Source organism: Acinetobacter sp. IK23, from assembly GCF_035615275.1.
Lineage (GTDB): Bacteria > Pseudomonadota > Gammaproteobacteria > Pseudomonadales > Moraxellaceae > Acinetobacter > Acinetobacter seifertii.
Genome location: NZ_JANBNX010000031.1, coordinates 1 through 42,058 on the forward strand (window position 1 = coordinate 1; position 42,058 = coordinate 42,058).

Genomic DNA, 42,058 nt, shown 5'->3' on the forward strand with positions numbered 1-42,058 from the left:
AGGTCAAGGTATTGCTTTGATTATTGAGAGAGTCTAATCATGAGCCAGTTATATGCCAGTTTGTTTTATCAAAAAGATGTCACCGACATCTTTAGTGACTCATCTTTAATCAAATATATGATTGAGGTTGAAGTCGCGTTAGCTCAAGCACAGGCACAAGTTGGCGTGATTCCTCAAAATGCGGCTAACACCATTACCCAAGTAGCTGAGCAAGCAATAGAAAAGTTTGACTTTTCAGCCTTAGCCGTGGCAACTGGCTTAGCTGGAAACATTGCAATTCCGTTCGTAAAACAACTAACGGCAATTGTCAAAGATGTTGATGAAGATGCTTCACGTTATGTGCATTGGGGCGCAACAAGTCAGGATATTTTAGATACAGCTTGTATTTTGCAATGCCGTGATGCGTTGAATATTGTAGAAGCTCAACTTCAACACTGCTATGCGATTGCATTAGAACAAGCCAAGCAATATCGCTATCAAGTCATGATTGGGCGTACATGGTTACAGCAAGCTTTGCCTATTACCTTGGGACACAAGCTTGCTCGTTGGGCTTCTGCATTTAAGCGTGATTTAGATCGTATAAATGCAATGAAATCACGTGTATTTACTGCTCAGTTAGGTGGGGCTGTGGGTTCTTTAGCTTCTTTGCAAAATCAAGGTTCATCTGTGGTCAGTGCATTTGCCAAAAAACTAAATCTGACTGTACCGACAAGTACATGGCATGGTGAGCGCGACCGTATTGTAGAAATAGCAAGTGTGCTTGGCATGATTGTTGGGAATACGGGCAAGATGGCACGTGATTGGTCGCTCATGATGCAAACTGAAATTGCAGAATTGTTTGAACCTACTGCAAAGGGTCGTGGTGGTTCATCAACCATGCCTCATAAGCGTAATCCAGTCGCAGCAGCTTCAGTACTTGCAGCAGCAAATCGTGTACCAGCACTTATGTCTAGTATCTATCAAAGCATGGTACAGGAACATGAGCGTAGCTTAGGTGCATGGCATGCAGAATGGCTGGCAATCCCTGAAATTTTTCAGCTTTGTGCTGGAGCATTAAGTCGTACTGGTGAAGTTTTACAAGGTTTTGAAGTTAATGCTGAGCATATGCAGCAGAACCTTGAGTGTACCAACGGGCTGATTATGGCAGAAGCTGTGATGATGGCGCTTGCTCCAAAAATTGGACGTTTAAATGCACATCATGTTGTTGAAGCAGCTTGTAAAACAGCCGTGGCTCAAAAGCAGCATTTATCTGAGGTTGTTAGTCAGTTAGATGAAGTAAAAGAACATTTTAGTCAAACAGAAATTTTGGAAATATTTAAAGCAGAAAACTATTTGGGCAACATTCAAGCTCAAATTGATGCTGTTCTGCAAGAAGCACAAGGAGAGTCAAAGTGAAACAGACTATTCGTAATCGTCAAGGAAAACAGTTAGCAATTTATACAGATGGTCTAAAAGATGCTCCAGCACTTGTGTTATCTAACTCGTTAGGAACAGATCATGGAATGTGGCAACTACAAGTAGACGAGCTTAAAAGTCATTTTAATGTCATTACATACGACACACGTGGTCATGGCGAAAGTGATGTGATCGCTGAAACATCTTTACAAAATTTAGCTGAAGATGTTGTTGATATTTTAGATGCCTTAGATATTGAAAAAGCCCATTTTTGTGGAATTTCAATGGGCGGAATTACAGGGCTTTGGTTGGGTATTCATTATCCAGAGCGCTTTCTAAGTATTACCGTTGCGAACTCGGCAGCCAAAATTGGACAGGCTGAAGCGTGGTTAAGTCGTGCCGAATCAGTAGAACAAAATGGGCTCGCTGAATTGGTAAAAACCACGCACACACGTTGGTTTAGCGAAAAATTCGACTATCAACATAATGTAGTTGCACAAACGACGATTCAAAGTCTGGCAAACACACCAGCACAAGGTTATGCCAATGCGTGTCGTGCTTTAGCACATGCTGATTTAAGAGATGAAATTGGAGAAATTCAAATTCCGGTATTGCTCATTGCAGGAACAGAAGATCCAGTAACTACAGTAGTCGATGCTGAGTTTATGCAGAAGGCTATTAAGAATAGTCAGCTCGCTAAATTGGAAGCATCTCATCTTTCTAATATTGAGCAACCGCAAAGATTTACTCAGGAATTGACTAGGTTTATTCAGCAAATCTAATAGCTTAGTAGTTTAAAAGGAATTGGCCTTAAGGAGGCAAATATGGCGTCTCAGGATTACGCTACACCAAACAAAAGTATCGATGCTCAAGCACTAATTAATGATGCACCACTCAGTAAGTATCAGTGGATGATCGCAATTATTTGTTTCTTGATTATTTTTACTGATGGTATCGATACAGCTGCAATGGGTTTTATTGCACCAGCATTGGCTCAGGACTGGGGTGTTGATCGCTCTCAGTTAGGTCCAGTAATGAGTGCTGCACTTGGTGGAATGATTATTGGAGCTTTGGTTTCTGGCCCAACAGCCGACCGCTTTGGCCGGAAAATTGTTCTAGCTATTTCTATGCTTGTATTTGGTGGTTTTACCTTAGCTTCTGCTTATGCAACCAACTTAGATAGCCTTGTCGTTTTACGCTTTTTGACAGGTATTGGTTTGGGTGCAGCGATGCCAAATGCCACTACATTGTTTTCTGAATACTGTCCAACTCGCATTCGTTCACTGCTCGTGACATGTATGTTCTGTGGTTACAACTTAGGTATGGCAACAGGTGGTTTTATTAGCAGTTGGCTCATTCCGACCTATGGTTGGCACAGTCTATTCTTACTTGGTGGTTGGTCACCTTTAATTTTAATGGTTCTAGTGGTTTTAGTTTTACCTGAATCTTACCGCTTCTTAATTGTTAAAGGTAAAAACCCAGAAAAAGTACGCAAAATTTTAAATCATATAGCACCAACTCAGGTTCAAGATGCCACTGCATTTCATGTACCTGAAGAGAAAACTGAAACAGCTCAAAAGAAAAATGTCTTTGGCATTATGTTTTCTAAACCATATGCAAAAGGAACACTTTTACTTTGGTTGACCTATTTCATGGGCTTAGTAGTTGTTTACTTGCTTACAAGCTGGTTACCAACATTGATGCGTGAAACGGGTGCTTCAATGGAACGTGCTGCATTTATCGGTGGATTATTCCAGTTCGGTGGTGTGGTAAGTGCATTGTTCATCGGTTGGGCGATGGACAAATTCAACCCGAACCGTGTCATTGCCATTTTCTACTTTGCAGCAGGTCTTTTTGCGATTGCTGTTGGGCAAAGCTTAGGAAACTCAACATTACTTGCTCTATTGGTGCTTTGTGCTGGTATCGCAATTAACGGTGCACAATCTTCAATGCCAGCTTTGAGTGCTCGTTTCTATCCAACGCAGTGCCGTGCTACGGGTGTGTCTTGGATGACAGGTATTGGTCGTTTCGGTGCGGTATTTGGTGCTTGGATTGGGGCTGTATTACTTGGTAATGATTGGTCATTTACTGCCATTCTTAGCTTATTACTAATTCCGGCGTCTGCTGCGGCTGTTGCTGTATTTGTTAAATCACTTGTTGCGCATACCGATGCAACTTAATAGAGGTCTATCACGATGAATGATGAACAACGCTATAAACAAGGCATTGAGGTGCGGACTGAAGTTTTGGGTGAAAAGCATGTTGGTCGGTCTTTGCAAAACTTAAATGACTTTAACCAAGATTTTCAAAACTTTATTAGCCGTTACGCATGGGGTGAGGTGTGGTCGCGTCCGGGCCTACCGCGTCATACACGTAGTTTAGTCACTATCGCAATTTTATTGTCACTTGGTCGTGAAGATGAGCTACGCATGCATTTACGCGCTTGTTTCAACAATGGTGTAACTAAAGAAGATTTAAAAGAGTTGATCTTACATAGCTCACTCTATGCAGGTTTACCTGCTGCAAATGCTGCAATGCATATGGCTGAAGAAGTCTTTAAAGAGTTGGGAATAGAAGTAAACCCAATTGCAGCGAAAGAACAGGATTAAGGAGATAAAGATGTCACAACATAGCTGGGGTGCTTACGCCCAACGTAATACAGATGATCATCCACCAGCGTATACGCCAGGTTATAAAACAAGTGTATTGCGTTCGCCAAAAAATGCATTGATCTCTATTAACGAGACTCTAACCGAAGTTACTGCGCCGCATTTTTCTTCAAACTTGTTCGGTCCAAAAGATAACGACTTGATTTTGAACTATGCCAAAGATGGTTTACCAATTGGTGAGCGTGTCATTGTGCATGGTTATGTTCGTGATCAATTTGGTCGTCCTGTAAAAAATGCACTTTTAGAAGTATGGCAAGCCAATGCTTCTGGTCGCTATCGCCATCCAAACGATAAGTATATTGGTGCAATGGATCCTAACTTTGGTGGTTGTGGTCGTACCTTAACTGACGAAAACGGTTTTTATATTTTCCGTACCATTAAACCGGGTCCATATCCATGGCGTAACCGTATTAATGAATGGCGTCCTGCCCATATCCATTTCTCTTTAATTGCAGATGGTTGGGCTCAGCGTTTAATTTCGCAATTTTATTTTGAAGGCGACACTCTTATCGACACTTGCCCGATTTTAAAAACAATTTCTTCTGAAGATCAACGTCGTGCCTTGATAGCGCTAGAAGATAAAAACAACTTTATCGAAGCCGATAGCCGTTGTTACCGTTTTGACATCACTTTGCGTGGTCGTCGAGCGACTTACTTCGAAAACGAATTGACTTAATCAGGAGCACGAGCATGAACAACTGGAATTTTCAGGAATTAAAAGAAACTCCATCTCAAACAGGTGGTCCTTACGTTCATATTGGGTTATTGCCACAACAAGCAAATATTGAAGTCTTTGAAAACAATTTTAATAACCAGTTGGTGCAAGATCAGACTAAAGGTGAGCGCATTCGTCTTGAAGGTCAAGTATTTGACGGTTTAGGTCTACCGTTACGAGATGTACTCATTGAGATTTGGCAGGCTGATGCAAATGGTATTTATCCAAGTCATGCCGATACACGTGAGCAAAAAGCTGATCCTGCATTTCAGGGCTGGGGCCGTACAGGTGCTGACTTTGAAACGGGCGTTTGGAGTTTCAATACGATTAAACCAGGCGCGACAGTTGGCCGTAAAGATTCAACTCAGGCACCACATATTGCATTAGTCATTTTCGCTCGCGGTATTAACTTAGGTCTTCATACACGTGTTTATTTTGACGATGAAGCTGAGGCAAATAATAATGATCCGATCTTAAATAGCATTGAGTGGGCACCGCGTCGCCAAACTCTTGTTGCTAAACGTTCTGAAGAAAATGGTGAAGTTGTTTACCGTTTTGATATTCGTATTCAAGGCGATGACGAAACCGTATTTTTTGATATTTAAGGAACACCTAAGGCTACACCTGATTATTCATGGATATGTGTAGCCTTTTTAAGGATGAATGATATGAAAATGGAAACATTATTAAGCTTAAGTTTGCTTGCACTCCCATTTTTTGTAGCACAGGTGAATGCTGAACCTGTTGCTTTGGCTGCCCAGACACAACCTGCTATGACAACAGTTAAAACGATTGTTCCGATCACTGCAAAAACTAAAGAGCAAGCTTTAGCTCAAGCTCAAGTTATTGCAAATACAGCAGATGCTGATTTAGCTGAGTTTCGTATCGATTTACTCAGTTTTGCAAGTGATACAAAACAAGTGATTGCATTAGGACATGAATTGAAAAAGATTTTAGGTCATAAGCCAATGATCGCCACCATTCGTACTAAAAATGAAGGTGGTCAGCTCGAAATTAGCGATGCTGATTATGGGAAGACTTATCAAGCTTATTTAAAAAATCCGTTCATGGACTGGTTAGATGTTGAAATGTTCCGTGATCAAAAAGTAGTTTCAGAGATTGTTCAAAAAGCACATCAAAAGGAAGTGCTGGTTGTTATGTCTAATCATGACTTCCAAAAAACACCAAGCCAAGATGAAATTGAAAAACGCTTATTAAAACAAGATCAGATGGGTGCAGATATTCTCAAAATTGCGGTAATGCCGAAATCTAAACAAGACGTCTTCACTTTAATGAATGCCACTTTAAAAGTAAGTCAGCAAACCACTAAGCCATTATTGACAATGTCGATGGGGCAATTAGGTACGATTTCTCGTGTTGCAACTGCCAATATGGGCGGAAGTTATAGCTTTGGCATGATTGGTCAGGCTTCTGCGCCGGGTCAAATCGATGTGACTAAGCTCAAACAAATTTTACAAACTGTTCAACCAACAAACCCATAAATCATAAGGATATGATGAAATGAATACATTACGTTTAACTACTCTTGCATTAGGTTTAATGGTTTCAGGAATAACCGCAGCACAAACTTATGTTGTTGACCGTTATCAAGATGATAGCAACAAAGGTTCTTTACGCTGGGCAATTGAGCAAGCTAATGCTAACCCAAGTGAAGCAAGTGATATTTTGATTCAGGCGGTAGGCAAAGCACCTTATGCGATTAAATTAAATAGCGCACTTCCTGAAATTAAAGCTCCAGTTAAAATCATTGGTACAGAGTGGGATAAAACTGGTGAATACATCGCAATTGATGGTTCAAATTACATTAAAGGCGAAGGTGCAAAAGCTTGTCCTGGTGCAAACCCTGAGCAGTACGGCACCAATGTTCGTACTATGACTTTACCGGGTTTTGTACTGCGTGACGTCAATAACGTGACTTTAAAAGGATTAGATATCCATCGCTTCTGTATTGGGGTATTGGTTAACCGTTCAAGCAATAACCTTATTCAGGATAACCGTATTAGTAATAACTATGGCGGTGCTGGTGTCATGATTACGGGCGATGATGGTAAAGGTAATCCGACAGCAACCACTACAAATAATAACAAAGTTTTAGATAACATTTTCCAAGACAATGGTGATGGTTTAGAGCTAACACGTGGTGCTGCTTTTAACCTGATTGCAAATAACCATTTTATTTCTACTAAAGTAAACCCAGAGCCTTCACAAGGTATCGAAATCTTGTGGGGCAATGACAATGCTGTAGTTGGTAATAAATTTGAAAATTATTCGGATGGCTTACAGATTAATTGGGGCAAGCGTAACTATATTGCCTACAATGAAATGACCAATAACTCGATTGGTCTAAATATGACTGGTGATGGTAACATTCTTGATAGCAATAAAGTTCATGGTAACCGTATTGGTGTTGCCATTCGCTCAGAAAAAGATGCTAATGCAAGAATTACATTGACTAAAAACTTAATTTGGGACAATTCTAAAGATATTAAACGCTGTGAAGCTGGTGGATCATGTGTGCCAAATCAGCGTTTAGGTGCAATTGTGTTTGGTGTACCTGCACTTGAACATGAAGGTTTTGTTGGTTCACGCGGTGGCGGTGTAGTGATTGAGCCATCTAAATTACAGAAAACTTGTACTCAACCATATGAACAAGGCTGTAATCCTCAACCTAATCAGGGTATTAAAGCACCTAAGTTAACAGCAAATAATGGTTCAATTAATATCGAAGTTAATGGTTTACCAAACCAGCGCTATCAAGTTGAGTTTTTTGGCAACCAAAAAGCGACTTCAAAAGAAGCTGAGCAATATTTAGGAACAATAACAGTTGCTACAGACGCACAAGGCAATGCAAAAGCCAATTGGAAACCAAGTGTCAAAGTTGCATCAATTTCAGTGAGTGTAACAGATCACTTTGGTGCAACTTCTGAGCTTGGCTTTACCCAAGTTAAATAACAACAAATAAAGCTCCTCAAACAGAGGCGCATTTAGAAAAGATAAAAGGATTTAAAATGCCAAATGTAATGAAATTGAGTGTTTTAACACTCGCTGTATTAGGTAGCCAATTTACGCTTGCTAATGAACCGTGGTCACAAGACCGTCAATGGTTGCTTGGTGATTGGAATGGAAAACGTCAGCAATTAGAGCAACAGGGCTATAAATTTACAGCTTCTATTATGAGCCAAAGTGCCACAAATTTAGATGGCGGGTATAACGGCAGCAATACTTTTGAAAATGCTGCACAACTCTCCTTGGGTGCAAACCTAGATTTAGAAAAAATTGCTGGGTGGAACGATACAACAGCAAGTCTCGTTGTTACTAAACGTGACGGTAATGCGCTTACTTTAGAGCGTATTAAAGATCCACGCTCTAGCCAATTAAGCAATGTGCAAGAAATTTATGGTCGTGGAAAAATCTGGCGTTTATCTCAAGCATGGATCAAAAAAGGCTTTGCTGACAATACTGTACAAGTCAAACTTGGCCGTATGGGCATGTCAGAGGATTTTAATAGTTCGCACTGTGAGTTTCAGAACTTGATACTTTGTGGTGGACAGGTAGGAAAATCAATCGGTTCAATTTGGTTTAACTCACCTGTAAGTACTTGGGGCGCAAACGTAAAATATCAGTTTGCACCTGAGTGGACTATAGGAATTGGTGCGTATGAGGTAAATCCAGATAATATTAAAACAGCATCAAATAGTGATGGTTTTAATCTGGATATGAACAATGTGAAGGGTGCAAACATACCAGTTGAGCTCACATGGAGACCAAAACTTGCTGCTTTTAATGGTTTACAGGGTGAATATAAAGTAGGTGCGATGTACTCAACCGCGGAAGCGAATGATGTTAAAACTGCGGGTAAGGTTCATGACGGGAAACAAAGTTTCTGGATTAATGCTCAACAACAACTTACCAATAACGGCCAAGATCCAAAACGTGGTTTATACGTAACATTTAATGGCGTTGTAAATGATAAAGCAACAACTTTTGTTCAAAGTACTCAACAACTTGCGCTTTGGTATAAAGGGCCATTTGATAGCCGTCCAAATGACTCGATTGGATTTGGTATTGCCAATTATGTGATTAATGATCGCGCTAAAGATAAGCAAATCGCAACAAACGAAAGTCGTGGATACTATAGCTATGATCCGATCGCATTGAACTATATTCCAATTCAAGACGACGAATTAAACATTGAGCTGAACTATACCTATCAATGGTCTCCAGCTGTCATGTTGCGTCCAAATATTCAATATATCCATCAACCTGCTGGTGTAAAAGAGGTTGACGATGCCTGGGTGGCGGGTCTGAGTGTGAAAGTCAATTTTTAACAATATTGATGGCTGGTTAGACATAGTTTAACTGGCCCAAATGCTTGAACTATTCGGATTCAGTATATGTGGAGTAGGATCTATGTCTGAGCCAGATTCTAAGTTTCATATCTTATTCAAAATATGGTGTTTTATATTAGGTCTTGTTTTATTGGCAACTGGTGTTTTCTATATCATAGGTGGTGGAAAACTAGTATCACTCGGCGGCTCTTGGTATTTCCTTATCTCAGGACTGTTTATAACCATTTCGGCAATTAGCATCTTCCGTAAAAAAGCACTGGGTGTCTGGATTTTTGCGGCTGTTTTTGTTGGTACCGTAATTTGGTCATTTATTGATGCTGGATGGGAATTTTGGTCGTTATTTTCGCGCTTAATGTTTCCTGCCGGTCTTTTTGCTGCGTTACTGTTTACCTTACCTTCAATTCGACGTTATCAATTCCAAAATGGATCGGCAGCTCCAGCGTATGGTGTTGCTGGCCTAGTTGTTATAGGTATGTTGATTGCGCTTTACCAAATGTTTCAACCGCACCCGACAGTAGCAAGCTCAGGTGAAAAGCTACCTTTAGTGCCAGTTGACCCTGCTAAAAAACAGGTGAATTGGGAAAATTATGGAAATGATACGGGTGGTAGCCGTTTTGTTGCTCTCGACCAAATTAACCGAGATAACGTTCATAAACTAAAAGAAGCATGGCGTTTTAGAACGGGTGATTTTACAACGGGTAGTGGTAATGGTGCTGAAGACCAAATGACCCCACTACAAGTTGAAAATAAAGTCTTTTTATGTACACCACATAACAACATTTTTGCAATCGATGCTGATTCGGGCAAGCAACTCTGGAAAGCTGAAGTAAACTCTAAAGCCGATGCATGGGAACGTTGCCGTGGTGTTGCATACTTTGATTCGACTAAACCACTTGTTCAACCAACTTTGGCTGGTGCGAATGCAGTAACTACAGTTGCGACCAATACAGCATGTCCACGTCGTATATATACCAATACTCCAGATGCTCGTTTAATTGCAGTGAATGCAGATACTGGTGAGCGCTGTGCAGACTTTGGTGTGAATGGAACAGTTAATCTACTCGAAGGCTTAGGCGATGGAACAAAAGCTCCACGTTTTGAAGTCACTTCTGCACCAACGATTGCAGGTACAACCATTGTGGTGGGTAGCCGTATTGCCGATAACGTAGCAGCGGATATGCCGGGTGGTGTTATCCGTGGTTATGATGTGATTACAGGTAAACTGCGCTGGGCATTTGACCCTCGTAATCCTGATCCTAATCATGTTCTAAAACCAGGTGAAACGTATAAACGTAGCTCGGCAAACTCTTGGGCTGCTATGTCTTATGACCCGCAAATGAATATAGTCTTCTTACCTATGGGTAGTTCATCTGTTGATATTTGGGGTGGTAACCGTAATCCATTAGACCATAAATACAACACTTCAGTTTTAGCACTTGATGCGACAACAGGTAAAGAGAAGTGGGTATATCAAACTGTTCACAACGACTTATGGGACTTTGACTTACCAATGCAACCGAGTCTAGTCGACTTCCCATTAAAAGATGGTACGACTAAACCAGCAGTTGTGATTGGAACCAAGTCGGGACAATTCTTTGTTCTTGACCGAGTTACAGGCAAACCATTAACTAAAGTGATTGAACAGCCTGTTAAAGCTGCAAATATTCCAGGTGAACAATACAGTTTAACTCAACCTCGTTCTGTTGAAATGCCTCAAATTGGTAATCAGACTTTAACCGAGTCAGATATGTGGGGCGCAACGCCGTTTGACCAACTTATGTGTCGTATTAACTTTAAGTCAATGCGTTACGAAGGTCTATTCACTGCACCGGGTACTGATATTTCATTAAGTTTCCCAGGTTCTTTAGGTGGTATGAACTGGGGTAGTATTGCTTTCGATCCAACACATCGTTACATGTTTGTAAACGATATGCGTCTTGGTTTGTGGGTTCAATTGATTAAACAAACACCTGAAGATATTAAGATTCAGGCGAGTGGCGGTGAAAAAGTAAATACAGGTATGGGCGCGGTACCAATGAAAGGTACACCATATAAAGTGAATAAAAACCGCTTTATGTCTGCTTTAAGTATTCCTTGTCAAAAACCACCATTTGGTACCATGACGGCAATTGACATGAAAACTCGTCAAGTTGCATGGCAAGTACCATTGGGTACAGTCGAAGACACGGGACCTATGGGTATTAAGATGGGCTTGAAAGCACCAATTGGAATGCCGACTATTGGTGGCCCAATGGCAACTCAGGGTGGTTTAGTATTCTTTGCTGCAACTCAAGATTACTATTTACGTGCTTTTGATTCTTCTACAGGTAAAGAACTTTGGAAGTCACGTATGCCTGTTGGTAGCCAAGGAACACCTATCAGCTATGTTTCGCCTAAAACAGGTAAACAGTATGTGGTTGTTTCTGCGGGAGGTGCACGTCAGTCTCCTGACCACGGTGATTATGTAATCGCATATAGCTTAGAGAAGTGATTAAAGAGGGCAAAAGGATAAATTTTCTTTTGCCCTTATTTTTTTATATCTTTTTTTATATTAAGGTATTTATAGAAATTATATATTTTTAGTTAGATAGCTTTACCAAATAGTAAAAAAGTGCTTGAAGTTATTACTAAACTTAGAAAATTCTTATAAACGATTCGACACGAACACTAGTCATAGCCTAACTATTAAGCAATTTTTTATAATGTTTTAACTATAAATAAACTTTAAAAATTTATTAAGTTTTGTTTAACTTAAGATCGTGAATTTTAATTAAAAATAAACATTATTCAGTTTTTAATCATCAAAAACCAGTTTTTTTTGTTGGAAAAACGAGCGTAAATATATATTTATATTATATTTATATAATTTATTGCATTACGCTAGAATGGTCGGCGCAGGTTATTACTACCCAGTAATAATTTGTATTTCAGGAATTTAAGCTTTAATTGGCTTAAGGCTCATCGAAAGATGGGCCTTTTTTTATGTGCATTCTATCCTAATTTTATAAAAATCTGAAAATAGCCTAAGCATTACTAAATAAAGAGACGAAAAATGAGTCTTTAATGACAATTTAGATATGATTTGTTAGATTAAAGCCACTTGATAATAATAGGTGATGTAATGAGATTTTTAGTTCTTGCAACTTTATCTGGTTTAGCTTTAATGGGTTGTGCTTCTGTTCAGCAAGCACCTAATACACAAGAAACAATTCGTTATGCTTCTAGTCCATGTTTTGGTGCATGTCCAATATACTCTGTAGAAGTAACACCTACTGGTTTAATTCGATTTGAAGGTAAACAATATACAAAAACACTTGGTGTTAAAGAAATCCAAGGTAGTGTAAAAGATTATCAAAAACTTGCCAGTGAATTAAAAACTTATCGTCCTCAAACAGGAACTCAATCAAAAACTGCGGGTTGCCAGCAAACTGCAACTGACATGTCTAGCTATTACATTACTTGGATTAAACCTAATGGTACTGAAACAAAATTAAGCCATTACACAGGTTGTATTTCTCCAGCAAACAACAGATTAAATAAAGTTATGGAAAAGTTACCTGAACAATTAGGTATCAAAGATTTAATCTAACGATAAAAGCCCCAAACTTTTGGGGCTTTTTCTTGTTAAGAAAATTTATATACTTAGGAGTTTTCTCTTAAGTATTTCTAAAAGAATAAGCGTATAATACATATTATAAAAACATATATTGTTTGGGTAAGTACATGTCAAATATTGTTTATGCTTTCTTAGGTGGTTTGCTACTGGGCATTGCAACAGTCGGTTATTTATATGTAAACGGTCGCATCGCTGGAATTAGTGGTTTGCTTGCTCAAATCATTAATCCGTCTAAAGATATCTTTAAAGGCTCCGCATTCTGGTTTATTGCTGGATTAATTATTACACCCTTTATTTATGGCTATTTTTTTCAACCCGAAATTGAAATTAAAGCGAATATGTTTGCTCTTATTTTAGCAGGTTTATTGGTTGGTTTTGGTACTCGCCTTGGATCAGGTTGTACAAGTGGTCATGGTATTTGTGGGATGAGCAGATTGTCAAAACGCTCCATGATAGCAACAGCAGTTTTTATGTTTGCTGGCATGTTAACTGTTTATATCGTTCGTCATGTTTTGGGGTAATGTCATGAAAAACATTTTGGCTTTTATATTTGGTAGTTTGTTTTCATTGGGCTTAATGATTTCGGGCATGTCTAATCCTGAAAAAGTATTAGGTTTTTTAGATATCTTTGGGCAGTGGGATATTAGCTTAATGTTTGTGATGTTAGGCGCGATTGCTGTGGCATTTATTCCATTTCAAAAGGCTATTAAAAGTCCTAAAACAATCCTTAATGAACAAATTCAATTACCAATGAATACACAGATTGACCAAAGGCTAATTGCTGGTGCTTTTATTTTCGGGATAGGCTGGGGAATAGCTGGAATATGTCCAGCGCCAGCTTTAACACTTATCGGATTAGGACATTTTGAAGCGCTTTATTTTATTGTCGCAATGTTATTAGGAATGTTTATTTACCGAGTTTTAAATAAAGGAAATTAAACTTATGCAACAACCTCTAGTAAAAGATTTTTTTGATGAAAACACCAATACTTTTAGCTATGTTGTTGCAGATTTAGCGACTCGTCAATGCGCGATTATTGATAGTGTGCTTGACTACGACGCAGCTTCAGCAACTACAAAAACAACCAACGCTGATTTAATTATCGATTATGTCTTGGCGCAAAACTTCAAAGTACAATGGATTTTAGAAACTCACGTCCACGCCGACCATATGACCGCGGCTCAATATTTAAAGTCTCAATTGGGTGGTACAATTGCGATTAGTCAAAAGATTTCAATCGTCCAAGAAACATTTTCTGCTATTTATAATTTTGATTTTAAGAAATTTAATGAAAATCAACCTTTTGATTATTTATTTGAAGATCATGAACATTTTAAAATAGGAGAGTTAGATGCCTATAACATTCCTACACCAGGGCATACACCTGCTTGCTTGAGCTATGTGATTGGTGATGCTGTTTTTGTCGGCGATACTTTATTTATGCCTGATTATGGTTCTGCTAGATGCGATTTTCCTAAAGGAAGTGCCGCTGCACTTTATGATTCGGTACAAAAACTTTATACACTTCCTAACAACATGCGCATGTTTTTATGCCATGACTATAAACCCGAAGGCCGTGATGAATATGTCTGTCAAACAGATATTAGAACTCAAAAGCAAAGCAATATTCATTTAAACCAAAGAGTTTCCAAAGACTCATTTATAAGAATGCGCCAAGAAAGAGATGCTACGTTGGCAATGCCAAAATTAATTCTGCCTTCAATTCAAATTAATATGAACGGTGGAAACTTTCCAGAACCAGAATCAAATGGCATCCGTTATTTGAAAATTCCATTCAATTACTTTTAGAAATAGCCTAAGCAGTTTCATTTAGATCGTTTACGTGTTCAAATAGCCTAAGAAATTAATAAAATTAACTCTGTAAAATAGCCTAAATAAGATTTAAAGAACTTGTCTTAAATCCCGCGAAGTCTCTTGCAATAAAGGCAAAATGTGTTGGATTAAATATTCTTCAGTTGTTTTCATAGTTGGAGAAACAATATTTAAAGCTGCAACCACTTTAAAGTCTTGTCCATAAATTGGTACCGCAAGCGCATGAACACCTAATTCGTGTTCTTCACGTGAATAACACCAATCTTGCTCTCGAATTTCTTTTAGTAATTCTAAAAATTTATCATTTTCGACATGCGTATATTTGGTTAGACGCTGAAGAGGATATTTTTGAAGCCAGTCCAATTGTTCTTGCTGGCTTAAATGTGCCAGTAAAATTTTACCCGCCGATGTCGCATGAGCAGGTAAGCGGTTACCCAAATGTAAACCATATGGATTTACACGGTCGGTTTGTTGGTGGGCAGCACTACGGGCAATGGTAATGGCCTCATAACCATCAAGCACCATCACTGAATAAATGAGAGAAGTTTGGTTAGTTAGAAGATTTAACAAAGGCTGAGACACTTTTGGAAGTTGAGCTGCACCTAAATAAGCTCCTGAAAATTTAAGAACTTTCGGGGTTAAATAGTAATAGTGACCATCTGACTCAAGATAACCTAAATATTCTAATGTTAATAAGTGTCGTCTTGCTGCCGCTCGGGTGAGTCCGGTTTTTTCAGCCGCCATAGAAATATTTAAACGATGTTGATTACTACTAAAACTATCTAAAATCGCCATGCCTTTACCAATGCCAGCAATGTAATCTTCATGACGAATCGTTTTTTTGTTGTCCTGATTCTGGATTATCCGTTCATCTTTACTCATTACTGGTCCTTGTACGATAGAAGCTTAGTAGATCAATTTGCTTTACTGAAAAAGTTTAATAATTTCATGTCGCAAAAATTGATGTCTTAAATTATCCCTTAAATCTTCGTGCCAAAACATACCCATTTTAATATTGGTTATCTCAAAAGGCAGAGAATGTAAGCAAATTTCAGGACTATAAGATAAATGCTGCAAAATCATACGAGGCATGGTCAATATTGCATCGGCTTGAGCTCCCAAAACTTGTAACGCCGTTGAATAGTTTTGACAGCGCATAAATACATTTCTTGAAATTTTTTGGTGTTGTTTTAAATAAATATCTTCAAGTAAAGCACCTGTACGGCGTGACGAAACACCAATGTGCCGTCCATTAATATAACGAGATAAATCGACTTCTTTAAGTTGACTGCAAATGATGAACTCATCTGTTACTAAATGGTCAAAGGTAATTTTGGGAGACAAGTATTGTTCTAGGTCAATTACGAAATCGAGCTGCTGCGTCGCCAAGTCCGCCGTAATGTGTTTTCGATCTAGCTTCATACTGACAAATTGCATATCTAAATTAAGATTTTGAAAATGTTGAGCAAGCCTTGGAAGAATAATAGGCTCAATTTCATCATGAACGGCGATTTTTAAGCTTTTTAAACTAGTTGGATCAAAGACATGTTTCTGTTGGCTAATATTTTGAATCGTTAAAAGTGCTTGCTTTACAGTTGGGTAAATCTGTTCTGCAAAAGGCGTTGCAGACATTTTATTGCCTACACGTATAAATACATCATCTTCAAGTTGTTGGCGTAGTCGTTGTAAAGCATGACTTGCTGCTGACTGCGTAATATTGAGACTACTTGCCGCATTTGAAATACTTTTTTGCTCATAAATTGCGATAAATAGCGGATATAAATTGATATCAATTCGATGGAAAAAACTTAAGTCTAGACCATGCAGGTTATGAATATTATTCATGTGGCGGTATTTAATAAAATCATTTCATTCATATTAAGTTTCAAGTTATGTTGATGTAAAGACCAGATAATGATGTAAAGGAAAAAGAATGTTTGAACTCTCAAAAAAAGCTCAGGATTTTACTGAGCGAACAAGAAAATTTATTTTAGAAGAAATAGAACCTGTTGAAGCAAAATTTTGGGAAGAAGTTCACGAGTTAAATCCAGATGGAAACTGGAAAAAATGGCAATGGCCCGAGCTTTTAGAAACTTTAAAATCTAAAGCAAAGCAAGCTGGCCTTTGGAATATGTTTTTACCAGATGAAAAGCTAGGGGCAGGGTTAACTGTTCAAGAATATGCCCACATAGCTGAATTGACTGGTCGCAGCTTATTGGCACCTACCGTTTTTAACTGTAATGCACCAGATACAGGAAATATGGAATTGTTATGGCGCAATGGCAGTGAACAGCAAAAACAGCAATGGTTAGAACCTTTATTGGACGGAAAAATTCGTTCTGTTTTTTGTATGACTGAACCAGATGTTGCTTCAAGCGATGCAACCAATATGCAAGCGACTGCACTCATTGATGGTAATGAAATTGTTTTAAATGGCAAAAAGTGGTGGTCGTCTGGCTTAGGTGACCCAAATGCCAAAGTCATTATTTTTATGGCACATACTCCAGATGAAACTAAAGGCCGCCATCATCAACATTCTATGGTTTTAGTACCGATTGACACGGCGGGTGTCGAAATTCAACGTATGTTACCTGTGTTTGGTGACTACGATGCACCACATGGACATGGTGAAGTCCATTTTAATAATGTTCGAGTGCCTCTTGAAAACTTTATTGGTGGAGCGGGCCAAGGTTTTGAGATTGCACAAGGTCGTTTAGGACCAGGGCGTATTCACCATTGCATGCGTTGTATTGGAGCTGCTGAAAAAGCTTTAGAGCTTATGATTGATCGAGGCATGTCTAGAACAGCGTTTGGCAAAGAAATTTTAAAACTTGGTGGGAACCTTGAACGCGTAGCTGATGCAAGGGTAGCCATAGATCAAGCCAGACTTTTAACCTTGTATGCTGCTTATAAAATGGATACTTTAGGAAATATGGCCGCTTTAACAGAAATATCTGCAATTAAAGTGGTCGCTCCGAGTGTTTTAGAAAAAGTAGTCGACATGGCAATTCAGCTACATGGCGGTGCGGGCGTTTCAAGAGATACGCCATTAACGGGTTTCTTTGCCCAAGCACGCAGTTTACGTTTAGCTGATGGTCCAGATGAAGTACATAAAGGCATGATTGCCAAATTAGAGTTGGCCAAACGTGGTTATTTCGGTCGTCATAAGAAAGTATAAGTTTAAAGGAAGTGAAGATGTCGGTAATTGATATAGGCGGTGAAGTATGTGAAGGTGAAGAACTTGATATTGGGGCAGTTGAAAACTGGTTAAAAAACCAAGGTGTTGAGTTGGTTGGCCCAGCGGTCGTTACTCAATATACAGGTGGGGCGTCGAATTGGACTTATCGTTTAAAGTATGAAAATACCGATTTAATTTTACGTCGTCCTCCAAAAGGAACAAAAGCGAAATCGGCCCACGATATGGCCCGTGAATATATGGTGCAAAAAAATCTTGCGCCTTATTATCCGGTGCTTCCTAAAATGGTTGCACTTTGTCAGGATGAATCGGTCATTGGCTGTGATTTTTATGTGATGGAACGCATTGAAGGAATTATTCCTCGTGCAAAATTACCGCCTGAGCTTGGCTTTAATGAAGAAAATGTTCATGAGCTTTGCGTAAACGTTATTGATAAGTTGATTGAATTACATCAAGTTCCTTATGAGAACACGCCTTTAGCTGAACTTGGCAAAGGAACCGGATATTGCCGCAGACAAGTTGAGGGTTGGGATAAGCGCTATGAAAAAGTCCGCACAATCAACGTACCATCATTTAAATATGTTCGAAAATGGCTAAACGATAATATCCCTCAAGACTCTACGACTTGCATTATTCACAATGATTGGCGTTTTGATAATGTGATTTTAGATCCAGAACATCCAACTGAAGTGATTGGCGTGCTCGATTGGGAAATGGCGACCTTGGGCGATCCATTAATGGACTTGGGAAGTGCCTTAGCCTATTGGGTTGAGTCTACGGACAATATGATTTTTAAGTCGACACGCCGTCAGCCTACTCATTTAAAGGGAATGTTTTCTCGTAAAAAAGTCGTTGAGTATTATTTACAAAAAACAGGATTGGAGCCTCAAAACTGGGCTTTTTATGAAGTGTTTGGTGTATTCCGTTTAGCAGTGATTGCCCAGCAAATCTATTATCGTTATTACCATAAACAAACTCGAAATCCTGCATTTAAAGATTTCTGGATCGTGATTCATGCGCTACATATCCGAGCTTTAAAACTTATCGCACAGCAAAAATTGCAAGAATCTGAATTTGCTCAGCAATCTCTACAGAAAATACAGGGTATTTTAAGAAAATGACCACAATTTATCTGGTAAGACACGGACAGGCATCGTTTGGTAAAAGTAACTACGATGAGCTGTCTGAAAATGGTGAGGCTCAGGCGACTTTGTTAGGCCAATATTTTAAGCAAATATTGAAAGAACAACCTTATGTGGTTGCTGGAACTATGCAGCGTCATGAGCAGACTGCAAAACTCGCACTAAATGAATGCTTTCCAAATGCGGTAATTCATCATAATAATTTATGGAATGAGTTTAACCATCAACAGGTTTTTGCACGTTATGAGCCACGTTTTGAACAGCCTGAGCTGTTAAAGGCTGACGTGGCGCAAGAACAGAATCCACGCGCATATCTTGCCAAAATATTTGAAGGTGCCATTGGGCGATGGACCGATGGCGATTTTCATCATGAATATGATGAGTCTTGGCCACATTTTAAAGAAAGAGTCGAAACAGCATTGCAGCAACTTTGTGATGAGTTAGCAAAAACTAAACCTCGCTATGCAGTCGTTTTTACCTCTGGTGGGGTGATTTCTGTAGCCATTGGAAAATTGCTGGAACTGAGCCCTAATCGGACTTTTGCTTTGAATTGGGCAATTACCAATACAAGCCTCACGACTTTACGTTTGGTTGGAAATGAAGCTCAGGTGTTAAGTTTAAATGAACATCATTTTATAAAAGCTGAACGTCCAGATTTACTGACATGGATTTAAAATAAGGATAAAAGCATGGCAAAGACAATTTTAATTACAGGTGCAAGTTCTGGATTGGGCGCGGGTATGGCGCATGAATTTGCAGCCAAAGGTTATAACTTGGCGATTTGTGCACGCCGTTTAGACAGATTAGAAACTTTAAAAACTGAACTTGAAAACGAGTACGGTATTAAAGTAATTGCAAAAAGTCTGGACGTCACCAATTACGATCAGGTTTTTGAAGTATTTCGCGCCTTTAAACAAGAGTTTGGCTATTTAGACCGAATTATTGTAAATGCGGGAGTCGGAAATGGCCGTCGTATTGGTAAAGGTAATTTTGAAATTAACAAAGCCACGGCCGAAACAAACTTTATTTCTGCTTTAGCACAATGTGAGGCAGCGATTGAAATTTTTAGAGCGCAAAATGCAGGTCACTTGGTGGTGATGTCATCCATGAGTGCGATGCGTGGATTACCAAAACATTTATCGACTTATGCTGCAAGTAAAGCCGCGGTTGCTCACTTGGCCGAGGGTATTCGTGCTGAATTATTAGATACCCCAATTAAAGTCTCAACCATTTTCCCGGGTTACATCCGAACTGAAATGAATGAAGGCGCTAAACATTTACCTTTTGAAGTCGATGCAAAAACAGGATGTAAAGCTTTAGTCAAAGCTATCGAAAAACAACCTGTAAAAGCTTATGTACCACAGTGGCCATGGTTACCAATGAGTATTGCTATGAAGGTTTTGCCTTTAAAATTGGTCAATAAATTAGGATAAAAAATTACCCCCTAAAATTGGGGGTATTTTCTAATTAGAATTTTTTGGTGTAATTGACAAAAAAACGGTCTTCGCAAAAGTCATTGCCGTGCTTAACATTGTAATCAATGCGAATGTATTGAAGAGCGATGCCTTTTAAGAATGGTTGCTGAAATGCGTAGTTTAAAATCACATTCGATTCAGTTTCATGGTTCTTCTCACCATTGGCTGCTTTAAAGTCATTTCCGTAAACATATTTCACCATCGCGTTTAAGCCTGGTACATAATCTTTAAAGTCATAGCCATACATCACATGATAAGACTTTTCATCTTTTTTAAAGAATCCGGTGGCGTTCCAGTTAATGAAATAGGTTTCTGGTAAGAAACCATCCGGTAAAGGGTATGCCGATTCACCCATAATTTGTTGGTAACCCAAACCAAAGGTATGGTTTTTTACTTTAACTGTTTCTAGTACCCCAATATTCTGCGCATCGATATCAAAAGTATTGCCGTCATTTTTTGCATTAAAGTACTTAAACTTAGAAGTAAGCGCAAAGTTAGGTTGTTTCCAATTATGCTCAAGTCCTACATAGTGCTTGTTGTAGAGGTCTTCTAAATTGCCAAAATAATATTCGCCCTTTAAAGACGGCGTAAATTTATAGCGCAGGTCAATGTAGTTAAGGCCATCAGATTCTTTGGTAATTCCATTTGCCGTGAACGAAAACTTTTTAAAGTCTTCTTCATTGCGTGGTGACACTTTTTCCACTCGGCCAATTTCGGCATAAAGCTGATCTGAAAGTTGTGACTTTAAGTTGGTTCCCCAATATGAAGTGAGTAACTGGCGACTAGCGTCTACGGCAGTTACTGGTAAATCTAACCAAAGTTCACCCACACTTAATAAAGTTTTGTCATAACCTAATTTTAATGTCGCGCCGTATTTTAGATAGTCTGATGCTTGAGATTGTGTTTCTTTATTAAAAGGCAAAACTGTGTCAGCGACATGTTTGTCTGAACTTAAACGCACGGCGTATTGAACAGAAGCATCGGCCCCAATTGTGATTGGCTTGTCAGCTATGACTAACGGGGTGTCATGCATTTTTGATTTATAAAATAAAGATGCTCCCTGAGACCAACTGCCAGTATCTTTGAGGGCATCATTATCAAAATCGCGGTTGATATAGGCATTTTTTAAAGTGAATTTCCATTCATCTTCAGTTTGCTGATTAGGATTTGCAGCCCATGAGTTGCTGCACATCAGTAATAAAGTGGCAACGGCTAAAGTGTGTGGTTTAAAACGGTGAAATAATTCCATAATCCATTTCCCAGATGTATGCCAGTCCTCGGCAATACTTAATTTTGAATATTTCGGTACTCTCTAAGCGTCTAGATAGAGAGTACCTTTTGCAAAAGGTGAGACCTATTAATTTAATTTTTCAAGCTTCATGCTTTCACTAAAGAATTTGCAGCCTTTAAAAAGTAGGACCAAAGCCAGTACACACGATAAGCCGCCCACAATAGATAAAGACGAACCCACCATTAACGGACTACCAAAAACTTTATCTGTGATAATGGCCACCAATGTTGTACCAATACCGAGTCCAATTAAGTTGCTCACCAAAAGGAAGAGAGCAGAAAGGCGTGCTCTAAATTGGTTTGGGGCTAACATTTGTAATGCTGTTGCTGAAATTACTAGAGGGAAAGATGCAAAGAACATTGCAGGAATCAGTAAGCTTACTGAAAGCCATAACTGATCTGTTTGGGTAAAAAATGCAATTGGAATAATCAGGCCAACAATACCAATTACGCCAGTGAACATTGGTGCATCTTGGCGACCTTTTTTAATAAACCAATCATTTAACGAACCTGCACAAAATACGCCTAATGTATTTGCGACTAACAGAATCGTACCGAGCATATAACCTGTTTCAGTCGGCGCGAGTTGAAACTTTCGAATATAAAATGCTGGTGTCCAACTGGTAAGGCTGTAGAGTGCCATTGCATAAAAGGTAAAACCTAAATAATGACAAGCAAATGTTTTAGAATGCTTTTTTATAAACTGAAGACATTGTGAGAATTTGACTTGGTCAACTTGTCCATTTTGGTTGAGCTGTTGACCTTTACGTGCAGGGTCTTTAACGGTCAAAATAAAAAGCAAACCAATAATGATGCCAGGTAAACCGACTACAAAAAAGGCAATTTGCCATGCTTTAAGTGCCCCTAATAGTGGAACTTCAATAAGTGTCACGCCTTTAAGCAAATTAATGACATAACCGCCAACTAAGAAGGCAATACCTCCACCCAAAAAAGCACCAATTGAATAAATTCCGACAGCACGACCTAGTTTGTCCTTACTAAACATGTCGCTGAACATTGAATAAGCGGCTGGAGATAACGCAGCTTCACCCACACCGACCGCCATACGGCTCAAGAATAGTTGAATAAAATTTTTACTTAAACCACAAGTTGCCGTTGCTAGGCTCCAAACAATAATCCCGATTGAAATCAATTTTGGTCGTGAAAAACGATCGGCAATATAGGCTAAGGGTAAACCCATAACCGCGTAAAACAGTGAGAAGGCAAGGCCATGTAACAGGCTAAATTGTGTATCTGAAAGTTGGAGATCTGCTTTGATGGGTTCAATCATCAGCGCTAGAATTTGGCGATCAATAAATGAAAATATATATGCCAACATACAAAGTGTGACGACATACCATGCATAAGCATTGCTTTTCTTTTGTGTCCTTTCAACAGCGATATTACTTTGGTTCATACACTTAATCCTTATGTATAAAACGCTTAAAGAAATTGATATCTAACTTTTATTATTCCTCTGAAGTTTTCGATATTTCCCCCTTTAGATAAGAATAATAAATAAGCTAGAAATGAGTAATTTGGTCTCGTACAGACCGGAAGAGTGTGTCTAAATCCAATTAGGAGTTAATTGGTTTATTAAAGATAATGGAATTATTATTTTCTTTTTATATGTAAAATTCCATTACTTATTGAGTATGTTAAAATACCTAAAAAGTATGTTAAGTAAACAGATACTAATAATTTATTAAATTAAGATACTGATTTTTATTTATTTTTTGATATTAAGACTTATTTTGATAAAGAGCAGCGAGAAAAGAAGAACTGTTTCATGCTGCTCTTGAGCGTATCTAACCTGATATCAAGTCAAATAATCAACTTGATGGCATGAGGTCAAATAATTTTTTTAACTGGTGATTTAAATTATGCAGCTCATCTTCTGAAAAAGCATTTAAGATGCCTGCCAAGGTAACCACACTAATTTGATTAATTTGTTCAACCAGCTCAACACCTTTGGCCGTTAATTTCACCATCGAAATTCGTTCATCGGTGGTAGAAGAGTAGACTTCGACAATTCCATCTTCTACTAAGCGATATACAGCTTTTGTGGCCGTAGTTAACTTTAAGGTAGAAAGATTAGCGATATCGGTAATACTGGCTTCTCCCAAAGCATTAGTACTTAAAATGATTTTACGGCGTGTATTATCAATACCTAGTTTTTTTATTGATTTTTCAATGAGTTGTGAATATTTTCCGTTAACTTGAGAAACCCAAAAAAAAGGGAAGTTTTGAATACTCGACGGTTCTTTATTAGGAAGAAATTGTTCTAAATGATCAAGCATAGCTAAGCAATAACTTAGTGAAAAAAGGGTAATCCTATTATAAACAAAATTTTGCATATTTCCTTGAGAACAAATTATAAAAAATACTTGACAATTCCATTAAATTTTCCGATATTTTGATTAATAGATAAAAATACATGGAAAAGTGAATGAATATTATTAGCCAAAGCGTGTACAAAGGAAGTGGCAAGCTCAAGGTGATGGTCAAGGACACAATTGATATTCAAGGTCTAAAAACCATTGCTGGTAGTCGAGCTTTATTAAATGTTGAACCTGCTCAAGATGATGCTGAGGTGGTTAAAAACATTTTAAAAGCTGACTGTGAAATTATTGCCAAAACAAATTTGCACGAATTGGCTTTTGGTATTACAGGTATTAACCATGCTTTTGGTACACCCATCAACCCTAAATATCCTGAACTTATTCCAGGTGGTTCTTCGAGTGGTTCGGCTGCGGCAGTTGCAGCAAAACAAGCTGACTTTACTTTAGGTACCGACACGGGCGGCTCTATCCGTATGCCCGCTGCGTGCTGCGGAGTTTTTGGATTAAAGCCAACTTTTGGCCGTGTGAGCAGAAAAGGTGTATATCCGCCGTCAAGTTCTTTGGATTGCGTTGGTCCTTTTGCAAATTCAGTCGAGATGATTGAAAAGGCCATGCAAATTATTGATCCAACTTTTAAACCTACTGAATTTACTCGTACACCAAAAATTGCGGTTTTAGATGTAAGCGCAGATGAGATTATTTGGAACTGTATCCATCAAGCACTTCAAAAAGCCAATTTAAAGACTACTTTAGAAAAAGTTGAACATTTTGAAGCTGCTTATGACGCAGGCATGCAGATTATTAATTATGAAAATTGGCAAGCTTTTGGTGAATTAACCCAAACTGGCTTAATTGGTTCTGATGTAAATGGTCGTTTATTAAAAGCTGCAGCAACAACTTTAGAGCAAGTAAAACAATCAGAAGTTGTGAGAGCGCAGTTGACACAAGAACTCGATGCTTTATTAGAAAAATATGATGCATTGGTTCTACCGACACTTCCGCAAATTCCACCAAAAGTTTCTGAAGCTGAAAACACAGTCGCTTTTTTGAATCTTACAGCTTTAGTTCGACCATTTAATTTATCAGGTCATCCCGTTATTTCAGTGCCACTTGAAACCAGTGAAGGTTTACCAGTGGGCTTACAGATCGTATCAAAGCATCAAAAAGATGAGCAATTATGCGCAATAGCTAAATTTTGTGTTGATGCAATGCAATAAATTACAAGGAGTTAGATGATGAATAAGTTGTCTAAAATGGAGTTTGCTTCTCAAGACAAAGCAGTTGACTTAGATGCTTTGTGCCAAGAAATTCGTGAGCGTGCCTGTACTGGTGAATTTGATAATCAGGCCTATGTGAGCCAAGACGTTATCGAAAAGCTTAAGCAAATCGGTGTTTACCGTGCTTTGGTTCCGAAACGTTTTGGCGGTGATGAATGTTCACCAAGACAGTTTTGCGAATTGATTGAAACTTTATCTAAAGCTGATGGTTCAGTCGGTTGGGTGGCAAGTTTCGGTATGAGCCCTGCGTATTTGGGAAGTTTGCCAGAAGATACACTGAAAGAATTGTACCAAAACGGGCCAGATGTGGTGTTTGCCGGAGGTATTTTCCCGCCACAACCTGCTGAAATTACTGATGAAGGTGTCGTAGTTCGTGGACGTTGGAAATTCTCAAGTGGCTGTATGGGAGCTGACATTGTTGGTGTAGGAATTTCACCGCTTAAAAATAATGAAATGCAAGGCTTACCTCGCATGGCAGTGATGCCTGCAAAAAAAGCTAAAATCGAAATGACTTGGGACACCGTTGGCCTAAAAGGTACGGGAAGCCATGATTTGGTGGTCGAAGATGTATTGGTCGAAAAGAAATGGACCTTTGTACGTGGTGAACCTTCAAAACTAAGCGAGCCATTTTTTAAATATCCGTCACTTTCTTTAGCGACTCAAGTATTAACCGTGGTGGGTATTGGTGTTGCAGCTGCGGCATTAGAAGAATTTGAGAAATTGGCACCGGGTAAAGCATCCATTACTGGCGGGTCAGAAATTGCAAATCGTCCAGTGACTCAATACGAGTTTGCTCAGGCAGATGCAGAGTTTCAGGCTGCAAAATCTTGGTTTTATCAAACCATGGATATTGTCTGGAATGAAATTATTGCTGGGCATGAAGCAACTGCTGAACAAATTAGCGATATGCGTCTGGCATGTACCCATGCAGCGCGAGTTTGCGCCAAAGTAACCCGAAAAATGCAAATGCTTGCGGGCATGACAGCGATTTATACCAACAATCCATTTAGCCGTTTTGTGAATGACACCAACGTGGTGACTCAGCATGCCTTTATGGGTGATGCAACTTTACAAAATGCAGGCTCAATCAGTTTCGGGTTAAAACCAACCCCAGGTTATTTATAAGTTTAATTTTTAAAAGGATATTGAGATGGAAGCTAAAAAATCATTACGCGTTTTGTTCTGCATGGGTATTAACCAAAACTTTTTTGATGCAGAACCTGCTGAAGCAAAAGCAGTTTGGGCAGCGTTTGGTGAAATGTGGAATGGCATTCATGACTTACCGGGCGTGCATGTTTTTGGAAATCTTGATGATGACCAAAGCATGGTTGGCCCAAGTGCAGGTTGGCCTTGGACAACTTATTTGCTTGCTGATGTTCCGGATATTGAAACCGTACATGCCGCTTGTAACTTGTTTAGAACGACCGTGGTGGGCGAAGGGCCATACAAACTTTGGAAATATTGCAAAGTTGAAGCTCGTGTTGGGCGTGAATTGATTATCCAACGTTAAGGCGACTGTAATGACTGACAAAGTGAATATGGCAGAAATCATAGAGCGGCTAGAACAGTTAGAAGCGCACAATGCTATCCGTAATTGCCTGAACCGTTATATGGAAATCTGCGACGAGCTTAATGCAAATACAGACCTTGATGAGCTAATGAATCTTTTTGATCAGGACTGTATTTGGGAAGGTATTGGCGAGAAATATGCCAAATCCTTTGGCCGTTATGATTCTTGGCAGTCGATTTACGACATGTTTAAAAGCTATACCCAAAAAGAATCTCACTTTGTTATGAATGCACACTTTGTAAATTCAGAACAAATTTATGTAAATCAAAATGATGCAAATGCTTCTTGGCTCATGTTGCAAACTTCAACCTTTAAAGATGGCCGTAGTCATCTGAATGCAGCAAAGCTCAATGTGAAGTTTCAAAAGCAAGCAGATGGAACATGGAAAATTAAACATTTCCAAACACAGAATATTTTCAGTCGTCCGGTATCGCATTGGCACAGTGAAGCTGAATTGCCTGTACCTTCCCAGGAATGACCTAGGACATATTTAAAAGGACTATTGATATGAACAGTATTATCCCAACGCATAACATTGGCATTGATTACGATGCTTTGGTTCAAAGTGACCGTGCCCATACTTCTCTTTATAAAGATGAACGCATTTTTGATGAAGAGATGGAAAAAATCTTTTATAGCACTTGGGTGTGGGTTGCGCATGCCAGCGAAATTCCGGAAGGCGGATGCTATAAAACCATTAATATCGGTAAACAGCCTGTGGTTGTGGTACGTGACCGTAAAAAGAAAGTCCATGTACTTTTAAACCGTTGTCGTCACCGTGCAGCAACCGTATGTGAACATAAAAAAGGAAAAACCAATAGTTTTGTATGTCCGTACCACGGTTGGAGTTATGCACTTGACGGTAGTTTACGTGGTGTGCCATCTCCGGAAAGCTACGGCGATTGTTTAGATAAGTCAGAATTACCGTTGGTGAGTCTACGGGTAGAAGAATATAACGGCATGATCTTCGCTTCATTTAAAGAAGACATTCAACCGCTTGAAGAGTTCCTTGGACCAGCAAAAAAATGGATTGACCTATTTATGAAACAAGGTGCGGGTTATCCAATTAAAGTGTTGGGTGAACACCGTTTCCGTTTTCCGGGTAACTGGAAAATCCAGCTTGAAAATACCACCGATGCATATCACTTCCCGTTGGTACATAAGTCATTCTTAAGTTCTGTCGATGAAAAAACAGAAGAACTCTTTAACTTCGAAAACCAACCGGGCTTTGTTGAAGACTTAGGTAATGGTCACAGTGTTATGGTGATGATTCCTGAACTGGTTGATCTAGACGAAGAGCTTATGGAGCGACCAATTCAAGAGCGCTTTGAAGACTTGGCTCAAGCTTTGCGCGACGAAGGCCATGAAGAGTTAGAAGTACGCCGTATTGTTCGAGCAGTTGGTGGTTCTGGCTTTAACTTAAATTTATTCCCGAATATTGCATGTTCGATGGCGTTCTTCCGAGTGTTACAGCCAATTTCAGTTGCTGAAACAGAAATTCATCACTCGGTAATTACGATGGATGGCGGTCCACAAATTGCCAACCAATATCGCTTACGTTTGCATGAACATTTCCAAGGTCCATTTGGTTTCGGTACACCAGATGACTCAGAAGCTTGGGAACGCGTACAACATGGTGCCAATGCCGGTAATGATTTATGGATCATGCTCAACCGTGGTTTACCGGGTGAAGTCAAAACTGAAGATGGCTTAAAAAGTGATGTCAGTGCTGAAACAGGTATGCGTGCAGCATACCAGCAGTGGAAAAAGATGATGACGGCTTAAGGAGAGAGCAATGAATATGAATCTGCAATTATTAAATGAAGTCACTGCTTTCATCTGGGCTGAGGCAGATATGTTAGATCACAGTGAATACCGTGAATGGCTCAATTTATGGAATGAAAAAGGTGTCTATATCATTCCAATTGACCCAAACCTAACGGACTACGAAAACAACTTAAATTATGCCTATGACGATAATCATATGCGTACTTTACGTGTACAGCGTCTTGAAAATGGTGAAGCAATTTCTACAGCGCCTAAAGCAAATACTGTGCGTAGCATTTCTCGTGTACGAGTGATTCAAGACCAAGATGATGAAATCGTTTTACGTTGTGCTCAAAACTTACGTGAATTCCGTAAAGAAAACCTCAAGCATTACACAGCAGATATTACCTACCATCTAACTCGTGATGCGGATACAGGTTTTAAGATTAACCGTAAAATCATTAACTTGGTTAACTCAACCGATACCTTAGCTGGTATTAGCTACATTCTTTAGGAGCGGTAACATGAAACAAGTTGTTTTAGTGACAGGTGCTGCTTCTGGACTCGGTAATGTGATTGCTGAATATTTTGCGAGCCAAGGCCATCAAGTGATTTTGTCAGCGAGTACGCTTGAAAAAGCCGAAAACGCCAAGGCACAAAGTCAATATGCACAAAATATGTTTCCCTTGAAATTAGATATTTCAGTTGAGGCAGATTTTCATGCTGCCGTGCAATGGATTGAAGATAAATTTTCTAAACTTGATGTGTTGATTAACAATGCCACCGTCACCAAAGCAACGCCAGTATTAGAAATTACTGCAGCCGATTTTGATTGGATCACGCAAGTTAACCAACGTGGCACCTTTCAAGCTTGCCAAATTATTGGTCAATATATGGCTAAAAAAGGCTATGGACGCATCATTAATATGGCGTCTTTAGCGGGACAAAATGGCGGTACGGCAACGGGTGCACACTATGCGGCAACCAAAGGTGCGATTGTGACGTTAACCAAAATTTTTGCCAAAGAGTTTGCGGCAAAAGGGGTAACGGTTAATGCGGTTGCACCGGGACCGATGGAGTCTCCAATCGTTCATAGTGTGGTGTCTGACGAAAAAATGGAACAGTTTATCCAAAATATTCCAGTTAAAGCTTTAGGAAATATGCATTTTATTGCTGAAACTTGTGGGTTGCTCGCGAGTCCAAATGCGGGGTTTGTGACTGGTGCAACATGGGATATTAACGGTGGTTTATTCATGCGTTAAGCCAATCGCTTAACCATGAAAAGGGAGTTAAATCATGACTACACTTTATGATGTTGTCGTTAAAAATCGCCATGTGGAAGGTGGAAATATTGCAGTCATGGAATTTGAATCTGCAACTTCTGCAATATTACCAAAAGTTGAAGCGGGTGCGCATATTGATGTGCACTTACCAAATGGTATGGTGCGCCAATATTCACTTTGCCAAAATCCAAATGACGAAGGAAAGTTCCGCCTTGGAATTTTACGTGACCCTGAATCACGTGGTGGTTCAGTCTCAGCTTTTGATGAAATTAAAGATGGCATGCAAATTCAGGTCAGTGAGCCGAAAAATTTATTTCCACTTTTAAAAGCCAAACACAGTGTATTGATTGGCGGTGGAATTGGAATTACGCCGTTAATCACGATGGCCTATCAACTTGCATACGAAGGCGAATCATTTGAGCTTCACTACTGTGGGGCTAGTCCTGAACACTGTGCTTTTGTTGATGAAATTAAAAATGGTGAGTTAGCAAAATATACAACCTTCCATTTTAAATCCGAAGGTGCAAGCCACCGAGCATTTTTTGAATCTGCCATTAAAGATATTGACTCGGAAAGCCATATTTATACGTGTGGTCCAGTCGGTTTCATGGACTGGGTGATTAACCTTGCCACGACTCACAATTTTCCTGAGCAGCAAATCCACAAAGAATATTTCCAAGTTGAAACTGATACTTCTGGAGATTCATTTGAGGTAGTGGCTGAGCGTAGCGGAAAAATCATTATGGTTGAAGCTGGCGAAACCATTCTGCAGGCTTTAGCTAAAGAAGGCATCGACATTGAAATGTCTTGCGAGCAAGGCGTATGTGGAACCTGTATGTGCGATGTGATTGAAGGTGAACCTGATCATCGAGATGTTTATTTTACTGACGAAGAAAAAGCCAGCAATGAACAAATATTGGTGTGCTGTTCACGATCTAAAACACCGAGACTAGTTTTAGATATCTAATGATCTCGCGATTTATATGGATGTAAGAGAAGGTTTAGGAGAAAGATGATGAATGTATTACAACAAATAGATGAGTTTACGGTCGATCCACTACAGTTCCGACGAGCATTAGGAAATTTTGCAACAGGCGTTACCATTGTTACTGCACAAAATGCACAAGGTGAGAAAGTCGGTGTAACCGCAAATAGTTTTAACTCGGTGTCACTCGACCCACCACTTATTTTGTGGAGTATTGATAAAAAGTCTTCAAGTTTTTCGGTGTTTCAACAAGCCACACATTTTGCCGTCAATATTTTATCAGGCACGCAAATTGAGCTGTCTAATAAGTTCTCGAGACGTAATATTGATAAATTTGCAGACACAAACTTTCAACTAGGTGCAGGACGCGCACCCATTTTAGAAAATTGTTCTGCGGTATTTGAGTGCGAACGCTATCAAGTGATTGAAGGTGGTGACCACTGGATTATTGTTGGCAAAGTGGTTCGTTTCCATGACCAAGGCCGAAGCCCACTGGTCTACCATCAAGGCGCATATTCTTGTGTCATGCCGCATCCAAGCCTTCAAGTTAAGCAAACTGAACAGAACGGCGTAGACCAAACACATTATGGGCACTTATATAATAATGTTTGCTATTTGATGAGTCGTGCTTTTAAAGCTTATCAAACCGACTATATTCCTAAGCAAATGGCTTCTGGTTTTCGTACCAGTGAATCACGTCTTTTACTCGTTTTGGCCAGTGGTACTGCTTCAAGTAAGGAAGATTTACCGCGTGATATTGCTATGCCAATGCAGGAAGTTGAACGGTCGACTGAAATTCTAAAATTTGAAGGATTATTGGTTGATCACGATAATTTGTACGCACTGACTGAGAAAGGTAAACAAACGGCGCAGTATTTATTTGATATTGCCGATAGCCACCAAAATGAAGTGTTTAAAAAATATTCTGATGAACAAAAGGATATTTTTATTACCATGCTGCGAGATTTTGCAGGAGTAGCATAAGTCCCATTAAGCTGATAAATTGAATTGATTTATCAGCTTCTTCATATCTAGCTGACTATCATCAAAACAATTCCAAGGATAAGGAATTTTTGGCACACAATTTGTTTATCAATAAAACAAGATTGTAAATAAGCCAAGACAGTGCACCACCACAAACGCAAAATTTTGAGCGGTTGCACATGCATAGAGAGGTAAGGGATGAACCAATATGTAAGCGATGCATTACTCACATGGACGCACCATATTAAAAGTGTGTGCGGCAATTTTGAAACCGATTTTGACGGAACCCGTAATTTATTCATTGGTGAAGTTCAGTGCTTTTTATTGGGTGATACCGAAATTGCTTTTATCAAAAACAATGCCAATAAGATTGTCCGAAAATCCGATGAAATCGATCGAGTGAATAATCGTTTTTGTTTTTTGATTTTGCAGTATTCGGGAAAAATGCTGCTCGAATATAAAAATGAAACCTTAAGCCTAAATGAAGGCGATATTGTTTTAGTAGATCCGGTTGAAACAATTTCGATGTATCCGCAAGGTTTGGTAAGTCAGATTTCAGTACACCTCTCGCGTGAAAAATTACTTAAAGAAAATATTAGTACCGAATATTTTGGAAAACTGATTACGCAAAATATGAGTGGTTTTTTACTCAAGAATATTTTGAAAAATATGTCTGCTGAAAACATCAAACTTTGGTACGCAACTGAAGATGGTAATGCTTTTGAAGATGCATTGATTGCCTTAATCAAACCGACAATTAATTATAAAAATATTAATAGCTCTAACAACCTGATGGAAAAAGCTGAGCGTTATATTATAGAAAACTTAGCAAAACCAGATTTAACACCTAAATTAATTGCAGAGCATATTGGGGTGTCGCTACGTCATCTCTATCGGCTGTTTCTGCAAGAAAATTTATCTATTAACAAGTATATACAGCTCAAACGCCTAGAAAAAGTCAAAGCAGATTTGCTTGATAAAAAGAACAAACAAAGCTCAATTACCCAAGTTGCCTTGAAGTGGGGTTTTTGGGATGGCGCTCATTTTTCAAAAATCTTTAAAAAGACTTATGGTATTTCTCCTAAAGAATTTAGAGAGGGTATGTCGGTTTAATTCTTTCATCTCTCAATGTCATTTTTAGACAAGTTCGACGTCATTCTTGAACAAGCTAGCCCTATGTAACTGTGTTGAAATTAAATTCATTAGAGCAGGTTAGATAAGCTTAATAACCATAAAACTATTAAGTTGGTCTAATGAATTTCACTCACAGGAAGTGCATTTTAATTATCTGATTCAGATAGTTCAGGGATAGATGAAAAGGATGAAACCAATGCGTAAACAACGATTATTGAATGATATACAAAAAATACTGGCACTTAACTTATCAATCGCTGCAAGCTTTTGGGGAATTAATACTCAAGCGTTTGCGCATGGTGGACATGCCGAAATGGTCTCACTTTATCAAAACATGAGTGAGCAAGGCGCTAAAGTTGTCAAAGACGATTTTACCAATACTTATATGATCACCAAAGGTTCTATGGTAGTTCGGGCCAAACCCAATTCAGATCAGGTTTTGGTGAATGGCAAACCTTTCAAGCTCAGTGTCCCGTTATTAATTAAAGAGGGTAAACCTGTTATTGGAAAAGATTTTTTTAATGAAGTATTCCAGTCTGGTTTAGATCAAACTTTTAAAATTGAAAATACGTTTCACCCGCTCAATAGCCTAAATTCTGACGAAATTAAAAAGACCTTTGATGTGATTAATCGCTCGAAATACGCCTATAAAAATATGCGTTTTGCCGAGTTAAAGCTTAAAGAACCGGAAAAAGCCAAAGTCTGGGATTACTTCATTAATCACAAAGAATTTAAAGAAGATCGTATTGCCTCATTTATTTTGTTAAAGGGGAGTCAAGCGATTGAAGGTGAAGTTAACCTTAACACTCAACAAGTCACCAAATGGAATGTACTTAAAGACACTCATGGAATGGTGCTGCTCGATAATTTTGAAGCCGTACAGCGTGTAATTGAGACAAGTAAAGAATATCAGGAAGCGTTACGCAAACGCGGCATTACCGATGTGAAGAAAGTGATTGCTACACCGCTGACGGTTGGATATTTTGGCGGTAAAGATGGACTTGATAAACAACTCAATATATTAAAAGTTGTCGCTTACCTCGATGTAGGAGATGGTAACTACTGGGCACATCCTATTGAGAACCTAGTTGCTGTAGTTGATTTAGATAAAGAAAAAATTATCAAGATTGAAGAAGGTGCGATCATTCCTGTGCCAATGGCAAATCGACCTTATATGTCGAATAAGCCCGTAGCAAGTAAGCTAAAACCACTCAATATTACTGAACCTGAGGGTAAGAACTTTAGCATTACTGGCCAAACCATACATTGGGGGAATTGGTGTTTGCATGTGGCCTTAGACTCTCGTGTTGGCTTGCAGCTTTCAACAGTGACCTATAAAGATAAAGGCGTTAAGCGTAAAGTCATGTATGAAGGCAACTTGGGTGGAATGGTGGTTCCATATGGCGATCCTGATATTGGTTGGTACTTCAAATCTTATTTGGACTCTGGCGAATATGGTATGGGAACACTTACCTCGTCTATTCTTCCTGGAACAGATGCACCTGACAACGCTGTTTTACTTGATGCCGTAATTGCAGACTATAAAGGCCAGCCACAAGTAATTCCAAATGCCATTGCTGTATTTGAACGTTATGCTGGACCTGAATATAAACATCATGAAATTTTTGGTAATCAGGATGCGAGTGAAGCTCGCCGTGAACTTGTGGTGCGCTGGATTAGTACGGTTGGAAACTACGATTACATGTTTGACTGGGTATTTGCCCAAAATGGTGTAATTGGGATTAATGCGGGTGCAACGGGTATTGAAGCTGTTAAAGGTGTTAAATCACGCACCATGCATGACAGTACCGCCAAAGAAGACACCAAATATGGAACTTTAATTGACCATAATATTGTGGGTACAACCCATCAGCACATCTATAACTTCCGCTTAGATATGGATGTCGATGGTGAAAATAACAGCTTTATGCATATGGACCCTGTGGTGAAAACCAATGACAAAGGTGGTGTTCGTACAAGCTCAATGCAAATTGATAGTAAAGTCATTACGAATGAGCAAAATGCGGCTGAAAAATTTGATCCATCCACTATTCGCTTACTCACGAATTTCAACAAGGAAAATAAATTAGGCAATCCGGTTTCTTACTAACTCATTCCGTTTGCAGGTGGGACACACCCTGTGGCAAAAGGAGCCAATTTCTCTAAAGATGAATGGTTATTTAAACGTTTGAACTTTATGGATAAGCAAATTTGGGTGACTCAGTACAATCCAGATGAACGCTATCCAGAAGGGAAATATTCAAACCGTTCAACTCATGACACAGGATTAGGACAATTCATTGGCAACAATGAAAATATTGAAAATAAAGACCTTGTAGTGTGGATGACAACAGGAACAACCCATGTGGCACGTGCTGAAGAATGGCCAATTATGCCGACAGAATGGGTTTATACCCTAATCAAACCTTGGAACTTCTTTGACAGTACCCCAACTTTAAACTTGGGTGAAGACGAGCAAAACACACAGCACGACCATCACTAAACGGGTGCATGATCTAGAGTGGGTAACGAATCGGTTACCCACACTTGAGCACGGTTAGACCGTTCGCAAAAAAGGAATTTCTCAATGAAAAATTTATTTTCTCAGGTTGTGAGAGGGGCTCTCTTTGTCTCATTTTTTTCAACTGTGCATGCTGGTGAAATTGAAATTAAACCGACTTTTGAAGCAACTTTGGGGGCTTTTAGTAGCGGTAAAAGCTATAACGGTGAAAACCTAGAGGATGAAAGAATCAATTGGCAAGAAGGTCATCTTAAATATGGTGCTAAAGGCCAATACACCTTTAAAAACAATCAGCTCTATGCAAGCTTGAGCGGTATTAGCTCGGCAACATTTGGTGATGGCGACGCAGGCCAAAATAGTAATGGCAAAGAACGTAAAACAGATGTGAATGAATGGATCATTGGTTTTAAAGACGGCACCAATAAAGATGAGTTAAGGACCTATGATTTAAGTATAGGTCGACAAAATATTATGATTGGTGATGGGTTCTTCATTGCGGGTGATGCATTAAATCTCGGTAAAGTTCCTGCGGACGGCACATTAGATCGGGGCGGGGCATATTATCTAGCAGCTCGTCGAAGCTTTGATTTTACAAGTTTGCTTCAATACAAACCGCAAGAGAATACAACGTTAAAGCTGGCTTATTTAAAGTCAGACAATAAAGCACAATTTTCACCTGAACTCTTTGTGACTGATCTGATGTATCAGCTTAAAGATAAGGGTGTTGGGTTTACCTATTTAAACGTATTAGACCTTGAAGATGCTGAACAGGTTTCAGGGCGCGAAGATCTTAAAAATTATGCTTTACGTTTGAATTATCAACCCTTACCAGAGCTGCAAGTTAAAACTGAGTTTGTGGTTCAAGATAAAAAAGATAGCCACGAAAATGCTGGCTACTTAGCGCTGAACTATAACTTTTTATCTTCAAAATATACGCCCTCATTAGGCTACCGTTTTAGTCATTTTTCAGACCAATACGACCCTATGTTTTATGGAAATACAGTCGGCTTTGGTACATGGTTTCAGGGCGAAGTTGCTGGAAACTATGCTGGTCCATTTAATAAAAATGCAGATATTCATCAAGTCTCTTACACGATGAATTTGAAAGAAAATTTTATGTTGGGTGCTTTGGCCTACAAGTTCAAAACGGTAAATAAGTCTTTAACCAATGTGGATGGACATGAGCTGGATGTCTTTTCAGTCTGGTCGGTCAATAAAAAATTCAATGTTATTCCTTTAATGGGACTCTATAAACCAAAACACGATATCCATAGTGGCGGTACTCAAAACTACGATGACAAGACCAATGTATATGCGCAGTTGATTCTGCAATACATCTATTAATAGATCCTTTTAAATGAATTGAGAGAAATAAAAATGAGTGAAGTTCAGATTTTACAAAATGTGCAGCAATTTATGGCACGTCAACATGGACATTTTATTGATGGAAAATTAGTTGCTGCCGAGCTTTTAGATAAAGTGGATATTGTAAATCCATCGACTGAACAGGTTGTTGCTCAAATTAGTATTGGTAGTCAACAAGATGTCGAAAGCGCGGTCAAAAGTGCTGAACATGCTTTTCAAAATGCTTGGGCTGAAACTACGCCGTATGAACGTGGCGTTAAACTGAACAAGCTAGCAGATTTAATTGAGCAACATGGTGAAGAGCTTGCACAGCTCGAGACGTTGTCTACAGGAAAACTTATCAATATTTCACGACATCTTGAAGTCGCACAATCTGTTATTTTCTTGAGATATTTTGCTGGTTGGGCAACTAAAATTAATGGTCAAACCATGCAACCCTCTATTCCTTCTATGCAAGGTGAAAAATATACGGCCTTTACTTTAAGACAACCGATTGGTGTGGTTGCAGGGATTGTGCCTTGGAACTTTTCACTGATGATTGGTGTTTGGAAAATCGGTTCAGCTTTAACAACTGGCTGTACCATTGTGCTTAAACCAAGTGAGTTTGCCAGCTTATCTTTATTGCGTTTAGCTGAACTTGCCATTGATGCAGGTATTCCGGCTGGTGTGATTAATGTGGTTACAGGTAAGGGGGAGACGGGACAATATTTAATTGAGTCACCACTCGTTAAGAAAGTCTCGTTTACAGGTTCAGTACCAACAGGTATTGCGATTGGTAAACTTGCGATGAGCAGTGATTTAACCCGTGTAAGTCTGGAGTTAGGCGGTAAAAATGCCATAGCGGTTTTGGCAGATGCAAATATTGATAAGATTTTACCGACTTTGTTGCAAGCAACTTTTGTACATCAAGGCCAAGTTTGTGCATCCCCAGAGCGTTTTTTTGTCCACCGTACAAAACATGATGAACTGGTTGATAAACTCTCTAAAGCACTCTCTAGTTTCAAAATTGGATCGGCTATGGACGAGGGAAATATGTTTGGTCCACTCTCTAATCAGCCACACTTTCATAAAGTGAAACATTATTTAGATATGGCTAAAGCCAACAACCAGATTATTGCTGGTGGTGCGGCTCTAGATCAGACAGGGTATTTTGTACAACCGACTTTAATTTCCTTCAAAAATACGGATGATCCTTTATTTTCAGAGGAAACTTTTGGTCCAGTAGTCGGGGTAATGCCATTTGAAACTGATGAAGAACTTATTCAGCTTATGAATCAGTCGCGCTTTGGTTTAACTGCAAGTATCTGGACAAATGACTTATCTAAAGCTTTGCGTTTAATTCCTAAGATTGAAGCAGGGATCTTGTGGGTCAATATGCATACGTTCTTAGATCCATCTGTTCCATTTGGCGGGGTAAAAGCTTCAGGAATTGGTAGAGAGTTTTCAGATGCATTTATCGAAGATTACACCGAATTAAAATCAGTCATGATTCGGTATTAAGCCAATAAGGAGGTTTGTCATTTTATCAATAACAAACCTCTGCTTTTAACATAAAAATTGGGCTAAAAATTTAGTAGTTTAAAGTGATGCTTTGTTGAGTTGATTGATCGATTTCTTTTTGACTCACCGCATCATTTTTACATTTATAACTTTCAAATAAAGGGAGCTGATCTGCAAAGTGGGCATCCGGTTTTCCATTTTGATTGATAAAGCCACTTTGTCCTGGAGCTAAAATCGAACACATCGTGACTTGATTTGGATTTAACACCACTCTAAAAGTAGCACTTCCCGTATTTCCATAGGTGCTAAGCTGTTGTTCATGCGATGGATCAGCCCAAGGAATGCCTACCGAATTTTTGCTGGAAAAGCCCATGGTTGCCACTGGAATTTTCCAGTCATTCGGATCGCTAGAGTGATATTGATTTGAAAGTTCAGTCAGCGCATTTTCTAAAGCTTTTAATACGACTTCATCTGCTGTTTGTCCTTTTAAGAAATCAACATTCTGAGGAACGCTTGCCTGTTTTCCTTGTAGGGCATTCCAGATTAATTTTGATGCACTCGCTGGCTGGGCACTACGTGGATCATTATTTACCGGATAAAGTGTATCGGTATAACGCTTATAAATATTTTCTGAAAGGTTTGGTTTGAGTACTAGTTCAATCATTTGATTAAGCCATACACGTGTAATTGCTGGTGCTGCACCTTGATAATATTTGGCTTCACTATCAGGGCGTAATTTAATATCCCAATTGGCAAGTAAGGGAGCGACTTTTTTAGCTAACGGTGTTGCCTTAGGACTTTGTGCAGCTTGAATCATATAAGGAATAAAATAACGCGCATTTAAATCAGACCATGCAGCCGTTTTATTAATTTCCCAAATTTCTTGCTGACTCAGTTTTGCTTTACTTTCTAAAGGTTCAATTAGTTCATTGACCCGATCTACATAAGAAAAGTTTGACGAATCTGAGCGTAAACCTGCATAGGCTTTGTTATTCCAGCTTGTGGCATAACCTTTTTGTGGATTGTATTCTTTAGGATTGTGTGAGAAGTCATAAAAACCTTGCCACTCCATTGAACCATCACCTTTAGCTGGAAGCTGAATATGCTGGTTTTCAGGGCGAATAGGTAAACGACCTAAAGCAGCCACACCGATATTATTTTTAGTATCGGCATAGAACCAAGTAATAGAGGCTGCGACACGTTTGGCTTGAGCAAGAAACTCATCCCAATTTGAGGCTTTCGCTGCATTTGCCCATCCTAATAAGGTTTCAATTTCTACACCTTCCCAGCTACGTTTTTGTGCATACGCCGTATGGTTATTTTCATCCCATGTACTTACAAAGCCTTGTTTACTCTTATAAACATCTAAAACATGGTCGGCCTGATTCTTAACTTTTATTTTTACTTGCTTGTGTTCAAATGGAATATATATCCCTTTATATAAATATTCTTTTGAATTACTTGGATTTAGGGTGAGTTGATAAACATCGTTAGTATCGAGTGAACCTACCGTCGAACCCCATGCGATTTTGCCATTAGTTCCAAATAAAATCGCAGGTAAGCCAACAGGAGTTATACCTGTCAAATTATAGCCAGCTCCATGTAAACCAATACTGTAAGTAATTGCTGGTGTATACCATCCTTGCTGTGGGCCATTATATAAAACTGCTTGGCCTTCAATGGTCTTATCACCTTTTAAGACCCATGCATTACTGGCGGTAGGTACGCCGTCTACCACACTTTTTCCTAAAGCAGTGCGAGCTTGAGCTAAATAGGTTTTGGCTGCTTTATTTGAAATAGGGCTAATGTCTTTAAGTATTTGCTGTTGACGCGCTATAAGCTGTGGTTTTTGTGCAGATTGAATAATAGTTGGAGCACTTGGGTCGTTTAGCCAACGTAATTGTTGATAGACTTTAAGACCTTCTTCTTGGCCTTTTTCTTTTTGCAGTTGCGTAAGCAAATCTAAATTTGATACTTCAGAATTTGCTGAAAAGAACCGATTTAAAATTAAGCCCACCCAAACCATAGCAATGTCTTCTGGTTGCCATGTTGATGGTTTAAAACCATGATCTGTGAACTCTTTAGGCATAAGAGCTGGATCTGCTAAAACCTCTTTAACACGCTTATTAAAACCTGCGGCATAACCTTCAAAAATTGCTCGGTTTTCTGGTGAGAGCACGGTGAGTTGTTGCTTAATATTTTCTGGGTCAAAACGGCTATGTGTTGCAATATCATATTGAAGATACTCGGGGCCGAGTACCTCAGCAACTGTACCTTGTCCTGTACGTTTCGACATTTCCATCTGGAATAATCGATCGGTCGCTACCGAATATCCATAGCCGTAAAAAAGTCCATAGGTATCATTTGCATATACGTGTGGTGTACCGAATTTATCGCGCTTAATTGTGATCTGCTTTTTTGTCAGCGTTGAGTCTAAACTTGATAAAGAATTACAACCCACTAAAAGTACACCTAAAAGTAACGTTCCATATTTAACTAAAGAGCTTTTAGGTGGAAATCGTGAGTTCAGCATAAGTATGTTCAATTTAGATATCCTTACTTTAATTATGATGTAGAAGTGAGCGATTAAGAATTAACTTAGATTTACCCGACTGATAAAGAAAGTCCTGTTCATGAAATTTAAATACTGTTATTTATCCATGTAATTTTCTACTATATTTAAGGTATATATTTATACCTTATTGAACAAGTTATTTAGATTTCTATTTTTAGTGAATAAAAAGGCTAATCATGGCCTTTTTTTTAATAAATGAGTTTTATAGAAAATCAAATTAGTTCACTAAAAAATCTTTTAGGATTTTATTGAAAGCTTCGGGCTGCTCTACATTGGAAATATGAGAGGCATCTATCTCTGCAAGTTGTGATTGTGGAATGTGTTGTTGCATAAATTGACCATCTGCAACAGTCGTTACAGGGTCTTGAGTTCCAGCAATCACCAATACAGAAATTTTAATATCTTTTAACTGGTCACGGACATCCGCTTTAGCCAAAGCCTCACAACAATTGGCATAACCCATTGCGCTGCCAGCACTTAAGTCGTTACACAGGTTGTTGACAATTGAAGCATGGCTTTGGATAAAGGGATCTGTAAACCATCGCGAGGCTGCTGTAGCTGCGATCGGTTGTAAACCTTGCTCACGTACTAATTTTGCACGGTCAAACCATGCCTGTTCTTGCCCAATTTTAGCGGCAGTATTTGCAACAATGACATGACTAAAACGGTCAGGGTGGTGAATTGCCAGCCATTGACCTGTTAAACCACCCATAGAAATTCCACAAAAAGCAGCTTTGCTAATATTCAGATGATCCAGTAAACGGACAACATCTTCACCTAATTGCTCTACAGTGTATGGACCGTCAGGTGTAGAGGATGAACCGTGACCACGAGTGTCATAGCAGATCACAAAAAATTGATCTTTTAACTCATTAAACTGTTTTTGCCACATACCATAATTGGTGCCCAAAGAATTGGAAAACATCAGAGCAGGGGAAGATGGCTCGCCAAAAGTTTGATAGTTAATTTGTGCATCGGCAGATTGAAAAGATGGCATTTGTTTCTCCTTAAAGTGCTTCAACACGTTCAATAATCAAAGCAATACCTTGGCCC

General features: G+C 39.0%; 37 protein-coding genes and 1 pseudogene. 31 read left to right on the forward strand and 7 right to left on the reverse strand.

Annotated elements, in window-relative coordinates; genetic code table 11:
* Positions 1-39: 39 nt before the first annotated feature.
* From pcaB to MSG95_RS16370, 14 genes are all read left to right on the forward strand, one after another.
* A complete protein-coding gene (gene pcaB / locus MSG95_RS16305) occupies positions 40-1,395 on the forward strand; it encodes a 3-carboxy-cis,cis-muconate cycloisomerase (protein ID WP_077165641.1) in 1,356 nt (451 codons plus the stop codon).
* The gene (gene pcaD / locus MSG95_RS16310) at positions 1,392-2,177 is read left to right on the forward strand and encodes a 3-oxoadipate enol-lactonase (RefSeq protein WP_077165640.1); all 786 of its coding nucleotides are present in this window, start codon (positions 1,392-1,394) and stop codon (positions 2,175-2,177) included. The genes pcaB and pcaD (MSG95_RS16310) overlap by 4 nt, the downstream gene beginning before the upstream one ends.
* A gap of 42 nt (positions 2,178-2,219) precedes the next feature.
* On the forward strand, positions 2,220-3,575 hold the full coding sequence (locus tag MSG95_RS16315) for an MFS transporter (RefSeq protein WP_077165639.1): 1,356 nt from the start codon (positions 2,220-2,222) through the stop codon (positions 3,573-3,575).
* 15 nt (positions 3,576-3,590) lie between these two features.
* Entirely contained in the window at positions 3,591-4,004 is a 414-nt protein-coding gene (gene pcaC / locus MSG95_RS16320; protein WP_004701356.1) for a 4-carboxymuconolactone decarboxylase, read from the forward strand.
* A gap of 10 nt (positions 4,005-4,014) precedes the next feature.
* Positions 4,015-4,740: a protocatechuate 3,4-dioxygenase subunit beta gene (gene pcaH / locus MSG95_RS16325; protein ID WP_077165638.1), complete on the forward strand. Its 726-nt coding sequence runs from the start codon at positions 4,015-4,017 to the stop codon at positions 4,738-4,740.
* 14 nt (positions 4,741-4,754) lie between these two features.
* Positions 4,755-5,384 (forward strand): protocatechuate 3,4-dioxygenase subunit alpha, encoded by a 630-nt coding sequence (pcaG, locus tag MSG95_RS16330; protein ID WP_077165637.1) that lies wholly within the window; start codon positions 4,755-4,757, stop codon positions 5,382-5,384.
* A gap of 69 nt (positions 5,385-5,453) precedes the next feature.
* Positions 5,454-6,281 (forward strand): type I 3-dehydroquinate dehydratase, encoded by an 828-nt coding sequence (aroD, locus tag MSG95_RS16335; RefSeq protein WP_077165645.1) that lies wholly within the window; start codon positions 5,454-5,456, stop codon positions 6,279-6,281.
* A 19-nt stretch (positions 6,282-6,300) separates the two neighbouring features.
* A complete protein-coding gene (locus MSG95_RS16340; protein WP_151819576.1) occupies positions 6,301-7,752 on the forward strand; it encodes a right-handed parallel beta-helix repeat-containing protein in 1,452 nt (483 codons plus the stop codon).
* 56 nt (positions 7,753-7,808) lie between these two features.
* Positions 7,809-9,128, forward strand: a complete 1,320-nt coding sequence (locus MSG95_RS16345; RefSeq protein ID WP_077166292.1) for a carbohydrate porin — start codon at positions 7,809-7,811, stop codon at positions 9,126-9,128.
* Between the two features lie 82 nt (positions 9,129-9,210).
* Positions 9,211-11,640: a glucose/quinate/shikimate family membrane-bound PQQ-dependent dehydrogenase gene (locus MSG95_RS16350; protein WP_077166293.1), complete on the forward strand. Its 2,430-nt coding sequence runs from the start codon at positions 9,211-9,213 to the stop codon at positions 11,638-11,640.
* Between the two features lie 630 nt (positions 11,641-12,270).
* Positions 12,271-12,738 (forward strand): DUF6438 domain-containing protein, encoded by a 468-nt coding sequence (locus MSG95_RS16355; protein WP_004701369.1) that lies wholly within the window; start codon positions 12,271-12,273, stop codon positions 12,736-12,738.
* Between the two features lie 134 nt (positions 12,739-12,872).
* The gene (locus tag MSG95_RS16360) at positions 12,873-13,286 is read left to right on the forward strand and encodes a YeeE/YedE family protein (RefSeq protein ID WP_134263057.1); all 414 of its coding nucleotides are present in this window, start codon (positions 12,873-12,875) and stop codon (positions 13,284-13,286) included.
* A 4-nt stretch (positions 13,287-13,290) separates the two neighbouring features.
* Positions 13,291-13,704, forward strand: a complete 414-nt coding sequence (locus tag MSG95_RS16365; RefSeq protein ID WP_151819575.1) for a DUF6691 family protein — start codon at positions 13,291-13,293, stop codon at positions 13,702-13,704.
* A gap of 4 nt (positions 13,705-13,708) precedes the next feature.
* Positions 13,709-14,575 carry an MBL fold metallo-hydrolase gene (locus MSG95_RS16370; protein ID WP_151819574.1) on the forward strand — a complete coding sequence of 289 codons (867 nt, stop codon included), beginning with the start codon at positions 13,709-13,711 and terminating at the stop codon, positions 14,573-14,575.
* A gap of 93 nt (positions 14,576-14,668) precedes the next feature.
* Here the strand turns inward: MSG95_RS16370 and pcaU are convergent, their stop codons facing one another.
* Positions 14,669-15,481 carry an IclR family transcriptional regulator PcaU gene (gene pcaU / locus MSG95_RS16375; RefSeq protein ID WP_004701378.1) on the reverse strand — a complete coding sequence of 271 codons (813 nt, stop codon included), beginning with the start codon at positions 15,479-15,481 and terminating at the stop codon, positions 14,669-14,671.
* A gap of 42 nt (positions 15,482-15,523) precedes the next feature.
* Positions 15,524-16,444, reverse strand: a complete 921-nt coding sequence (locus MSG95_RS16380; RefSeq protein ID WP_151819573.1) for a LysR family transcriptional regulator — start codon at positions 16,442-16,444, stop codon at positions 15,524-15,526.
* 88 nt (positions 16,445-16,532) lie between these two features.
* Between MSG95_RS16380 and MSG95_RS16385 the strand changes: the two genes are divergently transcribed.
* From MSG95_RS16385 to MSG95_RS16400, 4 genes are read left to right on the forward strand one after another with little or no spacing between them, the layout of a single operon-like run.
* Positions 16,533-17,777, forward strand: a complete 1,245-nt coding sequence (locus tag MSG95_RS16385) for an acyl-CoA dehydrogenase family protein (RefSeq protein WP_324645138.1) — start codon at positions 16,533-16,535, stop codon at positions 17,775-17,777.
* Between the two features lie 17 nt (positions 17,778-17,794).
* Positions 17,795-18,916, forward strand: coding sequence for a phosphotransferase family protein (locus MSG95_RS16390; RefSeq protein ID WP_151819571.1), 1,122 nt, complete (start codon positions 17,795-17,797; stop codon positions 18,914-18,916).
* Positions 18,913-19,611, forward strand: a complete 699-nt coding sequence (locus tag MSG95_RS16395; RefSeq protein ID WP_151819570.1) for a histidine phosphatase family protein — start codon at positions 18,913-18,915, stop codon at positions 19,609-19,611. The genes MSG95_RS16390 and MSG95_RS16395 overlap by 4 nt, the downstream gene beginning before the upstream one ends.
* A 15-nt stretch (positions 19,612-19,626) precedes the next feature.
* Complete coding sequence (locus MSG95_RS16400) at positions 19,627-20,370, forward strand: SDR family oxidoreductase (RefSeq protein ID WP_151819569.1); 744 nt, start codon at positions 19,627-19,629, stop codon at positions 20,368-20,370.
* 34 nt (positions 20,371-20,404) lie between these two features.
* Here the strand turns inward: MSG95_RS16400 and MSG95_RS16405 are convergent, their stop codons facing one another.
* The 3 genes from MSG95_RS16405 to MSG95_RS16415 all read right to left on the reverse strand — a co-directional run bounded on the left by MSG95_RS16405 (position 20,405) and on the right by MSG95_RS16415 (position 24,002).
* Positions 20,405-21,661: an OprD family outer membrane porin gene (locus MSG95_RS16405; RefSeq protein ID WP_151819568.1), complete on the reverse strand. Its 1,257-nt coding sequence runs from the start codon at positions 21,659-21,661 to the stop codon at positions 20,405-20,407.
* A 108-nt stretch (positions 21,662-21,769) separates the two neighbouring features.
* Positions 21,770-23,119, reverse strand: a complete 1,350-nt coding sequence (locus MSG95_RS16410) for a spinster family MFS transporter (RefSeq protein WP_151819567.1) — start codon at positions 23,117-23,119, stop codon at positions 21,770-21,772.
* 415 nt (positions 23,120-23,534) lie between these two features.
* Positions 23,535-24,002: a MarR family winged helix-turn-helix transcriptional regulator gene (locus MSG95_RS16415; protein ID WP_009392094.1), complete on the reverse strand. Its 468-nt coding sequence runs from the start codon at positions 24,000-24,002 to the stop codon at positions 23,535-23,537.
* Between the two features lie 149 nt (positions 24,003-24,151).
* On the opposite strand from MSG95_RS16415, the gene MSG95_RS16420 reads away from it, so the two are divergent.
* The 13 genes and pseudogenes from MSG95_RS16420 (at position 24,152) to MSG95_RS16480 (ending at position 38,430) form a co-directional block, all read left to right on the forward strand.
* A complete protein-coding gene (locus MSG95_RS16420; protein WP_324624899.1) occupies positions 24,152-25,261 on the forward strand; it encodes an amidase in 1,110 nt (369 codons plus the stop codon).
* A 36-nt stretch (positions 25,262-25,297) separates the two neighbouring features.
* Positions 25,298-26,446: an acyl-CoA dehydrogenase family protein gene (locus MSG95_RS16425; protein WP_324624900.1), complete on the forward strand. Its 1,149-nt coding sequence runs from the start codon at positions 25,298-25,300 to the stop codon at positions 26,444-26,446.
* A 25-nt stretch (positions 26,447-26,471) separates the two neighbouring features.
* Positions 26,472-26,831, forward strand: a complete 360-nt coding sequence (locus tag MSG95_RS16430; protein ID WP_000387554.1) for a hypothetical protein — start codon at positions 26,472-26,474, stop codon at positions 26,829-26,831.
* A gap of 10 nt (positions 26,832-26,841) precedes the next feature.
* Complete coding sequence (locus MSG95_RS16435) at positions 26,842-27,369, forward strand: nuclear transport factor 2 family protein (protein ID WP_151819565.1); 528 nt, start codon at positions 26,842-26,844, stop codon at positions 27,367-27,369.
* 29 nt (positions 27,370-27,398) lie between these two features.
* Positions 27,399-28,676: an aromatic ring-hydroxylating oxygenase subunit alpha gene (locus MSG95_RS16440; protein WP_151819564.1), complete on the forward strand. Its 1,278-nt coding sequence runs from the start codon at positions 27,399-27,401 to the stop codon at positions 28,674-28,676.
* Between the two features lie 10 nt (positions 28,677-28,686).
* On the forward strand, positions 28,687-29,172 hold the full coding sequence (locus MSG95_RS16445; RefSeq protein ID WP_001056940.1) for an aromatic-ring-hydroxylating dioxygenase subunit beta: 486 nt from the start codon (positions 28,687-28,689) through the stop codon (positions 29,170-29,172).
* Positions 29,173-29,182: 10 nt separating this feature from the next.
* Positions 29,183-29,920 carry an SDR family NAD(P)-dependent oxidoreductase gene (locus tag MSG95_RS16450; protein ID WP_151819563.1) on the forward strand — a complete coding sequence of 246 codons (738 nt, stop codon included), beginning with the start codon at positions 29,183-29,185 and terminating at the stop codon, positions 29,918-29,920.
* 34 nt (positions 29,921-29,954) lie between these two features.
* A complete protein-coding gene (locus tag MSG95_RS16455) occupies positions 29,955-30,908 on the forward strand; it encodes a PDR/VanB family oxidoreductase (protein ID WP_151819562.1) in 954 nt (317 codons plus the stop codon).
* 45 nt (positions 30,909-30,953) lie between these two features.
* Positions 30,954-31,910, forward strand: coding sequence for a p-hydroxyphenylacetate 3-hydroxylase reductase component (locus MSG95_RS16460; protein WP_151819561.1), 957 nt, complete (start codon positions 30,954-30,956; stop codon positions 31,908-31,910).
* A gap of 198 nt (positions 31,911-32,108) precedes the next feature.
* The gene (feaR, locus tag MSG95_RS16465) at positions 32,109-33,023 is read left to right on the forward strand and encodes a transcriptional regulator FeaR (protein WP_151819560.1); all 915 of its coding nucleotides are present in this window, start codon (positions 32,109-32,111) and stop codon (positions 33,021-33,023) included.
* Between the two features lie 208 nt (positions 33,024-33,231).
* Positions 33,232-35,547: pseudogene (gene tynA, locus MSG95_RS16470) on the forward strand (primary-amine oxidase).
* Between the two features lie 144 nt (positions 35,548-35,691).
* Entirely contained in the window at positions 35,692-36,909 is a 1,218-nt protein-coding gene (locus MSG95_RS16475; protein ID WP_151819578.1) for a hypothetical protein, read from the forward strand.
* A 33-nt stretch (positions 36,910-36,942) separates the two neighbouring features.
* Positions 36,943-38,430 (forward strand): NAD-dependent phenylacetaldehyde dehydrogenase, encoded by a 1,488-nt coding sequence (locus tag MSG95_RS16480; RefSeq protein WP_151819559.1) that lies wholly within the window; start codon positions 36,943-36,945, stop codon positions 38,428-38,430.
* Positions 38,431-38,500: 70 nt separating this feature from the next.
* On the opposite strand, the gene MSG95_RS16485 is transcribed toward MSG95_RS16480, so the two are convergent.
* Both MSG95_RS16485 and pcaD (MSG95_RS16490) read right to left on the reverse strand, forming a co-directional pair.
* A complete protein-coding gene (locus MSG95_RS16485; protein WP_151819558.1) occupies positions 38,501-40,963 on the reverse strand; it encodes a penicillin acylase family protein in 2,463 nt (820 codons plus the stop codon).
* Positions 40,964-41,222: 259 nt separating this feature from the next.
* Positions 41,223-42,002, reverse strand: a complete 780-nt coding sequence (gene pcaD, locus MSG95_RS16490) for a 3-oxoadipate enol-lactonase (RefSeq protein ID WP_151819557.1) — start codon at positions 42,000-42,002, stop codon at positions 41,223-41,225.
* Positions 42,003-42,058: the final 56 nt, after the last annotated feature.

Excerpts from the sequence above, each read along its gene's own strand:
- MSG95_RS16435 (WP_151819565.1), top strand. The coding sequence starts at position 26,842 with ATGACTGACAAAGTGAATATGGCAGAAATCATAGAGCGGCTAGAACAG.
- pcaB (WP_077165641.1), top strand. The coding sequence starts at position 40 with ATGAGCCAGTTATATGCCAGTTTGTTTTATCAAAAAGATGTCACCGAC.
- pcaH (WP_077165638.1), top strand. The coding sequence starts at position 4,015 with ATGTCACAACATAGCTGGGGTGCTTACGCCCAACGTAATACAGATGAT.
- MSG95_RS16395 (WP_151819570.1), top strand. The coding sequence starts at position 18,913 with ATGACCACAATTTATCTGGTAAGACACGGACAGGCATCGTTTGGTAAA.
- MSG95_RS16365 (WP_151819575.1), top strand. The coding sequence starts at position 13,291 with ATGAAAAACATTTTGGCTTTTATATTTGGTAGTTTGTTTTCATTGGGC.
- MSG95_RS16360 (WP_134263057.1), top strand. The coding sequence starts at position 12,873 with ATGTCAAATATTGTTTATGCTTTCTTAGGTGGTTTGCTACTGGGCATT.
- MSG95_RS16355 (WP_004701369.1), top strand. The coding sequence starts at position 12,271 with ATGAGATTTTTAGTTCTTGCAACTTTATCTGGTTTAGCTTTAATGGGT.
- feaR (WP_151819560.1), top strand. The coding sequence starts at position 32,109 with ATGAACCAATATGTAAGCGATGCATTACTCACATGGACGCACCATATT.
- pcaG (WP_077165637.1), top strand. The coding sequence starts at position 4,755 with ATGAACAACTGGAATTTTCAGGAATTAAAAGAAACTCCATCTCAAACA.
- MSG95_RS16315 (WP_077165639.1), top strand. The coding sequence starts at position 2,220 with ATGGCGTCTCAGGATTACGCTACACCAAACAAAAGTATCGATGCTCAA.
- pcaC (WP_004701356.1), top strand. The coding sequence starts at position 3,591 with ATGAATGATGAACAACGCTATAAACAAGGCATTGAGGTGCGGACTGAA.
- MSG95_RS16420 (WP_324624899.1), top strand. The coding sequence starts at position 24,152 with ATGAATATTATTAGCCAAAGCGTGTACAAAGGAAGTGGCAAGCTCAAG.
- MSG95_RS16480 (WP_151819559.1), top strand. The coding sequence starts at position 36,943 with ATGAGTGAAGTTCAGATTTTACAAAATGTGCAGCAATTTATGGCACGT.
- MSG95_RS16385 (WP_324645138.1), top strand. The coding sequence starts at position 16,533 with ATGTTTGAACTCTCAAAAAAAGCTCAGGATTTTACTGAGCGAACAAGA.
- MSG95_RS16455 (WP_151819562.1), top strand. The coding sequence starts at position 29,955 with ATGACTACACTTTATGATGTTGTCGTTAAAAATCGCCATGTGGAAGGT.
- MSG95_RS16405 (WP_151819568.1), bottom strand. The coding sequence starts at position 21,661 with ATGGAATTATTTCACCGTTTTAAACCACACACTTTAGCCGTTGCCACT.
- MSG95_RS16485 (WP_151819558.1), bottom strand. The coding sequence starts at position 40,963 with ATGCTGAACTCACGATTTCCACCTAAAAGCTCTTTAGTTAAATATGGA.
- MSG95_RS16350 (WP_077166293.1), top strand. The coding sequence starts at position 9,211 with ATGTCTGAGCCAGATTCTAAGTTTCATATCTTATTCAAAATATGGTGT.
- MSG95_RS16370 (WP_151819574.1), top strand. The coding sequence starts at position 13,709 with ATGCAACAACCTCTAGTAAAAGATTTTTTTGATGAAAACACCAATACT.
- MSG95_RS16390 (WP_151819571.1), top strand. The coding sequence starts at position 17,795 with ATGTCGGTAATTGATATAGGCGGTGAAGTATGTGAAGGTGAAGAACTT.
- MSG95_RS16380 (WP_151819573.1), bottom strand. The coding sequence starts at position 16,444 with ATGAATAATATTCATAACCTGCATGGTCTAGACTTAAGTTTTTTCCAT.
- MSG95_RS16415 (WP_009392094.1), bottom strand. The coding sequence starts at position 24,002 with ATGCTTGATCATTTAGAACAATTTCTTCCTAATAAAGAACCGTCGAGT.
- pcaD (WP_151819557.1), bottom strand. The coding sequence starts at position 42,002 with ATGCCATCTTTTCAATCTGCCGATGCACAAATTAACTATCAAACTTTT.
- MSG95_RS16460 (WP_151819561.1), top strand. The coding sequence starts at position 30,954 with ATGATGAATGTATTACAACAAATAGATGAGTTTACGGTCGATCCACTA.
- MSG95_RS16345 (WP_077166292.1), top strand. The coding sequence starts at position 7,809 with ATGCCAAATGTAATGAAATTGAGTGTTTTAACACTCGCTGTATTAGGT.
- MSG95_RS16445 (WP_001056940.1), top strand. The coding sequence starts at position 28,687 with ATGAATATGAATCTGCAATTATTAAATGAAGTCACTGCTTTCATCTGG.
- MSG95_RS16340 (WP_151819576.1), top strand. The coding sequence starts at position 6,301 with ATGAATACATTACGTTTAACTACTCTTGCATTAGGTTTAATGGTTTCA.
- aroD (WP_077165645.1), top strand. The coding sequence starts at position 5,454 with ATGGAAACATTATTAAGCTTAAGTTTGCTTGCACTCCCATTTTTTGTA.
- MSG95_RS16410 (WP_151819567.1), bottom strand. The coding sequence starts at position 23,119 with ATGAACCAAAGTAATATCGCTGTTGAAAGGACACAAAAGAAAAGCAAT.
- MSG95_RS16450 (WP_151819563.1), top strand. The coding sequence starts at position 29,183 with ATGAAACAAGTTGTTTTAGTGACAGGTGCTGCTTCTGGACTCGGTAAT.
- MSG95_RS16400 (WP_151819569.1), top strand. The coding sequence starts at position 19,627 with ATGGCAAAGACAATTTTAATTACAGGTGCAAGTTCTGGATTGGGCGCG.
- MSG95_RS16425 (WP_324624900.1), top strand. The coding sequence starts at position 25,298 with ATGGAGTTTGCTTCTCAAGACAAAGCAGTTGACTTAGATGCTTTGTGC.
- MSG95_RS16440 (WP_151819564.1), top strand. The coding sequence starts at position 27,399 with ATGAACAGTATTATCCCAACGCATAACATTGGCATTGATTACGATGCT.
- MSG95_RS16430 (WP_000387554.1), top strand. The coding sequence starts at position 26,472 with ATGGAAGCTAAAAAATCATTACGCGTTTTGTTCTGCATGGGTATTAAC.
- pcaU (WP_004701378.1), bottom strand. The coding sequence starts at position 15,481 with ATGAGTAAAGATGAACGGATAATCCAGAATCAGGACAACAAAAAAACG.